The 57671-nt window shown below is 42.9% G+C and carries 52 protein-coding genes, 2 pseudogenes and 1 other annotated feature (1 of these 55 running past the window's edge); of the genes and pseudogenes, 36 read left to right on the top strand and 18 right to left on the bottom strand.

Translation table 11 applies throughout. The features are described 5' to 3' along the window. On the bottom strand, positions 1-268 hold the 5' portion of the coding sequence (locus ACE1AQ_RS21490) for a DUF29 domain-containing protein (protein WP_110544463.1). 194 nt of this gene lie to the left of the window's left edge; the window shows 268 of its 462 coding nt (coding positions 1-268); the start codon lies at positions 266-268; its stop codon lies beyond the left edge, outside the window. Between the two features lie 37 nt (positions 269-305). Next, positions 306-2618, bottom strand: coding sequence for a ribonucleoside-diphosphate reductase subunit alpha (locus ACE1AQ_RS21485; protein ID WP_008206357.1), 2313 nt, complete (start codon positions 2616-2618; stop codon positions 306-308). 456 nt (positions 2619-3074) lie between these two features. Here ACE1AQ_RS21485 and ACE1AQ_RS21480 point away from each other — a divergent pair, with 456 nt between their 5' ends. Continuing rightward, positions 3075-6068, top strand: coding sequence for a plasmid replication protein, CyRepA1 family (locus ACE1AQ_RS21480; RefSeq protein ID WP_110544465.1), 2994 nt, complete (start codon positions 3075-3077; stop codon positions 6066-6068). Position 6069: 1 nt separating this feature from the next. Here the strand turns inward: ACE1AQ_RS21480 and ACE1AQ_RS21475 are convergent, their stop codons facing one another. Both ACE1AQ_RS21475 and ACE1AQ_RS21470 read right to left on the bottom strand, forming a co-directional pair. Then, positions 6070-6585, bottom strand: a complete 516-nt coding sequence (locus ACE1AQ_RS21475) for a GNAT family N-acetyltransferase (RefSeq protein ID WP_008206368.1) — start codon at positions 6583-6585, stop codon at positions 6070-6072. A gap of 122 nt (positions 6586-6707) precedes the next feature. Further along, positions 6708-12845: a translocation/assembly module TamB domain-containing protein gene (locus ACE1AQ_RS21470; RefSeq protein ID WP_110544468.1), complete on the bottom strand. Its 6138-nt coding sequence runs from the start codon at positions 12843-12845 to the stop codon at positions 6708-6710. A 457-nt stretch (positions 12846-13302) separates the two neighbouring features. Here ACE1AQ_RS21470 and ACE1AQ_RS21465 point away from each other — a divergent pair, with 457 nt between their 5' ends. Together ACE1AQ_RS21465 and zwf are read left to right on the top strand one after the other, a co-directional pair. Continuing rightward, a complete protein-coding gene (locus tag ACE1AQ_RS21465) occupies positions 13303-14493 on the top strand; it encodes a DUF3747 domain-containing protein (RefSeq protein ID WP_110544470.1) in 1191 nt (396 codons plus the stop codon). Positions 14494-14870: 377 nt separating this feature from the next. Then, on the top strand, positions 14871-16400 hold the full coding sequence (gene zwf / locus ACE1AQ_RS21460) for a glucose-6-phosphate dehydrogenase (RefSeq protein ID WP_008206375.1): 1530 nt from the start codon (positions 14871-14873) through the stop codon (positions 16398-16400). A 143-nt stretch (positions 16401-16543) separates the two neighbouring features. Here zwf and ACE1AQ_RS21455 read toward each other — a convergent pair whose 3' ends face one another. Then, positions 16544-16678 (bottom strand): hypothetical protein, encoded by a 135-nt coding sequence (locus tag ACE1AQ_RS21455; protein ID WP_374809186.1) that lies wholly within the window; start codon positions 16676-16678, stop codon positions 16544-16546. Between ACE1AQ_RS21455 and opcA the strand changes: the two genes are divergently transcribed. Next, positions 16667-18022 (top strand): glucose-6-phosphate dehydrogenase assembly protein OpcA, encoded by a 1356-nt coding sequence (opcA, locus tag ACE1AQ_RS21450; RefSeq protein WP_008206382.1) that lies wholly within the window; start codon positions 16667-16669, stop codon positions 18020-18022. The two genes, ACE1AQ_RS21455 and opcA, sit on opposite strands and share 12 nt — an antisense overlap. A 259-nt stretch (positions 18023-18281) precedes the next feature. Continuing rightward, complete coding sequence (locus tag ACE1AQ_RS21445; protein WP_008206384.1) at positions 18282-18866, top strand: Uma2 family endonuclease; 585 nt, start codon at positions 18282-18284, stop codon at positions 18864-18866. A gap of 186 nt (positions 18867-19052) precedes the next feature. Here the strand turns inward: ACE1AQ_RS21445 and ACE1AQ_RS21440 are convergent, their stop codons facing one another. After that, complete coding sequence (locus ACE1AQ_RS21440; protein WP_008206385.1) at positions 19053-20261, bottom strand: phosphoglycerate kinase; 1209 nt, start codon at positions 20259-20261, stop codon at positions 19053-19055. A 163-nt stretch (positions 20262-20424) separates the two neighbouring features. On the opposite strand from ACE1AQ_RS21440, the gene ACE1AQ_RS21435 reads away from it, so the two are divergent. From ACE1AQ_RS21435 to ACE1AQ_RS21425, 3 genes are all read left to right on the top strand, one after another. Further along, on the top strand, positions 20425-20835 hold the full coding sequence (locus tag ACE1AQ_RS21435; RefSeq protein ID WP_008206387.1) for a universal stress protein: 411 nt from the start codon (positions 20425-20427) through the stop codon (positions 20833-20835). A gap of 328 nt (positions 20836-21163) precedes the next feature. Then, positions 21164-21646 (top strand): photosystem I reaction center protein subunit XI, encoded by a 483-nt coding sequence (locus tag ACE1AQ_RS21430; RefSeq protein WP_002737469.1) that lies wholly within the window; start codon positions 21164-21166, stop codon positions 21644-21646. Between the two features lie 56 nt (positions 21647-21702). Continuing rightward, a complete protein-coding gene (locus ACE1AQ_RS21425) occupies positions 21703-21819 on the top strand; it encodes a photosystem I reaction center subunit VIII (RefSeq protein ID WP_004162778.1) in 117 nt (38 codons plus the stop codon). 638 nt (positions 21820-22457) lie between these two features. On the opposite strand, the gene ACE1AQ_RS21420 is transcribed toward ACE1AQ_RS21425, so the two are convergent. Next, positions 22458-24659 (bottom strand): ATP-binding protein, encoded by a 2202-nt coding sequence (locus ACE1AQ_RS21420; protein ID WP_110544472.1) that lies wholly within the window; start codon positions 24657-24659, stop codon positions 22458-22460. Here ACE1AQ_RS21420 and ACE1AQ_RS21415 point away from each other — a divergent pair. The 9 genes from ACE1AQ_RS21415 (at position 24617) to ACE1AQ_RS21375 (ending at position 34441) form a co-directional block, all read left to right on the top strand. Then, complete coding sequence (locus ACE1AQ_RS21415) at positions 24617-24922, top strand: hypothetical protein (protein WP_374809182.1); 306 nt, start codon at positions 24617-24619, stop codon at positions 24920-24922. The two genes, ACE1AQ_RS21420 and ACE1AQ_RS21415, sit on opposite strands and share 43 nt — an antisense overlap. A 269-nt stretch (positions 24923-25191) precedes the next feature. After that, positions 25192-28833 (top strand): cobaltochelatase subunit CobN, encoded by a 3642-nt coding sequence (gene cobN / locus ACE1AQ_RS21410; protein WP_110544475.1) that lies wholly within the window; start codon positions 25192-25194, stop codon positions 28831-28833. A gap of 74 nt (positions 28834-28907) precedes the next feature. Next, positions 28908-30197, top strand: a complete 1290-nt coding sequence (locus ACE1AQ_RS21405; RefSeq protein ID WP_110544477.1) for an AAA family ATPase — start codon at positions 28908-28910, stop codon at positions 30195-30197. A gap of 4 nt (positions 30198-30201) precedes the next feature. After that, positions 30202-30873, top strand: a complete 672-nt coding sequence (locus ACE1AQ_RS21400) for a DUF4276 family protein (protein ID WP_106910012.1) — start codon at positions 30202-30204, stop codon at positions 30871-30873. 288 nt (positions 30874-31161) lie between these two features. Then, positions 31162-31343: a sequence feature (ribosomal protein L10 leader region), on the top strand. Positions 31344-31379: 36 nt separating this feature from the next. Continuing rightward, on the top strand, positions 31380-31928 hold the full coding sequence (rplJ, locus tag ACE1AQ_RS21395; protein ID WP_008206397.1) for a 50S ribosomal protein L10: 549 nt from the start codon (positions 31380-31382) through the stop codon (positions 31926-31928). Between the two features lie 43 nt (positions 31929-31971). After that, entirely contained in the window at positions 31972-32364 is a 393-nt protein-coding gene (gene rplL / locus ACE1AQ_RS21390; RefSeq protein WP_008206399.1) for a 50S ribosomal protein L7/L12, read from the top strand. Positions 32365-32468: 104 nt separating this feature from the next. Next, positions 32469-32564 carry a photosystem II reaction center protein T gene (locus ACE1AQ_RS21385; RefSeq protein ID WP_071823417.1) on the top strand — a complete coding sequence of 32 codons (96 nt, stop codon included), beginning with the start codon at positions 32469-32471 and terminating at the stop codon, positions 32562-32564. 136 nt (positions 32565-32700) lie between these two features. Then, the gene (nrdR, locus tag ACE1AQ_RS21380; protein ID WP_008206401.1) at positions 32701-33216 is read left to right on the top strand and encodes a transcriptional regulator NrdR; all 516 of its coding nucleotides are present in this window, start codon (positions 32701-32703) and stop codon (positions 33214-33216) included. A gap of 232 nt (positions 33217-33448) precedes the next feature. Beyond that, positions 33449-34441 carry a 30S ribosomal protein S1 gene (locus ACE1AQ_RS21375; protein ID WP_002781113.1) on the top strand — a complete coding sequence of 331 codons (993 nt, stop codon included), beginning with the start codon at positions 33449-33451 and terminating at the stop codon, positions 34439-34441. A 136-nt stretch (positions 34442-34577) separates the two neighbouring features. Here the strand turns inward: ACE1AQ_RS21375 and ACE1AQ_RS21370 are convergent, their stop codons facing one another. Together ACE1AQ_RS21370 and ACE1AQ_RS21365 are read right to left on the bottom strand one after the other, a co-directional pair. Continuing rightward, on the bottom strand, positions 34578-35666 hold the full coding sequence (locus ACE1AQ_RS21370) for an adenylate/guanylate cyclase domain-containing protein (RefSeq protein ID WP_110544479.1): 1089 nt from the start codon (positions 35664-35666) through the stop codon (positions 34578-34580). A gap of 239 nt (positions 35667-35905) precedes the next feature. Then, positions 35906-36607 carry a DUF3120 domain-containing protein gene (locus tag ACE1AQ_RS21365; RefSeq protein ID WP_008206407.1) on the bottom strand — a complete coding sequence of 234 codons (702 nt, stop codon included), beginning with the start codon at positions 36605-36607 and terminating at the stop codon, positions 35906-35908. 163 nt (positions 36608-36770) lie between these two features. Between ACE1AQ_RS21365 and ACE1AQ_RS21360 the strand changes: the two genes are divergently transcribed. After that, positions 36771-37439, top strand: a complete 669-nt coding sequence (locus ACE1AQ_RS21360) for a hypothetical protein (RefSeq protein WP_008206410.1) — start codon at positions 36771-36773, stop codon at positions 37437-37439. A gap of 136 nt (positions 37440-37575) precedes the next feature. Here ACE1AQ_RS21360 and ACE1AQ_RS21355 read toward each other — a convergent pair whose 3' ends face one another. The 5 genes from ACE1AQ_RS21355 to ACE1AQ_RS21335 form a co-directional block, all read right to left on the bottom strand. Then, positions 37576-38337: a sulfite exporter TauE/SafE family protein gene (locus ACE1AQ_RS21355; RefSeq protein ID WP_110544482.1), complete on the bottom strand. Its 762-nt coding sequence runs from the start codon at positions 38335-38337 to the stop codon at positions 37576-37578. Further along, on the bottom strand, positions 38338-38889 hold the full coding sequence (locus ACE1AQ_RS21350; RefSeq protein WP_008206414.1) for a DUF2854 domain-containing protein: 552 nt from the start codon (positions 38887-38889) through the stop codon (positions 38338-38340). Positions 38890-39293: 404 nt separating this feature from the next. Beyond that, positions 39294-40976: an alpha/beta hydrolase gene (locus ACE1AQ_RS21345; RefSeq protein ID WP_008206417.1), complete on the bottom strand. Its 1683-nt coding sequence runs from the start codon at positions 40974-40976 to the stop codon at positions 39294-39296. A 348-nt stretch (positions 40977-41324) separates the two neighbouring features. Then, complete coding sequence (locus ACE1AQ_RS21340; RefSeq protein ID WP_008206420.1) at positions 41325-42635, bottom strand: mechanosensitive ion channel family protein; 1311 nt, start codon at positions 42633-42635, stop codon at positions 41325-41327. Position 42636: 1 nt separating this feature from the next. Further along, entirely contained in the window at positions 42637-43929 is a 1293-nt protein-coding gene (locus ACE1AQ_RS21335) for an extracellular solute-binding protein (protein ID WP_110544485.1), read from the bottom strand. Between the two features lie 203 nt (positions 43930-44132). Here ACE1AQ_RS21335 and ACE1AQ_RS21330 point away from each other — a divergent pair, with 203 nt between their 5' ends. The 10 genes from ACE1AQ_RS21330 (at position 44133) to ACE1AQ_RS21285 (ending at position 48602) form a co-directional block, all read left to right on the top strand. Then, positions 44133-44342, top strand: a complete 210-nt coding sequence (locus ACE1AQ_RS21330) for a type II toxin-antitoxin system HicB family antitoxin (protein WP_008206423.1) — start codon at positions 44133-44135, stop codon at positions 44340-44342. A 161-nt stretch (positions 44343-44503) separates the two neighbouring features. Continuing rightward, a complete protein-coding gene (locus tag ACE1AQ_RS21325) occupies positions 44504-44866 on the top strand; it encodes a hypothetical protein (RefSeq protein ID WP_008206425.1) in 363 nt (120 codons plus the stop codon). 126 nt (positions 44867-44992) lie between these two features. Beyond that, entirely contained in the window at positions 44993-45160 is a 168-nt protein-coding gene (locus tag ACE1AQ_RS21320; protein WP_008206427.1) for a hypothetical protein, read from the top strand. After that, a complete protein-coding gene (locus ACE1AQ_RS21315) occupies positions 45144-46538 on the top strand; it encodes a tetratricopeptide repeat protein (RefSeq protein ID WP_008206429.1) in 1395 nt (464 codons plus the stop codon). The genes ACE1AQ_RS21320 and ACE1AQ_RS21315 overlap by 17 nt, the downstream gene beginning before the upstream one ends. A 290-nt stretch (positions 46539-46828) precedes the next feature. Next, on the top strand, positions 46829-47167 hold the full coding sequence (locus ACE1AQ_RS21310; protein WP_008206433.1) for a DUF6883 domain-containing protein: 339 nt from the start codon (positions 46829-46831) through the stop codon (positions 47165-47167). 18 nt (positions 47168-47185) lie between these two features. Beyond that, positions 47186-47482: a DUF4926 domain-containing protein gene (locus tag ACE1AQ_RS21305; RefSeq protein WP_002763537.1), complete on the top strand. Its 297-nt coding sequence runs from the start codon at positions 47186-47188 to the stop codon at positions 47480-47482. A 133-nt stretch (positions 47483-47615) separates the two neighbouring features. Next, entirely contained in the window at positions 47616-47867 is a 252-nt protein-coding gene (locus ACE1AQ_RS21300; RefSeq protein ID WP_002763538.1) for a type II toxin-antitoxin system Phd/YefM family antitoxin, read from the top strand. Further along, positions 47864-48028 (top strand): hypothetical protein, encoded by a 165-nt coding sequence (locus ACE1AQ_RS21295; RefSeq protein ID WP_008206442.1) that lies wholly within the window; start codon positions 47864-47866, stop codon positions 48026-48028. The genes ACE1AQ_RS21300 and ACE1AQ_RS21295 overlap by 4 nt, the downstream gene beginning before the upstream one ends. A 75-nt stretch (positions 48029-48103) precedes the next feature. After that, positions 48104-48241 carry a type II toxin-antitoxin system YoeB family toxin gene (locus ACE1AQ_RS21290; protein ID WP_253851985.1) on the top strand — a complete coding sequence of 46 codons (138 nt, stop codon included), beginning with the start codon at positions 48104-48106 and terminating at the stop codon, positions 48239-48241. Between the two features lie 151 nt (positions 48242-48392). Next, on the top strand, positions 48393-48602 hold the full coding sequence (locus tag ACE1AQ_RS21285) for a type II toxin-antitoxin system HicB family antitoxin (RefSeq protein ID WP_008206452.1): 210 nt from the start codon (positions 48393-48395) through the stop codon (positions 48600-48602). Positions 48603-49048: 446 nt separating this feature from the next. On the opposite strand, the gene psbV is transcribed toward ACE1AQ_RS21285, so the two are convergent. Both psbV and ACE1AQ_RS21275 read right to left on the bottom strand, forming a co-directional pair. Continuing rightward, a complete protein-coding gene (gene psbV, locus ACE1AQ_RS21280; protein ID WP_008206456.1) occupies positions 49049-49534 on the bottom strand; it encodes a photosystem II cytochrome c-550 in 486 nt (161 codons plus the stop codon). A 128-nt stretch (positions 49535-49662) separates the two neighbouring features. After that, positions 49663-49869 (bottom strand): hypothetical protein, encoded by a 207-nt coding sequence (locus tag ACE1AQ_RS21275; protein WP_004268575.1) that lies wholly within the window; start codon positions 49867-49869, stop codon positions 49663-49665. A gap of 516 nt (positions 49870-50385) precedes the next feature. On the opposite strand from ACE1AQ_RS21275, the gene remA reads away from it, so the two are divergent. From remA to ACE1AQ_RS21240, 7 genes and pseudogenes are all read left to right on the top strand, one after another. After that, positions 50386-50655, top strand: coding sequence for an extracellular matrix/biofilm regulator RemA (gene remA / locus ACE1AQ_RS21270; RefSeq protein ID WP_002737924.1), 270 nt, complete (start codon positions 50386-50388; stop codon positions 50653-50655). 12 nt (positions 50656-50667) lie between these two features. Continuing rightward, positions 50668-51222: a guanylate kinase gene (gene gmk / locus ACE1AQ_RS21265; RefSeq protein WP_008206461.1), complete on the top strand. Its 555-nt coding sequence runs from the start codon at positions 50668-50670 to the stop codon at positions 51220-51222. Positions 51223-51514: 292 nt separating this feature from the next. Next, positions 51515-52824 (top strand): annotated as a pseudogene (locus ACE1AQ_RS21260) (RNA-guided endonuclease InsQ/TnpB family protein). A gap of 18 nt (positions 52825-52842) precedes the next feature. Further along, positions 52843-53484, top strand: coding sequence for an ATP-dependent Clp endopeptidase proteolytic subunit ClpP (gene clpP, locus ACE1AQ_RS21255; RefSeq protein ID WP_223211172.1), 642 nt, complete (start codon positions 52843-52845; stop codon positions 53482-53484). Between the two features lie 210 nt (positions 53485-53694). Further along, entirely contained in the window at positions 53695-54156 is a 462-nt protein-coding gene (locus ACE1AQ_RS21250) for a hypothetical protein (protein WP_039900599.1), read from the top strand. A gap of 87 nt (positions 54157-54243) precedes the next feature. Continuing rightward, positions 54244-55368 (top strand): tRNA guanosine(34) transglycosylase Tgt, encoded by a 1125-nt coding sequence (gene tgt, locus ACE1AQ_RS21245; RefSeq protein ID WP_110545983.1) that lies wholly within the window; start codon positions 54244-54246, stop codon positions 55366-55368. Between the two features lie 50 nt (positions 55369-55418). Continuing rightward, positions 55419-55556, top strand: coding sequence for a photosystem II reaction center protein K (locus tag ACE1AQ_RS21240; protein ID WP_008206475.1), 138 nt, complete (start codon positions 55419-55421; stop codon positions 55554-55556). Between the two features lie 118 nt (positions 55557-55674). Here ACE1AQ_RS21240 and hetL read toward each other — a convergent pair whose 3' ends face one another. Further along, on the bottom strand, positions 55675-56337 hold the full coding sequence (hetL, locus tag ACE1AQ_RS21235; RefSeq protein WP_110545982.1) for a heterocyst differentiation pentapeptide repeat protein HetL: 663 nt from the start codon (positions 56335-56337) through the stop codon (positions 55675-55677). A gap of 74 nt (positions 56338-56411) precedes the next feature. On the opposite strand from hetL, the pseudogene ACE1AQ_RS21230 reads away from it, so the two are divergent. Beyond that, positions 56412-56651 (top strand): annotated as a pseudogene (locus ACE1AQ_RS21230) (RNA-guided endonuclease TnpB family protein); the annotation flags it as partial. A 15-nt stretch (positions 56652-56666) separates the two neighbouring features. Here ACE1AQ_RS21230 and ACE1AQ_RS21225 read toward each other — a convergent pair. Further along, a complete protein-coding gene (locus ACE1AQ_RS21225) occupies positions 56667-57140 on the bottom strand; it encodes a PEP-CTERM sorting domain-containing protein (RefSeq protein ID WP_371413516.1) in 474 nt (157 codons plus the stop codon). Between the last annotated feature and the right edge of the window lie 531 nt (positions 57141-57671).

Raw genomic sequence — 57671 nt, 5'->3', positions numbered from 1 at the left:
CCCATAAATCAATTCTAAAAATAGTAATTTCTCCTTGCCAGTGATTAGCATTATATTGACGTTCTGATTGCCAATAAGCGAGTTGCAGCAAATGTTGGATTATTCTAGTCAATAAACTTGTTAAGGTATGTTTTTCCTTAATACCCATACTTTTAATCTCCTCGATGAGATTATCTAAATCCAACTCAGAAAACTGGCGATTTTCTAGCAAAGATATGGTTTTATCTAACCAGAGATAGTAATCCTGTTCGTATAAAGTCTTATCCATAGCTGTGATTAGGTGATGAATAAGACTTATCTTAACCTTAATTAGCGCAACTAGAACAACTATCGTCAGACTCTCGAAAATTGTCCTTTTGTACGGTGCGGACATAATAAATCGCTTTACACCCCAATTCCCACGCCATGATTAGAGTATCAAAGATATCTTTAGCAGTGAGACAACGGTTAGGTTCTGCGGGGAAATAAACCCCTTCATTGAGGTTGAATAATAACTCCATAGAAATCCCCGTATCGATCCATTCTTGCATAGTGGCGATCGCTTTTACCACTTGCTGCTGTTCGAGGTTTTTATTCTCCGGATAAAACCAGAAAGCTTCTTCAATAAAAGGCGGCGCGATGGGAACGGTTCCCTTTGCCCATTTATCGTAGAAAAAGCGACTATAAACCGGCAAAACACTAGCGGTACATCCCTGTACCAAACTAGAGGAGGTATTAGGAGCAATGGCGGTAATATGGGAGTTACGGATGCCAAATCGTTGAATATCTGCGGCTAATTGTTGCCATCTTTGTGGTTGCACTGCGTTATTTAAAAACCATGCCACTGGTTTGGCACCGATTAATTTACCTTGACTCCATTCGCTACCCAAGAAAGCTTGATAAGCGCCGCGTTCTTTGGCTAATTCCATCGAGGAATAGGTACACCAATAGCCAATTTCTTCAAATAAATTACTAATTTCTGACAGGTTATTGTAGGATAACTTCCGTTTCGCTAACCAGTCAGCCAATCCCATCGCTCCTACCCCAATAGTGCGATATTTATCGTTGTGGTTTTTAGCATTATCAAAGGGAGGATTAGTGATATCGATAGTATTGTCGAGAATCCTGACAGCGATTTGACAATTAGACTCGATTTCTTCCCCGTCGATATTGGCTAAATTAAGGCTAACTAAATTACAGCAATGGGCAGTTTTATCGGGGGTGACATTCGAGAAACTCTCCGTGCATAAATTTACACCGGGGATATAGCCATCGTGTTTATTAGGATTAGCGCGATTGATGGTATCTTTGAAGGCAATGTAGGGCATTCCTGTTTCCACTTGGGAACGCATGATACTTTTAAATAAGTCCCGGGCATTGATTTTTTTATAGAGGACAATCTCTCTATCTAAATTAGCCTCTACTAAACGATAAGCCTCTTCAAATGCTTCCCCCCATAGTTCCGCTAATTCTATACCTAATTTATTGCGAACTTCGTAGGGATCTACTAATGTCCACTCGGCTTTATTTATCACCCGACGCATGAATTCATCGGTGATAACTAATTGGGGAAAAACATCATAAGCTTTGCGTCTTTGATCACCGTTTTCTGTCTGCATTTCCAGAAATTCTGGCACATCTAAATGCCAGATGTCAACACCGATGGTAACTGCCCCGGCGCGTCTTCCCCCCTGATTGACTGCAATAGCTGTATCGTTGAGTAATTTAATCCAGGGAATAATCCCACCGGAAGCATTAGCTTTCCCCATTACCCAGCTACCAGTGGCGCGAATTCTACTCACATTCACCCCGACACCGCCACCATTTTTTGAGATGCGGGCAGCATTAGTAATCTCGCCGAAAATGCTTTCTAAACTGTCGTCAATGGAGAGGATAAAACAACTGGTTAGGGAACCTTTGGGCGTGCGTAAATTGGCTAAAATTGGGGTGGCAAGAGAGATTTTTCTTTGGGCAATCGCCTGATAAAATTTCTTTGCCCAGGGGAGTCTATTAGCCGGCTCTTCCACAATGGCAAGCAGTAGGGAACAGGTTAATAATGCCTCTTGGGGTAACTCATTTTTGAGTAAATAACGGCTAGTGATTAACAAGGCCCCAGCGTAGTCATAATCGATATCCCAATCGGGATTAATCCAAGAACCGGCTTCTTTTAATTCTGCCTCGGAATAGATGAGAATCCTTTCGTCGTACAGGCGATTTTTAACTTGAGTTTTGACGGTTTTCTCGTAATTTCCGTACTGATAACCCCGCACTACCAAGGTATCTTTCCAAAGACTCCAAATATGCAATCTTCCCGCCACATAGCGCCAATCCGGTTCCTCGGGACTACACATTTCTAGAGCGCAATTGATTAAATTATCCTGTATTTCCCTAGTGGTAATCCCATCCCGCAGGCGTGTGGTTAAACCCGCTTCTAAGGCAATAGAATTGACTTTTTTGCCCTCACAAGCCCACTCTACCACGTCGCGAATTTTGCCGATATTTAAGCTTGTGGTGGAACCATCGCGCCGAATCACTCTAATTGCATGGCTGCCCATATTCGCTAAAGGGGTAGAACGAAAGGGTATTACTTCGTTATTTTTGTGAATGGAAACGGCAGTAGTCAAGGGCTTCGATTGCATAATTAGGAAGTTGCGGCGTTAAAAAATTTGACAAATTAATCTATTTGTACTAGAGTATTCTATCAGATTTTCTAGGAAAACACAACATCTAGCGTCTTAAATAATCCTATCACTCTATATATGGTATAGCGAGGATTGTTTTGTTCCCCAAAACAGTGTTTTAGGTGACATTTTCTGGCAAAAATTCTGGATTTTTCCTAGAAAAAATAGTTCTTTTGTATGCTTGACAAAAAGCTTTTTCTTTGATGGAAAAACAGACTGACTGCTGAGGAGGTTGTGGTGAGATTTTATTTGTTCTTAACTTTTCGATAATTTAAGACAAGAGTGGATTAAAAGTCAAATTTCCTCGGAGAACCTCTGAGAGAGTAAAATTTCTCTTTTCGCTATTTAGTGTCTTACCGCTAGAATAATAGGACAAAAACGCTATATATAGCGTCTAGCCAGCAGAGGACAAGGATGAAATATTTAGAAGAATGGCGTGATAGCGGGGTGGATGCGGAGTTAATCGCTCTCAATGTCACCGGTTTAGCGGGGCTATCTCCCAGTGAATACCTACTCTACTCCCAAGAATTACCGCGACGCAATGATGGCAGGGTTAGGGATAGTATTCTCAAGCGTTATGAACATACCAGTCAAGGCGGTTGGTGGTGTTCAGGAATTGACCTATTAACGGGTAATTATGACCTTTGGGGCTGTTTTAAGCCCGATTTTCCCCGTTTAAGCTTCGATAAGGCTAAACCGATTAAGTACGAACATCCCCCCCAAACCCCTACGGGAGTCTTTGCTTTGCGGGTTCCCCAGAAAATTTGGCAAAGGATAGCCCAGTCTATCAGTGTTAATATTTTAACTGAAGAAGTGGATAATAAGCAAGAGGATCTCGGTTTTTGGTCTTGGGTAATCAAACATCCAGAGATACCTATTTGTATTACGGAAGGGGCGAAAAAAGCGGGAGCATTACTAACAGCAGGTTATGTGACAATTGCCTTACCTGGAATTCACAATGGTTATCGAACTCCTAAGAACGAATTAGGCAGGAGAATCGGCAAATCTCATCTAATTCCGCAGCTAGAAAAATTAGCTAATTCGGGACGAAAGATTTATCTAGTTTTTGATCAAGAAACTAAACCAAAAACCCAACAAGCGGTTAATTTAGCTTTACAGAGAATGGGTTATCTATTCAGTCAGGCTAACTGTGAGGTAAAGGTAGTTACTTGGGATGCTGCTGACGGTAAAGGGGTGGATGATTTACTAATCAATCGAGGAGAAGACTACTTTCAACAAGTCTATCAAAAAGCCACCTCTTGGGAAATTTGGAAGGCAGCGAGTTTAAATAGGTTAACCCTCTCACCTCATCTAGAGTTAAATAGCCGTTACTTGCCAGATATGTCTATCCCGACATCAGCGCAGTTAATGGCGATTAAATCAGCTAAAGGTACGGGAAAAACTGAGTTTTTAGCCAAGATAGTTAAACAGGCTATTGCCAATCAACAAAAAGTTTTGGTTATCGGTCATCGAGTCAAACTGGTGGAGGAGTTGTGTCAACGCTTTGGTTTAAACTATATCAGTCAAGTTAGGGACAATCCTTCGGCACAAATTTACGGTTATGGTTTATGTATTGACTCTCTCCATCCCCAATCACAAGCTAAATTTAAAGCGGAAGATTGGCAAGGAGCTATTATTATTATCGATGAGATCGAACAGGTTCTATGGCATGGGTTAAATGGGGATACTTGTAAAACTAATCGTGTGGCAATTTTAAAATCCCTAAAGTCCCTGCTGCAAACTGTGGTCAGCAGTGGGGGAAAAATCCTAGTTGCCGATGCTGATTTAAGTGATATTTCCCTAGAATACTTAACTTCTCTAGCGGCGATTGAAATAGAAACTTTCTTGATTAATAACGAGTGGAAACCCAGTTATCAGCAAGCTTGGCGAGTTTATAACTACTCTGATAATACTCCCCAACAGCTAGTTAAGGATTTAGTTAAACATATTAAAGATGGAGGAAAACCCTTTGTTTGTCTATCAGCACAAAAATTAACCAGCAAATGGGGAACAATTACCCTAGAATCCTATCTAAAAAAGCAATTTCCTCAAAAGAAAATTCTGCGGATAGATTCAGAGTCATTGCAGGATTCTAGTCACGATGCTTATCAGGCGATTGGCAATTTAAATCAGTTGTTAATTAACTATGATATAGTTCTAGCTAGTCCTGCGATCGAAACGGGAATTAGTATTGATATTCAGCAACACTTTACCTCGGTTTGGTGTCTAGCACAGGGAATTCAAACTCCCACTTCTATCGCTCAATTTTTAGGGAGAATTAGAGAGAATATTCCTCGTTATATTTGGTCAGCAGTGTACGGATTTAATCAGGTGGGCAATGGTTCCACTTCTATCCCCAAACTTCTCACCTCTGGACACCGATTAACCGAGGTGAATATTCGCTTACTACACCAATCAGATTTAGAATCTCTGGAGGATTTAGATACAAGTTTTCAAGCGGAATCTCTCCTCTGCTGGGCTAAAATGGCCGTGCGAGTCAATGCTTATATGCTTAACTATCGTCAGTCAATTCTAGGAATTTTACAAGCAGAAGGTCATAGAATTAAAGAACGGAATCAGGAAGAAGAAATAGAAACAACTAATCAGTTAACGGCAGCAATTGAGGAAATTAGGGAACATAATTATCGTTCTGAATGCGAGGCCATTGCCAGCGCAGCCGAGATCACGGAATCAGAATATCGTTGGCTAAAAAAACAGTTAATTAAGTCAGTGAAAGAAAGGCGAATTCTCAGGAAATATGACCTATACAAACGCTATGGAATTCCCGTCACTCCGCAATTAGTGATTAAAGATGATCGGGGATGGTATCAAGAACTACGCTTACATTACTTTTTGACAATTGGGCGACAATTTTTGTGTGATCGAGATGCTTTAATTGCGCGTAAACTGATAGAATCAGGTCACGGAAGTTTATTTATTCCCGATTTTAATGGTAGTCAATTAGGAGTGATTATCGGGACGTTAGAAGTGTTAGGAATTGCCGTATTATTAGCTAATCCTGAAAGAGAATTAAATAATCATGATGCCGATTTACAAAAAATGGCCGCCATCGCCATTAAAAACCGCAACGAGATTAAAACTATCACCAAGATTAATCTCTCTGATACTTCCCGTCCTCTGACGATTATTCGTAATTGTTTAAACTTGTTAGGTTATGAATTAACCAGCAAGGGCAGCCAGAGAATTGCTAAAAAATCTCTAAAAGTTTATCAGATTGTTGCCCCCCAGGATGGTAGAGAACAAGTGTTTCAGCAATGGTTGTTTAGAGATGAAAAATGTGCGGGAAGTTCTGAGATTTGGTATGAAGACTATCTCTTTTCTCTCCCCCAGAAACCATCTCTAGGCGAACCGGAAAATGCTTATATTCAATTAAGTCTAGAATTATAGTCTAGCTATGGGGAGAATTGCCTATTTCAGCGATTTTTTTGCCTAAAATGACCACATCAGCCAGAAAATCTTCTAGATCGGCGATTTGAGGTAAATAACCCCATCGTTGAAAGCCGAATTTTTCAAAGAGACGAATACTGGCTTGATTGTGGGCAAAAATAATACAGATAAGATTAGATATACCCAGTTTGGGACAGCGCTCCAAGGCATATTCTACTAATAATTTACCGATTCCACGACCTTGATAATCGGAGGCAATGTATAAACTAACCTCTGCGGTTTTTTGGTAAGCGACACGACCATAAAACATCTGTAAACTGAGCCAGCCCACCACCCGACCTTCGAGTGCTATTACCCAGATGGGATACTGTTCAGGATCGTGCTTTTTAAACCATTCTCGCCGACTTTCGAGGGAAATAGGCTTTAAATCTGCGGTTGCCTTGCGAGTGGGAACAGCAGCATTATAGATCTCGATAATTGTTAGTAAATCTGTCTCTTTAGCCTCGCGAATAATCATGGAAGGTCAAGTAAAAAGGAAAAAAATAATATTGCTTATTTTCTATCTATCTATCTATCTATCGTGTTGATTCTCAGGATCAAGTATAATCCAATTTTGCCGCTTTATCCAGGCATATTACTTTAAAATTGAGTTTGATAGCGGACGGTAAACTCATTCAAATTGTAATCGTAGGAAAAGCGGATAAAAGACTGGGAATTGACTCGATAGACGGTTTCCAAATTGGGAAGAATATTAAAATCCGTTGCCCCGATCGCATTACTAACCGCATTCTCCACATCATACACGACTCCTTGGGCCAAGAGGGGAATCGCTAACTGAACCACTCCAAATTGAATTAATTGTTCTGTATTTTTCCCCTGTAAACCATTAAAAACTGACAGCAATTGTTCCCCCAAAAGTCGCACGATTTCCCCTTGGCTGCGGGGGGGAGTGCTGGTTAATTTAACTAGAGGAGTATTAAGCAATCCCTCATCTTCACCCCCAGCAAAAGCTACGGCTTGCAGACAATTAGCAGCTTTTTGTAATTCTGTATCTGTATAGTTTTCCTCTAGGGGAAAAGGGGGACTATCGGGACGAATTTGGCACACTTCATTGATATTACGTCCTAAATTTGGTAGCAAGCGGTTTAATTCCCCTTCAACGCTGAGGGTGACATCGATCCTTTGAATGCGATTGAGGCTATCATCGGGAATTTCATTGCTAGGAAAATCCCCCCCCGGACGGGAGATAGCAAAATCGCGAGATTGAGAAAATTCGCTGAGAATTGTTCGCAGTTGAATATCAACAAAGGGATTAAAAAGTCCCAACCCGCGACTAGAATCGAAAACAATAACATTTTGATTGCGTCGGTTAAGAAGAAAACGAGTATCGATGTAACTAACCCGTCCTCGCTCGAGATTAATCACTCCATTGGTTTGTAATTTCTCCAGTGAAGTGAGCGGACCGTTCAAGGTTAAAGCACCACTAAAATCAAATTGATACAAAGGTTCTTGTTCGATGGATAATCCCGCTAAGGACACTTGGAAATTATTTAAAACTGGAGTAATATTTGTCGTCTGAGGAATGTTGAGAGGCTGCAGCCAGCGACTCACTGGTTTATCGGTTTCTTGGTTAATTTCTGCGGTGCGAGGAAGAAAAACTTTCCCCCTAGAAAGACGCACATTCCCCCCGATAATTGGCTGCTGAATTGTTCCCGTTACCATGGCATTCCCAGCAATTAATCCCCGATAAAGACCATTAATTGCTATATCTCCCTCTTGAATATTAACTGTTAAGGGATTAGGATTATTTGTGATGGCTTGAAAGAAAGGTAAAACTCCCACCACAGAAATTTGTCTGTCAGCGATCGAGCCTTGTAATTCCTGTACTGTTAAGCTTTCAGGGGTTAAACCAATGCGGCCATTTACGGTTAAAATCTCTGGAAAAGCAACACTGCGGATAGCGGCATTATCGAGAGTAACTATACCATTTGCTTCTAAATCTTTGATTTTTAAACCCTCTTTTATATCTAATCTTCCCGTCGCTGAAAGAACTACCTCTCCCTCACCGTTAACCCATTCGATGGCGTTTTGACTGATAGCTTCAATTAATTTGATTGCATCGGTTCCCAATTTTGCTTGGATTTTTAATTGATCATTACCCGGTAAGGGAGGATAGGGAATGCTGGCATAGATTTGGATTGATTCGGAGGAGGTTGTCCGCAAATCAAAACGATACTGATTATAGGTAAATAAACCAATTATATCCTGATTAATATTTTGGGCATTAATTGCACCGTCAATAAAGGCAAAATTACCCTGAATACGAGGATTTAATAAGGTTCCTGCAATTTGTCCTTGAGTTTTTAGACTACCGGATACATCCAAGGGAAACTGGATAAAATTTCTCAAGAGATCGAGAGAAAGATTTTCCACGGAAAAACTTCCCTCTACTTTTTTTAGGGAAAAATCACCCGCTAAAAATACGGAAGAATCTCGTGATTTTAATCTAATCGGTTCTATCCTGAGCAACTGACGATTTAAGTTAAGATTAATTGTTACTTCATCAATCGGAATTAATTGGGTATCAGTGGTGACAATTCCGAGAGGGTTAACAATATTTACTGTCGGTCTTTGGGGTCGCCATTCCCATCTATTGCCCTGAAATTGTAAGCTAAGATCGGGATTTTTTAAAGTCCCAGTTAAGGCTATATTCGCTTGATAACGGCCGCGAAAATCTAGTTCGGAAGGTATCCCGACCACCCCTCTTTCCCGTGCTAATTGCTGGATTATTTCTTCAATTTTTGCCCGCAAATTTACCTGTTGTGCTAGGGAAGCTTCGGGATTACCTACTCCTAGGGGACTAAGTTGAATAGCCTGGTTATCCTCGGAGGAGAAAAGGGTGATTAAACTGGTTAAATCATAGATACTAGCAACTGATAATAAATCTTGAATATAACCTTGATCTACCCTGAGTTTAGCTTCTATTGCTTGAGTTTGCAAATTAAATAAACCTTGCAGATTATATTGACTTGCACCCGCTTGTAAACTCCCCGCTTGCAGTTGAACTATGGAATCCCGATAAATTAACTCTGCCGTTAATTTTTCCCCGATTAAGTTACCTAAACTAGGTTGATTAATCTCTAGTTGTCCCTTTCCCTGTAAGTTAAATAAATTGATGTCTAGATTAGCATTCACCTGTCCGGCAATCATCCCCGGAACATTGTAGGCTGCCGCGGGAGATATTTTCAAGATTTCTAGGGGAAAATCGGCAATCTGAACATTTAAATTTTCTCCGTTTCGTTTAGCTGTTGCTAGAAAGGGAGTTTTATTCCCAAAAGCTTGGCGAATATTTATCCCTAAGGGAAGATAGGGCAGCAGACAATTATTTTGTTGACACGGATCGAAAGTTAGGTCAATAATGTCCTGATTTCCCCGCAGATTTAAACTAATATTTTGACCGATTCCTGCTTGCATACTGCCTTGTAAGACAGGTTCAAAGAGTCGCTCATTAATGCTAAAGTTAGCTAAATTTATATCTCCTTTGATTTTTATATTCCCCACTTTTTGCCAAGCAGTTAGGAGATTTTTTGCCGTGATTTGTCCTTGAAATTGTCCAATCCCAGCTAGAGTCGATTCTCTTGGTTTCAAACGAGGATCGATCGGTAAAAGCGATATAATCTCAGCTAAGGGTACAGTAGCAAGGTCAGTTGCTGCCCGCAGATTTAAGTTAACCTCAGCGATATCAGGTTGACTGGTAAGATTAGCTAAAAGAATATTTCCGCGCACATCAAAGCTATTTTCTCCCCACTGTGCCGAAAGATTATTAACCTGAATCGGTGTTACTCCCTGCCAAATTTCTTGAATGTTTCCCGCTAAATTGGCCTTAAAATCTAAGTGAGGAATCGAGATTGATTTTATTCCTGGTAATTGTCCTAGTACGGCAGCGGGATTAAGATTAGCGGCAATAATATCACTTTGCCATAAATTATTATTCAGTTGTGCCTTAGCTTTAATTTCTCCTTTAGCCACATTAATACGAGAGTTAAAAACTGCTTTAATACTGCTTAAGTTGAGTCGTTTTTCTAGCAGGGAGTCGAAAATAGTTTGGGCATTTCCAGTTGCTTGAAAACTGGTTTGATCAATATTCAAAGCTAGGGGAATATTAGTCTGAAAACGCTCTAAGCTACCGAAAATATTAAAAATCCCTTTGTTTAATTGAATAGCCGTATTAATCGGATTATTATCTACTAATAAGCGAGCATTGCCTCTAATGTTGACGGTGGACAAATTAGGGATTTTTCCCGCTAGTAAATTATTGATTGCACCAGTGAAATTGACTTGGGTTTTTCCTAGACTAACAGGAATATTTATATTGGGTAAAAATGGATTTAAGTTAATGCCAGCCGTATTAACTATACCACTTAAAATACCTTGTTCTAGTTGTGCTGTCGTTCTTAGAGATTGACTATTGACAAATAACTGTATATCCCCTTGTCCGCGCCAAGTTTGTAAATCCGTTAAAGTACCGCTAATCAGAGAATTTATTCTACCAGCAAAGTTAATTTTTGCCCTGCCTAAACTGACGGGAACTGTTAAATTTTCCACTAGAGGATTGAGACTAATTCCCCCAGTGTTGACTGTTCCTGTCAGGAAACCTCGATTCAGTTTAGCTGTGGCAGTTAAGGGATTATTATCTACTAATAACTGCATATTACCGTCACCTTGCCAACTGGTGAAAATATTATTTTTATTATTTAGTAATTCCCCTAAATAACCTTGTAAATTAATCTGTGATCGCAGTAATTTAACCTGAGTTGGTAAGTTAGGCAATAGGGAATTAATCGGCAATCCCGCTAAGAAAGCTTTAGCCTGAAGATTTCCTTGCAATACTTGACTATTGACGAAAATCGTGCCTTGTTTACCGCTAATTCCTAAGTTAGCAATTCCGTTTAAAGTATTAACATTAAGTTGGTCAATTTTGCCACTAAATTGAATATTAGCTCTCTCTAAATTTAAGGGTTCTAAGGTTTCTAGGTAGGGGCAAATACTATCTACATATTGACAAACGATAGGCAGAAAAGGAGTCAATAAAAAGTTATTGCCCGTGATTTTTGCCTGGACTAATTTGCTGGTAAAATCACCATTACCATTAACCTGTAGTCTGCCGCCATTTGTTTTAATGATCGTATCGGTTACATTTATTTTGTTGCCCCCTAAAAATACTTTGCCCTCCCCAGCAACACTGATTAATCCTGACCGATTAACCCTGGGTATTTGCCAATTCATTAATAATTGCGGCAGTCCCAAACTACCTCTAGCTTTAATATTAGCTTGCAGATCGCCTATGTTAATTTGAGCGGGAATTGTTGCCAATTGAGATAATATTTTTCTCGTGGGAAAATTGGCTTGTAAATTCAAATTAATCGGCATTTTTGTCCCGTCAAGAGGTTGATTTTTTTGCAGGGATTGCAGAATATTTAACTGCAATTTTCCTTCCCCTTTAATTTCTCCACCTGCGACGGGTTTAATTTTAATTTTATCTAAACTAAGACGATTGAGATTTGTTTGAAAATTACTGGTTATTGATTGAATAGGAATTTGCTCAAAAATAATCGGTTTGCTGTTGCTAACGGTTCCTTTAATTAGAGGTTGATCTAGTTTTCCCGTCACTTGAAAAGTAGAGCGTGCTTCTCCCCGTAAATCTAGAGGTGATTGCAGATAAATAATTCTTAAAAGTTGTTGTAAATCTACCGATTCTAGAGCGACCTTGAGATGATAACCGGTTTGCCAATTTACTTCTCCCTTCACCTCAGTTTTAATCTTGCCAATACTTGCAATCGCCTGTTCAACTAATACTTTATCTCCCTGTAAATTTAACTTAGTTGTTAGCTTAATTGGATACTGGAAGGGTTGGAATTTTCCCGCTACATCTGTCACCTGAAAATTGCCATTACCTTCCGTTTGATTTAGCTTTGCCCAACTGGGAATATTGAGAGCAATATTAGCATTTACTTGTCCCCGATTTAATTGGAAATTGCGGTCGGGAATTAAAGTTAATAGTTCACTTAAGTTTAAACGGTCTATTTGAAGATTAGTTTGACTTTCGCCCGTTTTTAACGCCGTTTTTCCTTGAATTTTTACTTGACTTTTGAGGATTTCTGCGCTCAAATCGTAGCTGAGAGGTTGCTCTTGATTATCGATAAATCTTCCCTGACCATCGGCCTTAATTTCTATCGGTTTTTTCAGGGCATAGGGTTGAATAGTAATATCTCCCTTCTCCACCTGAAAACCCAGATTTAACCTGATGGGGGCCTCCCGGTCTAAGTTACTAGATATTTGAGCTAAATTATCGAGCCATTGACCATTTTCATCCTGATCGAGATAAATACTGGGATTAATTAACTTCAGATCAACTGGTAGCGGCAGACCTAAAAGTAAGGGCAGCGGATTTAATGCCAATTCGATCGCATCAATAGATAAACTATCGGCAGAATTGGCCGTAGCTGGAATTGCCGATTTACCGATACGAATGCGATTAAAATAAAAGCCCTCTATCTTACCTACCCTGACGGGTCTATGCAGCATTTCACTGAAGATATTATCTAAAATTGGGGTGAGACGTTCATAAACTAAATAACGAGTCGTAAAATAGCCAAGGGAAGTAATTCCCAGGAGAGTAATTCCCCCGACAATTAAAGTAGAAGGCCGGCGTAAAAATCGACCAATACTCAGAAAAAAATGAGGACGAGGAGAAGGATCGCCAGGGGAGTTACTCATAATTGTTGACCTCACACACACCAAAGAAAGGGCAATGGCTCACCAGAGCTAATGAACTATGATAATTCACCGCGGCACTGATAGCCTCAAATCGATTAATTGCCATTTTTTAGGCAATTATTGGGCTTAAATCCTGTGAGGAAGTCAAGGGCTGCGGCCAATTAAAAGCCTCTCCCCCCATCTTAACCTAAGACTCGAATGGCTGGCTAAAATTTTCGACAATCCGCCAAAATCTCGCCAGTTTCAACAGCCAACCGAATGAATATTGATCCCCCCACCAGTTCAAGCAGAATATTGTCAGGATAAATAGGTTCGGAAATTGAAGATTGAGAGAAAACTTGTGCAGACAGACAAGAATCCGGCGCAGTCTGGAACAACAACCAGAAGTATTCAGTCTTAGAATATTGGGACTAGCACGTCTATTTTTACTGCAAAAATCGTCTTATAGATAAAGATCATGAAAGCCAGATTATCGATCGCCCTAACCGCCCTAATGACCTTGGGCATAACTGCCACACCAGCGGCCAACTTTGACGAACAGGAGATCGAGCAGAGCCAGATAGTAGCGATCGCTCGTCCCTACGGAGGTAATAAATTTGACCTGCTAGTATTGGAACAAATCCAGGGAAAACAGAAGTGTTGGAGCGAAAACGGCTCAAATCCCGTCATGATCGACCCGCTGCTCCTCAACTTTGACTTTACCGGCATTTGTCGCCGCGCCACCGATAGTAATGGTTATTCTATCCGTCTCGATGGCCGGGATTTTGGGCTAGATTACATCCTGCGTATTGTGGAACGCAATGGCGAATTATACTTAGTGGGAACTCCCCGGGATGCTCGCAGACCGGAATTAGTGGTGGGAAGAACCCGAGGAATGCAAACGGGATTTATGAAAATTATCCTCGAACCGGGTTGGAGATTTAGCCGTCGTACTTTCCAAGGCAAAAGTTTAGGCCACTTCTACTTTAGCGGCAAAGAAGCGGAAGTTCTCGCAGCCGCCGGGAGACCGCCCATCAGCGAAACCACTCCCCCCCCCAGTTCTGGGGCCAGTTTTCGGGATATTAGCGGCGATATCTATAAAACTGAGATCGAAAAAGCGATCGCTCTTGGGGTAGTGGCCGGTTTTAAAGAAGATAACACCTTCCGCCCCGAAAACCCCGTCACCAGGGAACAATTCATCTCGATGATTATTGAAGGGATGGGAACTGTCACCAAAATTAACCTAGAAGATATTCCCCCCGGCAGCGGCAGTTTTAACGACGTAGAAGCGACGCGCTGGAGTGCCAAAAAAATCCAATGGGCCCGGGCTAATGGTATTGTTGCCGGCAAAGCTAACGGCGAATTCCGTCCTGGCGACCCCATCACCCGGGCCGAATTGATGGCGATTCTCAAACAGGCCGCCACCTACCTGAAAACTCAGCAGAAACAAGCCCCCGATTTAGCCCAAACTAAAACCCCCGTCAATTTTTCCGATACTTCCGGTCATTGGGCCGCCAGTTTAATTACCCAGATGTCGGGATTTTGCGGTGTGGCCTCTCCCTTGAACGAACAGGGTAGTGCTTTTGTACCAAACGATCCTGCCCGTCGTAACTACGCAGCAGCCGCCATCGTCCGTACCCTCGATTGTGTTAAAACCGCCAAAAAATAAGTAGGGTTTGCGGCAAAAAGTTTTTCCTAGGGGTAGGGTGTGGGGTTTCAGCCATTTTTAGGGGGTCAATTACCTAATTTTCAGGGCAAAAGTCCCCCAATTTTCCCCCCGCTGACTCCCAGTCCCGGAACTTTCAGTCTTTAATACAGCCTTTCTCGTAAAGGTGAAGCACAGAGTAATCCTTGCTCATTAAGTATTTTAGACGCAAGAACGAACCTCATCTATCTGAGAAACGCTGTAACCAGATTTAGTATGATTACTGATTACTGATCACTGATTACTGATTACTGATTGTGGTTGTTAATTTTTACTTTAGGTATGCCGTCGAGTATTCCCGCTAGACTAGGAAATAATGCACCTCGGCTAGACAAAATCCTATGGTAAAGCTGCTCGAAAATCCTCTCCGAGTGGGATTGCGACAAGAAAGAACCCCAGAACCCTTAATCTTAGTCATTTTTGGGGCATCGGGAGACTTAACCCAAAGAAAACTGGTTCCTGCCCTCTATCAACTGAAACGGGAAAGACGACTGCCGGCCGAATTAACCATCGTCGGTACAGCGCGCCGAGAGTGGAGTCATGATTATTTTCGCCAACAGATGCGCCAAGGCATCGAAGAATTTTCCGACGGGATTGGTAGTGAGGAATATTGGCAAGACTTCGCCCAAGGGTTGTACTATTTCCCCGGCAACATGGACGACCCAGAAAGTTACGCCAAAATGAAAGTCTTTCTGGAAGAACTAGACGGAATCCGGGGAACTCGCGGCAATCGAGTCTTTTATCTAGCGGTTTCTCCTAATTTCTTTCCCCCCGGTCTTAAAAACCTCGGCGCGGCCGGAATGCTGAAAGACCCGATTAAACACCGCTTAGTGATCGAAAAACCCTTTGGCAAAGACCTCAGTTCTGCCCAAGTTCTCAATCGAGTCGTACAAGAGGTTTGTCAGGAGAACCAAGTTTATCGCATTGACCACTATTTAGGCAAGGAAACCGTCCAAAACTTGCTGGTGTTCCGATTTGCTAACGCTATCTTTGAACCCCTCTGGAATCGTCAATTTATCGATCACGTCCAGATTACCGTGGCCGAAACCGTGGGAGTGGAGGAGCGGGCCGGATATTACGAAAAATCGGGAGCTTTGCGCGATATGGTGCAAAATCACCTGATGCAGTTATTCTGCTTGACGGCCATGGAAGCACCCAACGCTATTAACGCTGATAGTGTCCGCGGCGAAAAAGTCAAAGTCCTGCAAGCGACTCACCTGGCCGATATTAATAACCTAGAAAAATCCGCCATCCGCGGCCAGTATAAAGCCGGTTGGATGAAAGGAAAACCCATTCCGGGCTATCGGGAAGAACCGGGGGTTAATCCGGAATCGACCACTCCCACCTACGTGGCCATGAAATTAATCGTCGATAACTGGCGTTGGCAGGGGGTTCCCTTCTATCTGCGTACCGGTAAACGTCTGCCCAAAAAAGTTTCCGAGATTGCCATCCAATTCCGCCATGTACCGTTATTAATCTTCCAATCGGCAGCCCAACAAACTAATGCAAATGTACTGAGTATGCGGATTCAGCCTAACGAAGGTATTGCCCTCCGTTTTGAGGCGAAAATGCCGGGGTCGGAATTACGCACGCGCACGGTAGAAATGGACTTTAGTTATGGTTCCTCCTTCGGTGTCACCAGTGCCGATGCCTATAATCGCCTACTTTTAGACGCTATGCTAGGAGATCAAACCCTATTTACCCGTTCTGATGAGGTAGAAGAAGCATGGCGCATCGTTACTCCCGCTCTCGCCGCTTGGGACGCTCCCGCCGATCCCGCCTCCGTACCCCAATACGAAGCGGGTACCTGGGAACCCACAGAAGCGGAATTTCTCCTTAACCGCGATGGCCGTCGTTGGCGACGACTCTAATACAGTGAACAGTAATCAGTAATCAGTAAACAGTAAACTAAAAACTCACATCTGATAACAAGGGACGAATCTAAGACCTAATTGGTTAAGCTAAAAGCTTTGATGAGCTTAGTTTCTAACCTTCTTTTTAGGTAGGAGAATTGTCAGATTCTGTCTTTTGCCTCTTGCCTGTTGCCTCTTGCCTTCAGAAGCTGATAACTGATAACTGATAACTGATAACTGATAACTGATAACTGATAACTGATAACTGATAACTGATAACTGACATGACCACCCAAAGCCCCCCCATTGTCTCCCTGCAAGCACCGAAAGATGTTTCCATCGATGTGATCGAGCAGGAACTGCGCGATATCTGGCAATCCTATAATAATAATGAGGATGGTATGGCCGCCACCCGGGCCACCACCTTTAGCTTTATTGTCTATGAACCCGACGCGGTACAGGAATTGTTAACCCTTCTCGGCTATTACACCGGCCCGATTGATGGTATTGCCGGTCCGCGGACCCACGCCGCCATCAAAGTCGCCCAGAAGGACCTAGAACTAGAAGTAACTGGGCTTTCTAGCGATGAATTTGTCGCCAGGTTAAGGGCGGCCTGGGAAGCGGAAAAAAACGCCGAGGATGGGGCTAATCATCGTCAATACGCCGCCGATTTAGATGCGATTGGAGTGGCAGATGCGATCGCTGCCTCCAATCCCTGTCGCATTATTACCCTCTGTCCCACCGCCGAGGCCGATGAAGGGGTAAAAGCCTCCGTTTCTGCCTATTGTCCCGTTAACAAACGTAGTCAGAACACTTTAGTTTGCTGTGAATACGTCACTTTAAGCGGTACAGCGGAAGCCTTGGAACGAATTGGCGGCATTATTTCCGAGTTAACTATTCCCAGTTTGCCCAAATTTCTCTGGTGGAAAGCCAGTCCCGATGGCGAATATGGACTATTTAAACGTCTGGCCAGTCAATGTGATACGATTATCGTCGATTCCAGCACTTTTCGGGAACCGGAAACGGAACTGCTGCAAGTGGGAGATTTATTAGCAACAGATGTACCATTAGCTGACCTGAACTGGAGTCGTCTCGCTCCTTGGCAAGAACTAACCGCCGAGGCTTTCGATCCCCCGGAGCGCCGGGATGCTATTCTGGAAGTCGATCGCATCACTATTGATTACGAAAAGGGCAATCCTTGCCAAGCTTTTATGTTCCTCGGTTGGATGGCCAGCCGGTTACAATGGCGACCGGTGGGATATAGTCACCGGTCGGGAGATTACGCTATTCATCGGATTAGCTTCCTCGGTCAAGACCAGCGTTTAATTGAGGCGGAATTAGCCGGTGTTCCCGTGGCCGATTGGGGTGAAGTACAAGGGGATCTGATTAGTATTAAACTCAGTTCTACTAATCTTCAGGCCGATTGTTGTACGGTAATTTGTTCGGGAACTACCGGCTGTATGCGGATGGAAGCTTCGGGAGGGGCCCAATCTTGCCGCGTTGAACAAGTGTCCCATCTGGAAGACCAAAAAACAGAAACTCTGCTAGGTAAACAGTTACAGCGTTGGGGCCAGGACGTGCTTTATCAAGAAAGCATGAAAGTCACTAGCGCTATCCTCAAATTATCCCAACCGGATTAGGAAATTAGCAACAATAATCCCGCCAACTTTCAAGAGACCTTGTTAACAAGGTCTCTCAATATTTATACGGCAGTCAGCACTTAATTAAAACCGATAATTGTAAGTAGGTAGGCGTTAAAAATTATCAGACACCCCCCTTATCAAGTAGGGCAGGGGGGATCTAACCTAAAATCCATTTTTAATTTAATTATAACCAGCTACTTACCTTTTCAGAAAACAGGTTATCATAAAGACAGAGCTTTGCTTTCAAGGGGGCAATATGGTCGCAACCACTGAGAAACGCTACACAGTCGCAGAATACTTTCAACTAGAGGAAACTGCCACCGACAGACACGAGTATCGAGATGGAGAAATTATTATTATGACTGGGGGAACTCCTAACCATAATCGCATTGCCTTGAATTTCTGTAGAAAATTTCCCTTAACTATCCAGAATCAAGCCTATGATATATTTATCAACGATCTACGCTTGGCCATACCCGCCTATAATATGTACACCTATCCCGATATTATGATCGTTAAGGGGGAACCAATTCTCGAAAGAGGACGCACCGATACGATTACCAATCCACAGGTGATTATCGAGGTTTTATCAAAATCTACTCAAGACTATAATCGGGGTGATAAGTTTAAGTTTTATCGCTCTCTTGATAGTTTTGAAGAATATATTTTAATCGATCAATATGGTTATTATATAGAACAGTTTCATAAAAGAGGCGATCATTGGGCATTTCGGGATTATCACGCTCAAGAAGCGATTTTAACTTTGTTTTCTCTAGATTTTCAAATATCCCTGACAGATTTATATCAGCGAGTGGATTTTACTGCGATTGAAGTATCCTAATGATACTAAATCCGTTGAGTATAGGCTACATATCAGGACAGGCAATAGGTAATAGAGGCTATAGATAATCAGTCTTTAATAACCAGATTTGGTATTATAGTTCATAATTTATAATTCATAATTCATAATTCATAAAAAAAGGCGGGCCAGGACCCACCTTGTTTAAACCTGAGATATTAGAGATAATTAGGCCTCATCGAGAGCGGCAATACCGGGTAAAACCTTCCCTTCGAGTAATTCCAAACTAGCGCCACCACCGGTGGAAATATGGCTCATTTTTTCCGCCACTCCCACTTTTTCCACCGCCGCTACCGAGTCACCACCACCGATAATGGTAGTTGTACCTGTAGCAGTTAAATCGGCTAAAGTGTGAGCGATCGCATCTGTACCCGCCGCAAATTTATCGAACTCGAACACCCCCATGGGGCCATTCCAGAGGACAGATTTACAGCTAGATAAAGCTTTTTGGAAAACTTTCACCGAATCCGGACCGATATCCAATCCCATCCAACCATCGGGAATATTTTCGACCTTGACGATTTGGGACTTGGCATCTTTATCGAATTTATCCGCTAAGACCACATCGGTAGGAAGGAGGAATTCCACCCCTTTTTCTTTAGCTTTTGCCTCTAGGGATTTAGCTAATTCCAGTTTGTCTTCTTCCACCAAAGACCCCCCCACATTCAAACCGCGGGCCTTGTAGAAAGTAAAGATCATACCGCCACCGATGAGCAGTTTATCGCACTTTTCCAATAAAGTTTCAATCACGCCAATTTTACTAGAAACCTTAGAACCGCCGATAATCGCCGCTAGGGGACGTTGGGGAGTTTCAATAGCTGCTTGTAGGTAGTTTAACTCTTTTTCAATCAAATAACCCGCCACCGAGGGGCTGAGATAGTGGGTAACGCCTTCCGTAGAAGCGTGGGCGCGGTGGGCGGTACCAAAAGCATCATTAACGTATAAATCGGCATTAGCGGCTAATTTTTTGGCAAAATCGGGATCATTTGCCTCCTCTTCACCGTGGAAACGCAGATTTTCTAAAAGGGCCACTTGACCGTTAGACATTTGGCTAATCGCTGCCGTAACTCCCTCACCAATACAATCGGGACACATGACTACTTCTTGGCCCAGTAATTCCGAGAGACGTTTAGCCACAGGAGTCAGACGCAAATTTTCTTTAACTTGACCGTCGGGACGACCCATGTGGCTGCATAAAATAACCTTAGCCCCTTTTTTGATTAAATCCTCAATCGTTGGTAGTGCTGCCCGAATGCGGGTATCATCGCTGATTGCCCCGGTGGCTTTGTCCATGGGAACGTTAAAATCGACCCGGACTAAGACCCGTTTGCCCGCTAAATCGGCTTCTGTCAAATTCGCTACTGTTTTTTTTGGCACAGCCCATAACCTCCTAGATTGCTTACCGTACAATAAAGATTAAATCAGGGTATCGCTACTTGCGGCAATTACTTTGACAAAGATTATTTCAGATTTGGGGATCAGTTTTGCAGTTCCAAGACTGATTTGCCCAGAAAAATTTGATTGGAGAGACTTGCTAATTATGTTTGAGACGATTTTATTTCCCATTGACCACAGCCGCGAAAGTCGTGACGCGACCAGTAGTGTGATCGAATTAGTCAAAATCTTTGACAGTCGTTTGGTCCTATTGTCGGTGGTGGAAACGACAGCCACCGGAGAAATTGCCCCCGACGATAAGATGAGTTCGATCGAAGCGGTGGATCGATTGTTACAATCGGCGCAGGCCGTTTTCGCCCAAGCTGGCATCAAGGCGGAAATGATTGAAAGGGAGGGAATGCCTTCTTTTGTCATCTGTGATGTGGCCGATGAAGTTAATGCCGACCTGATCGTTATGGGTTGTCGCGGTTTAGGATTAACCAGCGAAGGCGTGTCCGAAAGCGTCACCACCAAAGTTATTAACCTTGCCCCCTGTCCAGTGTTGATTATCCCTTAATCAGTGAGCAGTTATCAGTGATCAGTGATCAGATGTGAGTTGTCAGTTCACTGTTTACTGGACGGCTACGCCGTGCCTTTGGCAACACTGAAACAAAGCTCCCCATCTCCCCCACTCCCCACTCCCTAATTCATAATTCATAATTCATAATTCCCACTCCCCACTCCTGTCTTCTGAGAGAAATGTAACGAATTGTGAGAGTTTCAGCCGTCAACCCTTGAAAACTCGATCGATGGGGTTGCTTGAAGTAATTCTTAGGCCTAAAGTGTAATCTTAAAGTTTTATGATCAATTTTCCTGTTGATCGGAAAAAGGAGAACTCAAACACAATGGCTGAAACTGGATACAAACAGGTGGTGACACCCTACAATGATGATCCGTTCATTGGTCATCTAGCTACCCCCATTTCCGCTTCTGGTTTTACCAAAGCTTTTATTGGTAACTTACCTGCCTATCGTCCCGGTCTAGCTCCGATTCTGCGCGGTCTAGAAGTGGGTATGGCCCACGGTTATTTCCTCGGTGGTCCCTGGGTTGTCCTGGGTCCCCTGAGAGACTCGGAATACGCTAATCTCGGCGGCTTAATCCCCGCTTTGGCCATGGTTCTCTTGGCTACGGGTTGTTTAGCTAGTTATGGTCTTGTCTCTTTCCAAGGTAAGGCCGCTAGTGGTGATCCTCTGCAATCCTCCGAGGGTTGGAGTCAATTCGCCGCTGGTTTCTTTATTGGTGGTATGGGTGGTGCTTTTGTGGCCTATTTCCTCCTAGAAAATCTTGGTGTCGTTGATGGCATCATGCGCGGGGTTTTTAATCAATAATTAACCCTTGTTTTCCCTGTTATCATTTCCTTATTTTTTTACTAGGAGCGTTTGACATGACTGGTGACTACGCAGCTTCTTATCTGCCTTGGATTTTAATCCCGATCGTCTGTTGGTTAATGCCAGCCGTGGTTATGGGGTTGTTATTTATCTATATCGAGAGTGAATCCTAATTTAGCTCTAGGATTCCTACAATTAAGAGCTTGAAAATTAGCTATTTAATAGTTAGTTTTCAAGCTCTATTTTCTGAGGAAAAAGGAAAAAATTGACCAGATGAAAATGGGTAAAACCCTACACCCCACACCCTGGGGCCAGGGTGCATCCCACATTTGCAGAAATACCGACAATCAGCAATTATACTAAATCCGTTGAGTATAGGCTACTTATGAAGATAGGCAAAAGGCACTCATGCAAAAGGCAAAAGGGGGGATAAATAATCAGTCTTTAATAACCGGATTTAGAATTATCAGTGACTCTTAAATTAGTACAAAAATATGAACAATCGCGTGTAAGCATCTCACAGTTAACCTAATGCGCGGGGGGTTTGGGGGGTAGAACCCCCCAAAAGCTTGGATTGAGTGATAAAACCGAAAGTAACGCCCAATTTTAGGAGAAAGTTTCCCCTGAAAAATCCCAAATTAGTAGATTGACAAAAATGATACCAAATCCCTTTTTAATAGTGTGATTAACTCTCAAGTTATGAATTGTTTCTCCCCACACCCCACACCCCACTATCCTATACTTTTTAAACAGGATTTAGTATGAGATACACCCCTACCCCCACCGAAAAACTTTTTGCCGCAAACCCTACTTATAAAGCGGTTAGATAGCGGATTTTTTCCAACAAGAGGGAGGGTTGAATGGGTTTGAGGAGATAGTCATCAATGCCATGACGACCGAGGAAATTAACGCTGATTTCGGGGGTATCATTCAAGATTAGCACTTTACTGGCTTGAGTTTGACTGGATTTTTTTAAAAGATGACAGAGATGATATATATCGGGCATTTTTCGATCAACAATTATAATACTTGGCTGCACGATCTCAATTTTTTTGATAGCGGAGACACTATCGATTAACCAAATAACTTGATAATGTGCCACCATCAATAACTCACAAATAAGATTGGCAATTTCTTCGTCACTTTCAATCAAAACTATCGTGGGATGGTGGTGATTAAAATGGGGATTATGATCCGAGGGTTGGGGTTGGGATTTAGGTGGCTTTTGTTGAGGTAAACGAACGGTAAAGATGGAACCTTTATCTAAGCAAGATTCTACCTCGATCGTGCCGCGATGCAGTTCCACTAATTGTTTAGTTAAAGCCAATCCTAATCCCATACCACCATAACGACGTTTGCGGGAGCCATCCAATTGGGTAAATTTTTCAAACAGAAGCGGTATTTTTTGAGCAGGAATGCCGATGCCCGTGTCCTCTACTTGAAAAATGACCTGGCTGCCTTCTTTCCACAGTCTCAGGGTGACAGCACCCTGTTCGGGGGTAAATTTCAGGGCATTTTTTAACAAGTACAAAAGTATCTGCTGAACTCGATCATAATCGGCGTAAAAATAATGCTCTTTTTCGGTGATTTTCATCTCTAAAATCAGGTTAATTTCTTTAGTTTCTGCCTCCATTTTAATAATGTCTAAAACGTGATTACAGAGGTATTTTAGCGAAAATTGTTTAATATCTAAAACGGCTTTTCCTGCCGAAACTTGCGAGAAATTAAGCAAGTCATTGATTAATTCTAATAGTTTATTGCCGTTATTATGAATAACTTTTAGATAGTTTTTTTGTTTGTCGGGGGGTAAAAAATTATTGGCTGCTGAGCATTTTTGCAGGGTACTGGACAAACCGATAATACAAGTTAGGGGAGTTAATAACTCATGACTCATATTATTTAAAAATTCACTTTTGCAGAGGTTAGCGGCTTCTGCGGCCATTAAAGTATCTTGTAATTCTTGGGTTCTTTCTATTACCCGGCGCTCAAAAATATCTTTTTGTTCCTGTACTTGAGAATATAATTGCGCTTGGTAGATAGCGATAGCGAGATGTTCTCCAATCTGACCTAAAAATTTCTTTTCTTGCGGCAACCATCGGCGTTTTTCTCCACATTGATGGGCAATTAATAAACCCCACAATTCTTCTTGTACCACAATCGGGGCGATTAATTTTGATCGCACTTGGTGTTGTCGCAAAAATTCGGACAAACAGAAGGAAGAAGAATAGTTAACATCCACATCATCCACGGCCAGAATTAATCCTTGACGATACTTTTCCTTGTATTGGGGAATATAGGAAAAACAATCGTCTTCGGGGGTTAAATTTAACACGGAATTTATCTGGTCGGAAATGCGCGACTCGGAAGTTATTTTTCCCTTTCCCTCACCGATACCGGGGAAAAATTGATAAATTAACAATCGGTCCACTTGCAAAAATTCCCGCGCTTCCCTGACCACGGTTTCCAGAATCACCGGTAACTCCAGACTCTGACGCATTTGGGTGATGACTTGGTTTAATAATCTTTCCTGTTCGATTTGTTGGGATAGGGCAGCTTCTACCGGTTGACAAACGGAGAAGATGCGGGGACAACCCACCTCAGCAGCCGGAGAAGAAATTATCGAGAGAATTTTGACTAAAATTTTATTTTGAAAACTGCTGACATTATTGGACACAGGCAGATTTAAAATTTGATAACCCTGCTCAATTTTCGGGTGGTGGAGAGACTTGGCAGCCAGTCCTTGCAGAAAATTTTTAATCGTGTTCGCTTCAAAACTAATGCGGACTTCGTACTCAAAACCATGCTCTTGGGGACTGGCTAACAATAAAGCTTGTAGGTCGGTGGAAAGCAAGAGTTGATAGATTTCCCCCGTCTTTAGGGGCAGCTCTCTTTCACTGAGACTAATCCTCGGCACTGTCACCTGTAGCGTCAACTGTCCCCACCAAGAACGAATTTGTTCGAGGTGAGTAGATGATAACACTTGACAGCAAACATAAGCGGGAGAAGCATTCATTTATCAGTTATCAGTTATCAGTTATCAGTTATCAGTTATCAGTCATCAGTTATCAGTTATCAGTTATCAGTTATCAGTTATCAGTTATCAGTTATCAGTTACCAGTTATCAGTTATCAGTTATCAGTTATCAGTTATCAGTTACCAGTTATCAGTTATCAGTTATCAGTTATCAGTTATCAGAAGGCAGGAGGCAGGAGGCAGGAGGCAGGAGGCAGGAGGCAGGAGATAGGGTGGTGGGGTGTTGGGGTTTTAGGGTTTTAGGGTTTTAGGGTTTTAGGGTTTTAGGGTTTTAGTTGAAATTCCCCCACTTCCCCACTTCGCTACACCCCAGTCATCAGTAAGGTGTTGGGGTTTTAGGGTGTTGGGGTTTTAGTGAAGATTTTTCTTAATCCCTATCCCCTAACACCTATTCCCTGTTCTTTAAATTGCCGCAGACAGATATAATCATCTCTATCTACCCAACAATGATCCCTCGATCGAGACCCCGATTCCCGAAACCTAATCATTATTTAACCTGACTCTCAAAACTTATGCACCGAATTGCTCCCCAAGCGGGTGGTTGGACAGCAGATACCGAAGGGGTGATTGTTATTGACCAAAATCCGGCCCCGATTGTTCTCCTCACCATGGCTGATACCGATATTCAAACTCTAGCGGCAGCTATCGACCATCTACCGGATAATTTTCCCGCAATTCGCGCCCTCAATTTATCCCAGTTACAACAGCAATACAGTATTGATAACTATGGGGACAAGGTACTATCCCAAGCAAGGGTGATTATTCTTCGCTTATTGGGGGGACGGGGGAGTTGGTCCTACGGGTTGGAAGTAGTTAAGGAAATTGTCGAGGAAACTGGTGCGACTTTATTTGTCCTCCCGGGAGAGGATAAACCGGATTTAGAGTTGATGAGTCATTCCACTGCTTCCCTGACTACTGTTAACCAGTTATGGTGCTATTTCACGGAAGCAGGGATAGATAACTGGATTAATGCTGCTAAATTTATCGCGCATACCTGTCTCCATCTCGACTATCTTCCCTCTCCTCCTGGGGTTGTCCCTAGGTTGGGAATCTATTCCCAGACAACCCTATCCCAACCCCAAGCACGGACTTGGATACTTTTCTATCGTTCCCATTATCTCGCGGGTAATACCAAAGCTATCGATGCTTTAATCAGTGCTTTCACCCAAAGAAACATTGAAACTGTCCCCATCTTTCTCTCCTCTCTCCGGGAAATCGAAGTGCAAGAGGAACTATTAACCCTCTTTTCCCACCATCCCCCAGACCTAATTCTCGACACCACTAGCTTCTCTATCCAGCGACCGGAAGACAAACAAAATCATCACTTCTGGCAGTCCCTCAATAAACCCATCTTCCAAGTAATCCTCAGCAGCAGCAGTTTAGAAGCTTATCAACAGGGTTATCAAGGTCTTTCCCCCCGGGATGTGGCCATGAATATCGCTTTACCGGAAATGGATGGCAAAATTATCACCCGCGCTATTTCCTTTAAATCTGTCCTCACCCGACATCCGAAACTAGAAACGGAAATAGTTATCTATCAACCCCTCCCCCACCGGGTTGATTTTGTCGCTGATTTAACCGCAAACTATTGTCAACTCTCCTCCCTTCCCAACTCCCAGAAAAAAATTGCTCTCATTTTCCCCAACTATCCCAATAAGGATGGTCGTATCGCTAACGGAGTCGGTTTAGATACTCCCGCTAGTGGTTTAGAAATTCTTCGCGCATTACAAACCCAAGGTTATACCCTCACCGACCTCCCCGACCATAGCGACGAATTAATGCGATTGCTTATTTCCGGTATCACTAATGACTTGGAGACAAGGGAATTAAAACCTATCTATCAATCTCTCTCCCTAGAAGCATATCTAGATTATTTCTCCTCCCTTCCCCCCGATAATCAAAGCGCTCTGCTTGACCGTTGGGGACATCCAGACAAGGATTTTCCTATCCCCGGCATCCAGTTAGGTAATGTCTTTATCGGTATTCAACCTTCTCGCGGTTATGACCTTGACCCGACTCTTAATTATCATTCCCCCGACCTGGAACCTACCCACAGCTATCTCGCTTTTTACCATTGGTTACGACAGGAATTCCAAGTCACTGCCGTGATTAATCTCGGTAAACACGGCAATTTAGAATGGCTACCCGGGAAGAGTCTCGCTCTTTCTCCCCATTGTTATCCCGAAATTGCTTTCTCGTCGCTGCCGAATTTTTATCCTTTTATTGTCAATGACCCCGGAGAAGGGTCCAGCGCTAAAAGACGTTCCCAAGCTGTTATCATCGACCATCTCACCCCCCCAATGACGCGAGCGGAATTGTATGGGGATTGGGAAAAGTTAGAGTCCCTCATCGATGAATATTATCAGGCAGAATCTCTTGATCCTTCTCGTTTAGCTCTGATTCGCGAGCGGATTAACGATCTGGTGGCGAAAACTAATCTCGATCGAGAGCTAGGCACGATCTCGCGTAGCGAGCGCGTTGCGACCAGCGCCTCCTTTAGTCAATTTCTCACCCTCGTGGATGGTTATCTCTGTGAACTCAAGGAAGCACAAATCCGCGACGGTTTACATATCTTCGGTCAATGTCCCCAGGGTCAGCAGTTAATTGATTTAATTCAATCGATTGCCCGTTCTCCCAGTCCCGACCGCCCCGGTTTAACCCGTTCGATCGCCCTTGATCTCCATCTCGACTGCGACCCCCTGACGGAATATAACGATACTACTACTTATCTGGAAGGTCTCGCTCAGGATTTAATTAGCCGGAAAATTGAACCTGTAGGCGAAAATACGGCAAAAGAATTGGTTTGGCTAGAAAATCAGTTAATTCCTGCTTTAAAACAAACCCCCGATGAACTTATCTATCTCTTAAAAGGTCTCGCTGGCGAATACGTCTCCAGTGGTGCTTCTGGCGCTCCTACCCGCGGCCGTCCCGATGTTCTCCCCACCGGCAGAAATTTCTATTCTGTCGATACCCGCGCAATCCCCACAGAAACCGCGTGGGAAGTGGGAAGAAAGGCCGCAGAGGCACTAATTGAACGTTATACCCAAGAAAATGGCGAATATCCCCGCACTTTGGCGATTTCTATCTGGGGAACTTCGACGATGAGAAATAGTGGCGAAGATGTGGCCGAAGCCATGGCTTTACTGGGAATTCGTCCCCTTTGGGATGGTTTTTTCCGTCGGGTGGTCGGGTTTGAAATCCTTACCCCGTCTAGCTTAGGCCGTCCTCGTATTGATGTGACTGTTCGGGTATCGGGCTTTTTTAGGGACAGTTTCCCCAGCATACTACATCTTCTTAATTCTTGCATAAATGCGGTAGCTTGTCAAGAGGAAGAGGAAAAAATTAATCCTTTAGCGGCGAAAGTGAAGACAGAGAGGGAGTTTTGGCTAAGTCAGGGCTTAGGAGAAAAAGAGGCGAAACTGAGAGCTACTGCCAGAATCTTTGGCTGCAAACCTGGTGCTTACGGGGCCGGTTTACAGGGGTTAATCGAGTCACAAAACTGGCAAAATGATCAAGACTTAGCTAATGCTTATATTAACTGGAGTTGTTATGCCTATGATAGCCAAGGAACTGCCCATTCTTTACCGGAAGTATTGAGAAATAGACTGCAAGAATTAGAGATAGTGCTGCACAATCAGGACAATCGGGAACACGATATTTTCGACTCCGATGACTACTATCAGTTTCAAGGCGGCTTAACTGCCAGTGTCCGGGCTTTAACCGGCAAAAATCCCGTCACCTATTTTGGTGATCATTCCCGTCCGGAAAATCCCCGCATCAGAAGCCTAGAGGAAGAAATTCGCCGCGTTTACCGCTCGCGAGTGGTTAATCCCAAATGGATAGCGGGAGTGATGCGACACGGCTATAAAGGCGCTTTCGAGATGGCTGCGACCGTAGATTATATTTTTGCCTACTCTGCCACTACTCATCTGGTGGAGGATTTTATCTATCAGGGAGTAGCCGAAGCTTATTTATTTGACGACAAGGTACAACAATTTATTCAGGAGAAAAACCCCTGGGCATTGCGAGATATGGCCGAAAGATTATTAGAAGCTCAACAACGGGGATTATGGACCCAGGTGGACCAGAAAACTTTAGATCGATTGAGGGCAATTGTCCATGAGGCCGAAGGAGCGATCGAATCGGGTCAGTAATTGATAACTGGTCTAGAATCAATCTATCAAGAAATTGCTCAAATTACTTTAGTAATGAGAAACGGGACTAAATAATGGCCGGAATTGAGGGATTGAGGATTAAAAATTATCGAGCGCTCAAGGATATAACCCTGGGCAAGTTATGGAATACTCAAAATCGAGATTCTCTGACACCGATGACGGCCGTTATCGGCAAAAATGGTGTGGGAAAAAGCACACTTTTTGATGCCTTCGGTTTTTTATCTGATTGTCTTAAAGGAGGAGTAGAAGAAGCTTGTGATGCGCGAGGTCGGGGCGGGTTTGAGCGTCTTCGTTCCCAGGGTCAGGAAGGAAGCATTGAATTTCAGATTTATTACAAAGAAGATTACAATTCCCGACCAATTACCTATGAATTAGCTATTGATCTAGATACGGATAATAGACCTTATGTAAAAAAAGAAAGACTCAGACAGAGAAGAAAAGGTCAAAAGACCGGATGGCCTTTTTCATTTTTACTCCTCGATGAGGGGAAAGGAATCGTCTGGAAAGGAGAAGAAGAAGGAAAACAAGTAGAAGAAGGTCAAGACCATTTTGATTTACTTAAGTTAATAGAAAAAATTCAACAAGAAGCTGATGAGGAAAGCAAGGAAACCGAGTTAGTGGAACTGAATGATAAGCGCAAACTAGGAATTGCTACTTTAGGTTCTCTCAAACAGCATTCGAGAATTTCCCTATTTCGGAGATTTATTGAGGGATGGTATCTCAGCTATTTTACTCCCGATGCGGCCAGAAGTTTGCCCCTAGCCGGACCACAGAAACATTTGAATATCCATGGAGATAATCTCGGTAATGTGGTGCAGTTTATGGAAAGAGAGCATTCCAAGAAATTTCAGAATATACTTAATAGTATTTCTCGTAAGATACCGGGTATAGAAAAAATTAGCACCGAAAAAAGTCCCGATAATCGACTATTATTAAAATTTAATGATCGGGGATTCCAAGACCCATTTTATGTACAGCAAATGTCCGATGGTACTTTAAAAGTATTCGCCTATCTCTTACTGTTAGAAGACCCTTCTCCACCGCCATTTATCTGTATTGAAGAGCCAGAAAACGGCTTATACCATAAACTATTAGAAACCTTGGCTCAAGAATTTAGAAAACACGCCACAGGACAGAGAGGAAGTTCTCAAATTTTTATCACCACTCATCAACCTTATTTTGTTGATGCTCTCCAGCCAGAAGAAGTTTGGATTCTGGAAAAGGGTGATGATGGTTTTTCTCGGATTAAACGGGCCAGTGACAATCCCTTAATCAAGAATCTCGTCTCAGAAGGATTGACCCTTGGTAGTCTTTGGTATAGTGATTACTTAGATGAGAGATAAGGTCATGCACTTTGAAATTTTGGTCGAGGATTTGTCGGGAAAAAAAGCACTTGATATTCTAATTCCTAAGATTATTGACATGAATGCAGGTCATACATTTAGGGTTCATTCCTATAAAGGCAGTGGTCATATTCCCAGAGACTTACAGTCTGTTTCCGATCCTAGCAAACGGATTCTTCTTGAGCGACTACCTAAACTGATTCAAGGATATGATAAAACTTTTTCTAGTTACCCTGATAATTATGCTGCTGTGCTGATTGTGGTTGGCGATCTGGATAATCGATGTTTTCGAGAATTTCGACAAGAATTAAGCAATTGTCTGGAAAAATCTGCTATCCAATCCCAAATTTACTTCTGTATTGCTATTGAAGAGGGAGAAGCTTGGTATTTAGGTGATATTAATGCCATAAAAATTGCTTATCCCCAGGCCAAAAGTGCTGTCTTGGATTCCTATATTAATGATAGTATCTGTGGTACTTGGGAAAAACTGGCAGATGCTGTATATAAAGGTGGAGCGAAACAATTATCTAAGTTAGGTGGAGCTTCTGTGGGTCAAGAGAAAACAGTCTGGGCAGAAAATATTTCTCCTCAGATGAGTGTGGATATTAATCGATCGCCCAGCTTTGGCTATTTTCGAGATAAACTACGTCATCTCAGTCAGGAAGAATCAAGATAAAGAGGGCGAATGCAATTCGCCCCTACAATAAATAATATTATGGCGACAATGGTAGGGGCGCACCGCGTGCGCCCAAAATGTCATTTAGATATTTCTCCAAAAATAACGGAGCAAAAAATCTAGAGACATTGGGGCGTACTGTAAACAAGCCTAGGGATCGGGTTTGTTTCAGCTTAGTCTCTGGGACGACTTAGGGCCAGAGAAAACCTCAACCTCAACCGGTTTTTATCTGCGATCGCCTGTTCGTTCCTTATCAAGGCTTGACATAAAAAGCGCAATAATGTTATAATAAGGAACTGGCTTAAGCCAAAGACAGCAGGGGCGAAACAGCTTAAATACCCTGCCGAGGTCAAAGCGAGAAAACAGCGGCCAAAAAGACTAAAGAGAGAGATATTTTCTGTCTTGGTCGTGCCTGAACTGAATTCTCTCCACTCAACCCCGGCGCTACAAGGGGTTATTTTTGCGCCTCTGGAACCAGTCCCCCGCGTACAGGAGGTGAACAAGGGATGGGGAGAAGCAGAGAAAGCAAGGGAGTAATTCTAGAAGAATTAAAAACCTCCCTTAGCGAAGCTCAATTAACGATGGTCATCGACTATCAAGGTTTAACCGTCGCTGAAATCAGCAATCTACGCCGCAAATTGCGCCCCACAGGAACGATTTGTAAAGTCACCAAAAACACTTTGATGGGATTGGCAATTGCTGAAGATAGTGGCTGGGAACCGATGAAAAGCCTTTTATCGGGAACATCCGCCTTTCTGCTGGTAAAAGAAGATATTGGTGGAGCTTTCAAGGCCTATCAAGAGTTCAAAAAAGAAAGCAAAAAAACCGAATTGCGCGGCGGTGTCCTCAAAGAAGGGACAAAAGGTCAACTGTTGACAGAAGAGCAGCTCAAGGCGATCGCTGACTTACCGTCAAAAGAACAGTTAATCGCTCAGGTCGCCGGGGCAATCAACGCCATTGCCACCAAACTGGCCCGCAGCATCAACGAAGTTCCCGCATCTTTGGCCCGTGCCGTCGATGCCGTGGCCCGTCAAGAAGAAAAAGAAGCGGCTTAAGACCGCGCCAATCGCTCACTTAAAACAATTAGGAGTCTAACCCATGTCTGCTGTAGCTGAAATCTTAGAAAAACTGAAAACCCTGACCCTCTTAGAAGCTGCGGAATTAGTCAAAGGCATCGAAGAAACCTTCGGAGTTAGCGCCGCTGCTCCGGCCGGTGGCATAATTATGGCTGCCCCCGGGGCTGCTCCCGCGGCCGCCGCTGAAGCTGTGGAAGAACAAACCGAATTTAACGTTGTTCTCGAAGAAGTTCCCGCCGACAAGAAAATTGCTATCCTCAAGGTAGTGCGCGAATTGACCGGTTTAGGACTCAAAGAAGCGAAAGACCTAGTAGAAGCCGCTCCCAAAGCGGTTAAAGAAGGCACCAACAAAGATGATGCCGCCGCCATCAAGAAAAAACTGGAAGATGCCGGCGCAAAAGTTAGCGTTAAATAGATCGCCACTGATTCTGGGGATGTAATCTAGATCCCCAGACGAGCCGAAAAGCTCGTTTCCTGATACTATAGGATTGTCATAGCAATCTTGTAGGATGTCTAACCATGGAGAGCGTCGCTTACATTTTGGTTTTAACTATGGCTTTGGCGGTAATTTTCTTCGCCATCGCCTTTCGGGAACCGCCTCGGATTCAAAAGTAAATTTCTTAACTCCGTTGAGAGTAGTTCACGTTAATAATTTTTTTCCCGAGCCGCCCGCTTGTCAAAAGCAGGTTAGCGGCTCTGGTTTTCCTATTTAAAGGCTTAAATTAAAGGTTCCCCTCACCGAGCGCCTCCTATGCAATGCCCTAATTGTCAGCATACCGATAGTCGCGTTTTAGAGTCTCGTTCCTCGGAAAACGGTCAGAGCATTCGTCGTCGTCGTGAATGCTTACAATGTAAACATCGCTTCACTACCTACGAGCGCATCGAATTCGTGGCGATCACAGTGATTAAAAAAGATGGTAAACGGGAATCTTTTGATCGCTGCAAACTGCTGCGCGGTATCGTCCGGGCCTGTGAAAAAACTGGCATTCCCCCCTCAAGATTAGAGGCGATCGTCAATGATATCGAATCCCGTCTGCAGCAAGACTCAAAACGGGAAGTAACCAGTCAGGAGATCGGTCAATTAGCCCTAGAATACCTCCGGCAAGAATCGGAAGTTGCCTATGTGCGCTTTGCTTCGGTTTACGGCAATTTTCAGGGAATTAGAGACTTTATCGCCGCTTTAGCGCTGCTGCAATCCTCCGAAATCGAACGCGCTCATCCTTCTTGGTCTCCAGTGGAAGAAGCCAGCGTGATCACCTCGTCTTAAATAGTTCCCGATTCAGTTATAATTAGGATCCCTTGTGCTGTTTAAAGCCCAAGCTCTGGTTAGATTCTTAAAAGTCATTCTTGAGGCAGATTGCCAGCAAGAAAGCTGGATGCGGCAGTTCATCCCCTAGGCCCTGCCTAGAAACTAAATGGGGAGGCATCTCCTTTATTTAGAAACTGTACATCACATAGGAGGAAAAACCTACGGAAATTCCGAGGCCCAAACAACGTACATGACCACCCAAAAAACCGCAAACAAAAACATAGGCTTTACCCATGAAGATTTTGCCGCCCTTCTAGACAAATACGATTATCATTTCAGTCCGGGAGATGTTGTCGCCGGGACTGTTTTCAGCATGGAACCCCGGGGAGCGCTCATCGATATCGGTGCTAAAACCGCCGCTTTTATCCCCGTGCAGGAAATGTCGATCAACCGCGTCGATAATCCTGAAGAAGTTTTACAACCCAACGAAACCAGGGAATTTTTCATTCTTACCGACGAGAATGAAGATGGACAGCTAACCCTATCGATCCGTCGCATTGAATATATGCGCGCTTGGGAACGGGTGCGTCAATTGCAAAAAGAAGATGCTACCGTGCGCTCGAATGTTTTCGCCACTAACCGTGGTGGGGCATTAGTCAGGATTGAAGGTCTCCGCGGCTTTATCCCCGGTTCTCACATTAGCACCAGAGAGGCGAAAGAGGATTTAGTCGGTCAGGAATTGCCCTTAAAGTTTTTAGAAGTGGATGAGGATCGCAACCGTCTGGTTTTAAGTCATCGTCGCGCTTTAGTGGAACGGAAGATGAACGGTTTAGCCGTGGGACAGGTGGTAATCGGTTCCGTGCGCGGAATTAAGCCCTACGGTGCTTTCATCGATATCGGTGGAGTCAGTGGTTTACTGCATATTTCCGAAATCTCTCACGATCACATTGACACCCCCCACACGGTTTTCAATGTCAATGATGAGTTAAAAGTGATGATTATCGATCTCGATGCCGAAAGAGGTCGCATTTCCCTCTCGACTAAACAATTAGAACCAGAACCGGGAGATATGCTCAAAAATCGCCCGTTAGTGTTTGAAAAAGCCGAAGAAATGGCGATTAAATACCGAGAAAAACGTCTAGCGGAAGCGGAAGGACGGACTGTTTCGGAAGTAGTGGCAGAAATTGAAGTTCCCCCCGCCTTGGAGGAGGAAGATTTAGTTCTCGCTGCCACCGAGGAATAGGTCAGTTATCAGTTATCAGTCGTCAGTTATCAGTTATCAGATTTGAGTTTTAAGTGTACAGTATTAAATAGAAGTTTCCTACTGTCTTTTCACTGATCACTGATCGCTGAAACGTCTGCCAACCACCCGTTCACTTTCAATCTTCAAAACCGACACGGCTGGCAACTCCTGTAATTCCAGTCATCTCCTCACTACTGTTGGCGTCGAGGAAACGATCCAAGTTATCAAAAGTGGTTCCGTAGGTAATAGTGTTATCGTCGTATCCTTTCAGATTGACGGTATGTTGATCGAAAGCTTGGTGGAGATAGGGTAAGCCGGTGAGATAGCTGTAGGTAGTTGCTCCGATAGCTAAATCCCTAGCTATTTCTTTAGTAGCTGACTCTAAACGGAAAGCGGCGTTAACTGTATCGCCAATCGCCGTATAATCTGGATGTTCACCGCTGCCAGTATTGCCCACCATGGCATAACCGGTATTCACTGCCGCACCGATGCGTAATTGGAAGGGTAAGGGATATTCTTGACTTAAAGTGCGGGTCATGTTGCATAGTTGCGTAATTGCTTGGAAAATTTGCAGGATATCCTCTTGATTGACTTCCTGTTGGCCGTGAAACCAGATGGCCATGATCGCATCACCAATATATTTATCTACCCAACTGCCGGAACTGCGGATAATATTCCCGGCATGGCGGAACCAACTTCCAATCAGAGAAGAAAGCACTTTTTCGTCTAATTGCCTCGTTAAAGCCGTAAAATTCCGCATATCCACCACCATCACCGATGTTAAGCGCCGTTCATGAACGGGGGAGGTGAGGGTATCCCATTCTAAATTGCGCGGTTGCTTGCCCCTGTTACTGGGAGTAGGACAATAGAACTGCACTTCGGTTTTGCCAAAGCTGATCCGATCTTGGTCATGGATAGTCACGGGAATAGATACCCTTCGGCCATTGACAAAGGTTCCATTGCGACTACCGAGATCGATCAGATAAAAATCTCCTGTTTCCGTGGACTGCAAAATAGCATGACTACGAGAGATACAGTTATCTTTTATCACGATAGCGTTGTCTTTGCTCCGTCCGATTGTCCAGTAAGCTCTACTCACGAGAGGGAAAAAACGTTGTCCCTTCTCGGTATGGAGTAGTAGATAGGGGTTTTGTCCTAGTATATCCACGGGTACATAAGCGGCAATAATATAGGTGGGGGTAACTACATATTCTACAGCGAACATTCCGCAGATATTTGTACTTTTATCTATTGTTACATTTGCCCAGGATGTTTTTCCGAAAAACCTTGATTATTGAGAACATTTTCAAGAATTGATTTTTTCTGAGAGAAGCAATTACAATTCTTAACCGTAATAAAAATTGCTCATTCCAGCTACAACCGTTACCTGGAATGGGTTGGGGGCAATCTATCAGCAAAATTTATCCAGTGAGTGAATGTTAAGAAGTTTAGCTAAGAAAACTCTTAGGCCAGAGAAGCGGTAATCCAAAATAAACCATCGACTAAAATTGTACTTAATACGGCCCCGCTAAATGCCCACCAATGGCAGACCCGTTTTTGCAAAGGATAGATACCGATCGCCAGGAGCAGGTTGAGCAGCACGATCGCCCAACTGATACCCCAGGGGGTCTGAATTTGGGCCAAGGCGTTATGAAATATCGGCGCTACTAGGTTGGGGTCTAGTTCCACGGTCATTAGTTGTCGCCAGTAGGGAATTAGTCCCGTTAGATAGAAATATACATCGGTGATGGCGGTTCCTAACAAAGAACCCAGATAGAAAAGATTACCGACTTTGCCGCGACCTTTGTATAATCCCCAGAGAGCAAAGGGCAGCCCGATCGCTTCCATGGGAAGATGGATCAAAGGTTGCCAACGCCACCAACCCCAGTACAGAGAACCTGCTAACCAACTCCAACTAAAGCCCAAAAGTAAATCTCCCCAAAGACTGATTTTTGCTTGTTTGAGCAGCCAAATCCCTAACCCCACCCAGAAAACGGTTAAACCTAGACTAATTTCGGGATAGTAGCGCACTAGGGGTGCTTGCAGGAACACGGGGACTGATACCAGAAATGCTGCTGTCCAAAAGACGGATTGACATTTTTCCCAGTTAGGGACTAGGGGTTTCAGGCGATCGGGATTGGCGGGGACTAGGGTAGAGTTGAGCAAAGGATTTCAGAATTGTTACAAAACTTTACTTATATCAAGATACATCATTCTCTCTCTACTATATCCCCCCTAGGGGGATTTTGGTAAATTAAAAAATTGTTTTTGGCAATGCGCTATCCTGTTAGAATCGAAACGACAGCAGCGATCGAGGAGTGAAAAAAATATGGCGGCGGGCGATCAAGAAAATCCCAGAATGCCCCTAGATAAAGTGATTTTTGTCATTGCTTGCGTCTATCTAGGTTGGGTGGTGGCATGGCTAATCAGTCAAAAAAACGCCCCTATCTCTCAAAATGGCACGATTTACCGGGAAGATCAAAAATTTATCGCCTATCTGCAATCATCCCTTGCTATTATTGATCGCCAAGGTCAAACTTCCTCCCCCGATCCTGATCCTGATCCCCAAAATAACCCTTCTCCGGTAGCCACAGTTCCACCACCACCCCCCGCTAATTTACCGGTGAATAATAGTCCTAGGATAATAGAAAGAATTTACGTTCCCGTTCATCCCCAAACCCCTGAAACGGCTGCCAAAATTGCCCCACTTACCCCCGCAAATCCCGACATTTCCGCGCCACCATTGCCAGCTGCCCCGCAAGTGCATCGGCAGACAGCCGCGGTTATTCCTACCAATAATCAGGTGAAAAATACCCTAGTGGGGGTGATGGATTTAGGCGATCAATCTTCAGCTTTATTTGATAATCAGGGGATAACGAAGCGTATTTCTCCCGGGGAATTTATCAACGGTTGGACTTTAGTGGAAGTTGGTAGTCAACAGGTTATTTTGTCTCGCAACGGCCAAACGAAAGTCTTAGAAGTGGGACAATCTTTTTAGGATGAACTAGCCGCTGGGTGGGATTATCCGGTCTTCTGAACTCAAGCTGAAGATAGAGACAATTAGAACAGATTTTAGAACTAGGAAAAAATCTATCAATCTCCATCAATAAAACACCTTATTAACAAACATTTTATTAACGAAGCCAATAAAATGTAGCGATAATAATACTCAGAATTACCACGGTCTGACGCAGATAACTAGGAGAGATAATTCTAGCTAGTTTTCCCCCCAATAAACCCCCGATTAAAGAGCCAATTGCTACCACTATCGCCGCCGACCAATACACCTGATTAGAAAAGAGGAAAAACCCAGCCGCCGCCACGTTAACCACCAAAGAAAGCACCTGTTTTAAAGCATTTAATCTCGTGAGATTGTCCTTGAGAAATAAGCCCAAAATTGCCAACTCGATCACACCTAAGCCCGCTCCAAAATAACCACCATAAATTGAAGCGAGAGCGATGGGTAAAACCGCTAAAATTTCTGGTATATGACCATTCTTGTCCCCCTGTCGCCGCTGCAACCAAGAGCGTAAAGTATCTTGAAAAGCCAATAAAGCCGCCGCTAAAAGAATCAGAAAAGGAATCAGGCGATCAAATACTTGATCACTGCTATTTAACAGCAAAATACCACCGATAATGCCGCCAATAACTGCCGATGGTAGTAATAACCGAATCCGTTTTTGTTGCCCGTGCAGGTCTTTTTTTTGGGCGAGGGTTGCCCCCAGATAACCAGGGCATAAAGCGACGGTATTAGTCACATTTGCCATTACCGGTGGGATTCCCACCGCCATCAGCGTCGGAAAAGTAATCAGACTACCGCCACCGGCAAGAGCATTAATTAAGCCGGCAGCCACCGCAGCGATTGCCAAGAAGCCATACTGAATAGGCGTGAGCATTTAGGCGTTAGGGACAGTAATTAGGGCTAAATCAATTTTTTCCTCGTCAACTTGCTTAATTTCGGCTCTAATTCCTGGGCCAAAGTATCTTTCGATTTTCTCCTGTTTTGCCAGCCACTTTTCTAGGGGTAAAAGGGGCGATTCAAATTCTAGGGTGAGACAATAGGCGGAATCAACAGCAGTTTCACGAATTGCCACTAAAGTGGGTCTTTCCTCGTCCGTGGGGCTTAATCCCAGCTTTTCTAGAGCTTCATCCAGATGCACTTCCTGTCCGTAGCGATAGCGGGTGACATCGTTGCGAAGTTTGGTTTGGGTGACGGTAGCCTGTTGTTGGCGCAATTGCAAGATTTCGGGGCTAGTGGGTTGACTAAAGGGGATAGGTTTGATTTCTGAAGCTTTTAGGGCTAAACCTCCCAATAATAACGGTAATCCGTAGAAAAACCCCGCTAAATTGACCGTGGCGTTACCTTGGGCATAACCGATAATCCCGATAACCGTTAAAATACTGCCTAAAATTAAGCCAAAGTATGATAGTCTAATTTTTCTGAGCATGAAATAATTTTTTTCTTGAGTACGCTAATCCTTTAGAGATTATACAACTCAAAAGAATCTTTTTGGCAGAGGGGCAGTGGGGAGATTTTTCAGTTATCAGTAAACAGTCATCAGTCATCAGTGAAAAGAAAGCGGCGAACTTGCCACTTAATCAGTAAGTAATCTGAATTAATTGTTAGATAGTGGCACAGGCTTCTGGTTCTTTGTATTTTAGCTACTTAGTTGATGATAAGTAGGTGGGTGGAATTAAATATAAAATAAACGTAGGTTGGGTTGAAGCATGAAACCCAACGCCCGCATGGGTTACGCTACCGCTAACCCATCCTACAAATAATTGTGCCTACCTACTTAGGTGGTGCGTCAGGAATTTTTGCCGTCTAACGCACCCTAAGTTTTACTATTGCCTATTGCCGATGTACTCGCAATTTCTCAATTAATTGAGATAATTTCTGGTCAGAAGCGGCAGTGATAAAGTCTAATTTAAACTTTTGTCCCTGACTGAGATATTCTGCATAACTAGACAGAAGAAAAGGACGAAACTTCTCATTATCGGCAATATAAACTTCAAAAAAAGCCACCAATAAAGCCCCCGCATAATCCTCGATTAAATTTTGATCGGGTAAAGTGATATTGACCACAGACTCCAGGGTTTTTTGCATTCCTGCATCCAATTCTGTAAAATTTACATGAGCTTGTCCCTCGACCATGGCCAGATATTTATCCGGGGTTTTTAACCAAGTAAAAGGAATGGCCTGTTCAAAAATCGGATTAGCTGCTGGGTCATAACTTCCGGAACCCAAGAGGACAGGAATCGAGATTTTACTTAAACCTTTTTCTCCAAAAATACTGCGGTTAACGGGATTAGCTGCAAAGACAGCCGTGACTCGTTCATCGCGAAAATTATAGACCTGTCTAGGCAATTCCAGGGCGCGACATTCCAGTAAAATAGCGATATTAATCCCGGAGTAAGGACGATTACAATCTTGGGCGAGATTATCAAAATCAATTTGTGCGCCGGCAACAGCTAGAGATGTATAACCTCCAAAGGAATGACCCGCTACTCCCACATTAGTGAGGTCAAGTTTACCTTGAAATTGACTAGCATTTCGTCTGGCTAATTCATCGATGACAAAGCTAATATCTTTGGGTCGATTAATAAACTCATTGCCATCAAAAATATTGCGATAATACCCCCCTAACATTCCTTGTAGGTATTGGGTATCACTGCCGGGGTGTTGCGGTGCCGCTACTAAAAATCCGTAGGAAGCTAGATGTTCAATTGCTTGGGCATAATCTTCCGGTCGTGAGGCTAATCCGTGGGAAAAAATAATTACAGGTGTTTTGCCTTCTCGGAAAGTTTGCGGGATATAAACATCCACATATAAACTGCGATTGCGACTGCTATCGGTTAGGTTCCAAACTTCTTTTTTTACCTGAAAGCTACCGCGCTGACGCAGATCGGGTAAACTGGTATAATTAATCGGTGGTTTAACGACAGCGGCTTCCTCAGCCGTCCAGAGGCGCATATCTTTAATAAATAGTTCCGCCACATAAACCGCATAATCGATGGTTTTAGCTAATCCGAGGATTTCTTCCCCCTGTAACTGAATATTATTGGGGAATTTTTTCAGCACATTTAAAAGGGTTAATCCTCCCGGCTCGAAAGCGGCACTAACAATCGCACCCCGCAGGGCATATTTACCATTAATTCCCCCTTCAATGGTGATGCCTTTACCCAAACGAGAGAGCATATCAGCACCCATCACACTATTAAAAAAACGGGATAGTAAAACAGGATTGATGTCAATCTTTGTTAATAAAGCCTCACGAAATTTGTCTCTTGCTTCGGGAGTTGCTCTGGCCAGAAATCTTTTTAAATTAGCATCGATTTTTCCTTCTTTAGCAAAGGTTTCTAGGGATGCTACCGATACGGAAAAGACGAGGGGAGTATAGACAAATTCAATTTCTTCGGCGGCTTTTAGGGGTAAAGCGGTCATACCCGCAGCGAAAAGACCTAGGAGGAAAGCGCGCAGCCGACGGCTGGGATTATTTCTAGGAAAACGATTTTGTAACTGGGAGATAATCATGGGATGTTGAGTTAGGTTAGATGACAACAATTAAAAGAAAAAAGTGGTAAAGTGAGTGATTTCTATAGCCAACAAACATTTATAAATTGCTAGGTAAATTAGAATAAAAAATCATGAGTAAAACCTCGATATTTTCCTGTTAAAAGCATAGAATAATCTGGAAGATTTTGGTTCTAGATTATTGGGGATTTGTCAATATACTATCTAGGACTGATTGTAAATTAAAATTGTTTTTATGTCAAGATGTAAACCATTAAAAAATAATCATAAGTACAGTAATTTAATAAGTGAAAGTGATATATTTTGAGATGAAAATAATCAGATAGGTTTTTTGACTGGGATAAATTGCTAATTATTGCGAATGTGAATATCTTGCTGCGGGAAGGGAATCTCGATACCCTGTTGAGTAAACCTATCAAGAATAACACAATTAACATCACTAATTACTCGCTTTTTCCTGTTAACATCATCCAACCAGAACTTTAATTCAAAGTTTAAACTAGAATGATCAAAATTAAGAAAAAAAGCTACTGGTTGCGGGTTTTTAAGTATGTGAGGATGTTGATCGGCAATGTCTAGCAATAAACTCATCACCTGTGGTGCGTTGGAATTATAACCAACTCCGATAACAATTGAACAATAAATCAAGTTATCACTACCCGTATAGGTGGTGACATCCTCAGTAAAAAACTTTTGATTGGGAATAATTTTTTCGGAATTGTCTGTAAGGATTTGCACTGTTGTGGCTCGAATACCTAACTTTTTTACCTGAGAAGTCTGTCCTTCAATATTAATTATATCACCGGGTTTGAGAACTTTTTCAAATAATAGTAAAATACCGCTAATAAAATTACTGACCACTTGCTGCATACCGAAACCAATACCCACCGATAAACCGCCAGTAATTGCCGCTATTGCTGTTGCATTAACTCCCACATAACCCAAGATGAGAATAAAACCTAAGACAATGAAAAAATAACGTCCTAACAGTAAAGTTGCTTCAATTTCACCGCGACTAGCTTGCTGATTTAAATTAGTAATACTCAGAATTATACTCTCTATAAGAATAACAATAATTACCAGAAAATAGGGAGCTATTATCAAAATAAATATGCTTCTCAATGTGATCGGACTATTAAATAAATTAAAGGGAGATACTTGAGCAATTTCCTTAATATTATTGTAGAAACTAATAATCGTTTTCAGGAGGAATAATACCAATAAAGGTGCTAAAAGCCGCCAATGATAATATTTAATTGTCTTGACGGAGAACCTGGCGTATAATCCAGCTAATAAACCACGATAAACTAAATAAAACCACATTAATTTTATGGATAAACTAATCATTCCTCTTGTCCAGTTTTGACCGAAAAAAATCAGATAATTTAGGTTAAGTAAAATCAGGCTAATAACTGGAAAATTAAGAAACTGTATCAGGATAGCAAAATATTGACGGAGGGTTAACTTTTCCTTACTATGGATCAAACTGGTAACGTGAGGAAATCTTTTTTCTAAGTAAGACCATAACCATTTTGATAATAACCAAGCAACAATTAAGGAAAGAAAAATAGTCGTTAATTGATTTTGAACATTTCTGCGTCCTAAAAATAATAATTGATTAGCAATTATTTCCGAAAGAGAGGGGATATTATTGTTCATATTAATTTGTTTTCCCGACTTCTTGATCAAGCTCTGATTGAATATAAAGTGTCAGTTTTTCGGCCGCTGCTGAGGAAGATATTTCACCAGCAATCGCTCTTTCATACCAAAATTCTCCTTCTTCTAAAATTTGATTCGATTTTTCCCAATCATCCAGAGGAACTGCCACAACATTTTGAGATTGTTGTAATAATACCGATTCGATCGGTAGTAATTTTCCTTCGATCTGCACCCGTCGATTAGTGGGAATAAAACTTTCGGTTTGGATGATTGCTTGTAATTGTTGTTCGGGATTAGTGAGAAATTTTCCTAGAGCCAATCCCAAACGATTTTCATTATCACTATTATTGCGATTAAATACCATCACCCGTGTATAGAGAATTGGTGCTGCTTTACCTTGAGTTTCTTGGGGAAGTAAAGCGACTCTGAGATCATCTTGGAGGCTATTTTTTAAATCGGCAATTTCAATAGAATTACACACATAATAGGTTAAGCGGCCTCCAGCAAAGGCATCATGGAGTAATTCCCGTTGACGATTGAGGATAAAATTAGGCTGTGACGAGGCAAATTTTAGCCATTCTAGCCATTTTGCCCAACCATCCAAGCGAGGTTGCAGCCTACCCTGATCATCCCACAAATAGCCGCCAAAAATTGCCATTCCCCAAAAAGTATCTTCAAAAGAGGAAACTATCCCCACAGAATAGCCTTTGCGCGCACGTTCCACTAATCCCTCCAAACTGGTGGGAGGTTGCTTCAGCAGCGGATCGGGACTAAATTGTAATTTTTTTTGATTATAACAGAGTACATTGGTACGAGAACCCAAGGGAATGCCATAGATTTTTCCTTGATAGCTAACTTGTTTCACGGTCGGGGGATAATAAATAGATAAATCTAGATTTTTCTGGTCAATTTCCTCCAGTATCCCTTCGGATACTAATCTGGGTATATTTCTCGAAAAAATTAGAATAACACTAGCACCTAATCCGCTTTGAGATTGTTTAAAAAAACGTTCGGGTATCTCATCGATAGGAATAGCTTGTTCGAGAATTGTCACTTGCGGATTTAATTTTTCAAACTCTTGCAAACCCAGACCTAGTATTTCAGTTAAATTTCCCTCTTCTGGATACCAAACCGAGAGAGTTCCTTGCAGTTGCTCCGATGATTGATTAGGGAGATCACTAAAACAGGCATAAAGAAAAATTGGCATCAGGATAAAAAGCAGTAGGAGCGATATAATTCTCCTTATTTTTTTACTTCTCCAAGCAGTTTTAACTCTGAACCCTAGAAATTGCATCGCTTGTGATCCTTCAAAAATCTTACCATATATTCATAGTACATGAAAAGGTGACTAATAATCTTGATCAGAAAAATAATTAACATGATTTTTTGTCAAGAGCCACCAGTCTAGCAACAACCCCAGTTACTATCGGCTGCCATAATAGAATTAGTCCAAAACGCCCTGCAATAACTATAAAATCTAGACGAGGAAAACACCCCATGACCCATCACTACAGCATCACCATTCAATGGTCAGATGAAGACCCAAAATTTATCGCCCATCTCCCTGAGTTTAGACCCTATACTCCTACCGATGGTGAAACCTACAATGCAGCCCTACAAAATGCCCTTGAAGTTCTAGATCTCCTTATCGAAGACTACACTGCACGGGGCAAATCTCTCCCACATCCCCAGGCTATTTCCCCATAGCTCAAATATCCTCTATTACATTTCAGTCAGAACCGACAACCCCGAAATAAATGATGAAAACGTCAGCCAATAAGTAATTTTTGCTTTATTATGAGAGTAATCCCCTAAACCGTTAGAGGCGTAAGGCTTACGTCTAAAACTTACTAGCAAGGAGTTGTATCATGGAATCTTTTTTGATGTCATTGGCTACAGGAGTCACGATTATTTTAGGGGGAGCGTTGGCCCGTGTGGGGGAGCTTGTCTTAGATGGTTCCCTTGAAAAACTGAAAAATTTAATCGTAGCGAAGTCTCCTGATACTTTAAAAAAGTTGGAATCGGCCAATCAAAATCCTGCTTTGTTACCTGAAACGATTGAGGTAATGGCGACTTTACTAGAAGATCCAGAAATACAAAAAGTTGCAGAACAAGTGGTTAAAGAAAATCAATCTAATCCTTACGTTATTAATCAGTTTACTGACTTAGAAAAAATTCTTAACTTTGCTAATCGGGATATTAATATTGATAAACAAATTAATAATTTTTGACTACAGCCGCCTGTAGGGGAGCAGGTTAAACAAAACCCTGCTAACTTAGATACAACGAGTGAGAGTTCCAAGTCTATTTCGACTTCTCTTTCTAATCTTGATTACGGCATTGAAAGTCTATGTAAATTGAAAGCAATTTTCTACAAACTTAAGGGAGATGCACGTCAACAGGAGGGGAAAGTTAATATAACAGTTAAACAATTATCAGAATGGATTCAGGAAATTCAATCCGCAGAATCACAATTTGATCAAGTTTTAAATTTATTGGAGGATGATGATGATTCAGATTCATAAAAATCAAACTAATTCGGCTCAGGCTAGTAATTCTGAAACAGAGTTAAATTCTGAGAATTTTGATCAGATTGCGCCCAAAAAACATAATCCTAAAATCTATCAAAAGCTTTTTAAAAAAGCTCAAGATATTGGTGATAAACAATCTGAGGTTTTTGCTCTTGGCCGGTTAGCAATGATTTATCAATCTTGGGGTCAATATAGAGAAGCAGTACAATATCTTCAGCAACAATTAGTAATTATTAGAGAAACTAATGATCGGTATTCGCTGGCGAATACTTTAGGTAATTTGGGAGCGGCTTATCAGTCTTTAGGGCAGTATCAAGAAGCAATTACACATCTTCAAGAACAATTAGCAATTGCTCAGGATATCGGCGATATTCTTGCCCTAGCAAATGCTTGCGGAAATCTGGGGATTACTTATCAATCTTTAGGACAATATCAGCAAGCAATTGAATATTTTAAAAAACAATTAGAAATTGCCCAACAAATTGGCGATAAAAAATCAGAAGCAAATGCTCTGAGCAATTTAGGTATTTCTTATAAATATCAAGGCGATTTTGCTCAAGCAGAATCTCTATTTTTCCAAGGATTAAAAATCCATGAAGAGTTATTTGGTGGCAATAATCCTAGTGTTGCTTCTAATCTCAACAATCTGGCGAGTCTTTATCAAGATCAGGGGAAATATGCAGAAGCAGAACCTCTTTATCAAAGAGTGCTGGAGATTCGGGAAAAGCAATTAGGAAAAGAGCATCCTGATGTGGCGACCAGTCTCAACAATCTGGCGGCTCTTTATCACGTTCAGGGGAAATATACAGAAGCAGAACCGCTCTATGAGCGATCGCTGGGGATGATGGAACAGCTATTAGGAGCCGAGCATCCTCATCTAGCAACCAGTCTCAACAATCTGGCGGAACTTTATCTCGCTCAAGGGAAATACACAGAAGCAGAACCTCTCTTTTTACAATCGCTGGGGATGATGGAAAAGCTATTAGGAGCAGAGCATCCTCATGTGGCAACCGTTCTCAATGGTCTGGCGGAACTTTATGCCTCTCAAGGGAAATATGCAGAAGCAGAACCTCTTTATCAAAGAGCGCTGGCGATTCGGGAAAAGCAATTAGGAGCAGAGCATCCTCATGTGGCCAACAGTCTCAACAGTCTGGCGATTCTTTATCAGTCTCAAGGGAAATACGCAGAAGCCGAACCTCTCTATCAAAGAGCGATTGCTATTTTGATAGCTACACTAGGCGAAAATCACCCTAACACTGAAAAAGCAAAAAATAATTATAATCTGATGCTATCCCAACTTCCTGATGAGGAATTAAGCCAACGCTTTTCCCCCGAAACGGTCGAAATTCTGCGTGACCTAAGACAAAATTAGCCACTTTTTTGAAGTATAAAAAACATGAACAGCAAACAGCAACTACTTAAAGAAAATGAAACTCAAACCATGAATAGTGCTTGGAAAAATTGGGTTAAAGAAGTGCAATAACTATCGCCTTCCTCTCAGTCAGAACCGACAACTTATCAAAAACACCTACTAGAAAAATATCGCAAGCAAGGCTGAGAATTATGATTTTATGCGACACAAGTATATCCCCCTCGCCATGGCACGCTATAATCGTCATCTCAGGAAAATATTGCTTCGAGGGTTTTTTGGTTTAGACATAAATGATTTCAGCGACTCAATTTGAATTTCCCTTATCTAAGGCTAACTATCTGCTCAACCACACCACTAAAGCAGGCGTTGGTGGAGATAAACGTAAGTTTTGGCGTGAAGTTATCGGATTTGATAATCCTGAAGCGATTCGAGAAGCTATACTAGAGACAGTATCTCTCGAAATATTACAAAAACAAGATACAACAGAGTATGGTGAGCGCTATCGTGCTTATGTTAAAATCAGGGGATATTCCGGTAAATTACATCAAATTCGTACTGTTTGGATTATCCTGGCAGGAGAAGATGTGGTGAGATTTGTCACAGCAGTACCTTCTAGTTTCAATCAATAAAAGTTTAGAGTAATAAAAATGAGTAAGTTTAAATTATTTGATGATATTCAACTAACGGAAGATATTCCCTTAACCGATGGTGGAATTGCGCCTATCGGTACAGTTGGAGCAATTGTAGAAGTTCTGAAAAATGGGGAGGCTTATCTAGTAGAATTATTTGGGAATTGGGTTAAATATGATGAACAAGGAAATTTTGTCTCAGCCACTCAAGCAGAAAAAGAAGCATTTATGGAGACAATTGGCGTAGAAATTGTTTATCCTAATCAATTAGTGTTAGCTGTTCCCGCTAAAGAGATTATGCAAGTTACGGCTTAGATCATTACTAAAGTTGTCATATCGCCTTCTTCTCGATCAGAACTGAAAAGCCCAAAATAAATAATGAAAACGTCAGCCAACAAGCAATTTTTGCTTTATTATAAGACTAATCCCCACAAACCGTAAGCGATTTATGTATCAAGTTACCGTTGATTACGCCAAAGCCAACCTAGAAGAACTCTGCGATCGCACTGAAAAAGAACCCGATGGAGTAGTGATCGTTCGTGAAAATCGCAGTTATATTCTCATTACTCAAGAAGAATGGGAATCCTTAGCTGAAACCTCCGAACTCATGCAAGATCCCAAACTATTACAACATATTGCATCAGCACGACGAGAATATGCCGCAGGAGAAACCCTCACAATGGAACAAGTATTTGGATGACAACCTACACAATTGTCTTTTCTAAACAAGCGCGAAAAGATACCGACGAACTCACCCAAAAACAGAAAGTCAAACTTCAAGAAATTTTAACTAACATAATTGCAATTAATCCCTATATTGGCAAATCCTTAAGTAGGTGGGTGGAATTAAATATAAAATGAACGTAGGTTGGGTTGAAGCATGAAACCCAACGCCCGCATGGGTTACGCTACCGCTAACCCATCCTACAAATAATTGTGCCTACCTACTTAAAAGGCGATTTAGAAGGCTTGTATTCCTATCGCCTAAATCGAAAAGATCGTCTGCTTTATGAAATTTATGAAGACGATAAAACTATTCTGATTATTCGTACCAAAACACACTATGGAGATTAGGTAATAGCGGTCATAACCACTGAATTCATCCCCGTTTATAATATAGCTTGATCCTGTTAGGCAAAAATAGTAGTGATGCCGATCACTACCAAGAAAAAGACGGAAGAAATGCACTTCAGGAACTAGCCAAATTCAATCAAGGAGACAACCCATGAATTATCACTATAGTATTTTTATTCAATGGTCAGAAGAAGACAACAAATTTATCGCCCACCTCCCTGAATTTGGCCCCTATGCTCATACTCATGGTGAAACCTACCATGCAGCTCTACAAAATGCCCTTGAAGTTCTAGATCTCCTTATCGAAGACTACACTGCACGAGGCAAATCTCTCCCACCTCTCCGGGCTATTTCCGCATAGCCCAAATATTCTCAGTTCAGTAATATCTCCTAGTATTTAACCGTTCATAGAACATTTTATACTATGATCTCGGAAAAGCCAAAATAAACTTCAAAAGAACCCGATGGAGTAGTGATCGTTCGTGAAAATCGCAGTTATATTCTCATCACTCAAGAAGAATGGGAATCCTTAGCTGAAACCAGCGAACTCATGCAAGAACCCAAACTATTACAACACATTAGACCTCTTGCATAAATCCGAAAACAAACGATAGAAAAAATAATGGGAGGGACTTTCAGTTAATTATTTATTAGTAGTTGATAATCTTCAAAAATGTTGCTGTACAAGGATCGACTTAAGACTTTTGCCAGAGGTCTATTCAACGGATTTAGTATTACAACTATTTGCTGTCCAATCAAAAATCCCCCTAGAAATCTAGAGGGATCGAGGGATATATGGAGGGCAATTTAGAAGTAAATTGTCCCACCCCAACGCTCGTCTAGACGGGGAGCAACCAACAGATAAGCGGCGACGTTATACACATCATCTTCCGTCAGATTGCGTAATTCTGGGAAGATTTCCGGACGGCTAACATTGGGATGGAACTCGCTTAGATCATCTTCGCCATCGTAGCTGGTGGGATGTTCTAGATAATCAATCAATGCTAACAGATTATCTCTGGGGGGTTCCGCTTTTGCCAGATCGGCCAGACCCAAACTGACATTATTATTGGTTTTGGTTTTACCTTGCAGGTGGCACTTAGTACAATTGGCGATAAAAAGTTTCTGTCCTTCCGTCGCTTGTTCCGAAGTCAAAGTCACCGATTCCCCGGCATCATTGAGGGTGATGGTGAGGGTTTCTTCATCGAGTTCTAAGGCACTAGCGCCGTTAAGATTGAATTGTAATACAAAAAAGACTACAGCGATCGCTGCCACAATCAAACGTTTGATCATTGTTCTCCTACTCGCAATTGTTCCAAGAGGGGGGATTTTAAGGTGACTAAAAAATTTTCTCCGATGGGAGGGTGTCGATCGATTCTAAGTGATCACGGACACCGAGAAGATCCCAGTTGGGAATAAAGTCAAGGGGACGTTTCCGTTTTCGAGGCGGTTACTCCCGATCGTTTGGATAAAATCAGTGAGATAATTGCTTTAGCATCTTCTAGGGCGAGATTAGTCTGCCGATCTTTATAGGAGATGCCTAATTGGTCGCAAAGTGACAACACAGATTCATCGGCCAGATCGTACTCTGCCGCAATATCAGCGATCGATAGATCAGCAAAACCCATAGTCTGACGCACCCACCAAGGATAGAGAATACTTATTAGTTACCATAATTATCATGCCATTGCCGGGGACATTCTTAACAGTGATCAGTTATCAGTGATCAGTTATCAGTGATCAGATGTGAGTTTTCAGTTCACTGATTACTGTTTACTGTTTACTGTTTACTGGACGGCTACGCCGTGCCTTTGGCAACACTGAAAAAAGCTCCCATCACCCCACACCCCACACCCCACACCCCACACCCCACTTCCCCATCACCCTACACCCCACACCCTACATCCCACTTCCCCATCACCCCAAACCCCCAAAATTCCCTAATTTGACCGACTTTCGCCTTTTTATTCCCTAAGATAGAGACTCGTGTAAACAAATTTAATTAAAATCGCAAAAAACCTGAAAAAATACTAAAATGTGATTAAGAATGTTATTTTTAGCCTTGTAAGGCTAAATCTTTCTCGATAACATTGTAATCATACCTCCACACTCTTTTGTACAAAGGACTACACCTTTGTTAACTTATGGATATACAACTGATCAACATCGGCTTCGGTAATATTGTTTCCGCTAATCGGGTTATCGCCATCGTTAGCCCAGAATCGGCTCCGATCAAACGCATCATCAGTGATGCTCGGGATAAAGGCTGTTTAATCGATGCTACCTACGGAAGACGGACTCGTGCGGTGATCATCACCGATTCTAGTCATGTGGTGCTGTCGGCCATTCAACCAGAAACCGTGGCTCACCGTTTCGTGGTCAACAAGGAAGCCCCTGTTAATAGTAGCAACTAGGTTATTAACCCCATGCAACCCGGTCAATTAATTGTCATTACCGGCCCTAGCGGTGTGGGCAAGGGTACGCTAGTCCGGCATTTACTAACTCGTTTCCCTAACCTCTACCTGTCCGTATCCGCCACTACGCGCCCACCTCGACCGGGTGAAATTGAGGGCCAAGATTACTATTTTCTCGACCGTCCCAGTTTCGAGGAGAAAATGGCGGCTGGAGAATTTCTAGAATCGGCCGAATACGCGGGCAACTACTATGGGACACCCCAATCAGCGATCGCCGCTCAATTAGCGGCGGGCCAGACCGTCATTCTAGAAATCGAATTGGAGGGAGCCAGACAGGTCTGTGAAAGCTTCCCCGAAGCGAGGAGAATCTTTATCCTACCCCCTAGTTTCGAGGAATTAGAACGTCGTTTGCGCGGCCGGGGCAAAGATGCCGAAACAGCGATCGCCCGTCGTCTGGAGCGCGCCCAAGAAGAATTAGCCGCCAGCGAGGAATTCCCCGATCAAATCGTCAACGATGACCTAGAAACCGCCCTAGATGCCATCGAGAAGATTATTTTTAGCCGTTAGCTGTTGGGGTTTAGGTGTTAGGTTTTGGGGTTTTAGGGTTTTAGTTGAAATTCCCCACTTCCCCACTTCCCCTAATCCTTATCCCCCATTCCCTAAGTTACCTAAAATATCGGATGAATACCCCCGCTACATTTTTCGATAAGATACTCACCTTTGCGGGGGATGAAATCCGACCAGAATATCAATGACCCTGAGCGAAGTCGAAGGGTCAGCAACGGAGCATCGGTTTAATTCCACCATCTGTGGACAAACTGTGTTATAATCTACTTAACCAATGGTCGAGAATTGTTAGATGCTAGTCGTAGAAGCAAAGCTAAAAAACGGGACACTAGAGCAATATCACCGGCTTGATGAAGCTATCAAAACTTCTCAGTTTGTGCGTAACTCTTGTGTTCGTTATTGGATGGATCATAAGGGTACAACCCGCAATGATCTCCAAAAACTTTGCTCGGTACTAGCTAACAATAAAGAGACACCTTGGGTTAATAAATTAAACTCACAAGCACGTCAATCGGCTGCTGATAGAGCCTGGCAATCAATTAATCGGTTTTACCAGAATTGTCATGCTAAGATACTTGGGAAAAAGGGTTTTCCTCGGTTCAAAAAGCATAGCCGTTCCGTTGAGTATAAACTAACGGGCTACCAACTATCTGATAATCGACGTAAAATCAGATTTACCGATGGCTTTAAAGCAGGAGAATTTGATTTATGGTGTAGTCAAAAAACCTTAGTTTATTATTCAGAACAACAGATTAGACGGGTAAGAGTTGTTAGACGTGCTAACGGTTATTATTGCCAGTTTCTGATTGACGTAGAACGGCAAGAATACCATAAACCGACGGGACAAATAACAGGAATTGACTTAGGGTTAAAGGAATTTTATACCGATGCTCAAGGTAATACTGTAGAGAATCCACGTTATTTAAGAAAGTCAGAAAAACGACTTCAAAAAGCACAACGACGATTATCTAAGAAATTCCGTAAAGGAAAGAAACAGTCTAAAAACTATCATAAGCAACGGGTAAAGGTAGCCAAGCTTCATCTTAAAGTATCAAGACAACGTAAAGACAAAGCAATTAAAGACGCTTTGGCGTTAGTCCAGTCTAATGATCTGGTAGTCTATGAAGCTTTAAAGGTAAGAAACTTAGTCAAAAACCGTAAGCTTGCCAAGTCGATTTCCGATGCTTCTTGGTATCAATTCACTGAATGGTTGAATTATTTTGCTAAGATTTATCGGATTGTTTGTGTTGCTGTACCACCGCATTTCACTTCTCAAGATTGTTCAGTTTGTGGGACGAGAGTTCAAAAAACCTTAAGCACTAGAACTCATCAATGTCCTAATTGTCAAACAGTCTTAGATAGGGATCATAATGCAGCAATAAATATTCTTAAAAAAGGGTTGAAATATTTGGGAAATCATCTCAACGGTACTGTTGGGCAAACAGAAACCGACCCAAACCCCCCCGATGTCGGGGGGGCAAGGGGGGGGGAGAGTCCGGCCTCTGGATTTTCAGTGGAGACATTGAGAATCTAAGCTGTCTCGTTGAACAAGGAATTTCCGATAGTGATCTGGAAAGAATCCCCCGTCACAGCGTAGCTTGACGGTGGGAGTATGTCAAAATCAAAAAACTAACCGCAGCAGCAAGACAAGAAAGCGCAATGATTCCTACCGTTATTGAAACCACAGGCCGGGGCGAACGCGCCTTCGATATCTACTCCCGACTACTCCGGGAAAGAATCGTTTTTTTGGGACAAGAAGTAACCAGCGACCTAGCTAACCTAATCGTCGCCCAATTACTCTTTCTAGAAGCAGAAGACCCCGAAAAAGATATTTACCTGTATATCAACTCCCCCGGGGGTTCCGTTTCGGCCGGATTAGGGATTTTTGACACCATGAATCAAATCCGTCCCGATGTCAGCACCATTTGTATTGGTTTAGCTGCCAGTATGGGGGCTTTTCTCCTCAGCGCCGGCAAACCGGGCAAAAGAATGAGCCTACCCAACTCGCGGATCATGATTCACCAACCCCTCGGCGGCGCCCAAGGTCAGGCCACCGATATCGAAATTCAGGCCAAAGAAATTCTCTATCTCAAACAATTACTCAATCAACACCTAGCTAGTCATACGGGTAAACCTCTCGACCTCATCGCCGAGGATACGGAAAGGGATTTCTTTATGTCCGCCGAAGAGGCCTTGGACTATGGTTTAATCGATCAAGTCATCGATCGCAGTCCTTCCGCTTCTAACCCTCCCAGTAAATAATCATGATCGGGTAGGCCCTGTCTACCCAGATTTTTGTAAATATTTAGTAAACAGAAATTAATCATCGATCATCGTTATTAATCCTAAGTAACAGTGAAAAGTTCTAGCGGATTGGGTTAAGATCGAGACGTAACCCGAAAAAAATTGCAACAGGAATCGGTAGAAACACCCGGTGGGTTATTAACGGAAATTTTTTTACTGGCAATCCCTATGAACTATCATCCGCCCTCACAGCCCCTGCCCGCCCCCTGTATTATTGACTCTGGCGTGGTCATCGCTAAAGAAGATATGCGTCGTCTCCTCGATGATATCGGACGAGTTCGCTACATCCATAGTCTCGAAGGGGTGATTCAGAGTGAAGGGGAGGGATGGATAGTGGAAGTTTTCGCCGATTATCAGCAAAGCACCCTAGTTGCTAACTACAGTCTTTATCTGAATACCTATAGCTTCGATTATCTGCGTTTAACCCGCTCTCCTGACGGTGAAACCTATTTTGATCTGATCCAAGACAATCGGCAATTACGGCTGATTCCCCTGAGTAATCCACTGCAAGACCCCGATATGAAAGCCCGTCTCAATGCCGATACCCTCGAAGCTATGGTTACTCAGGTACTTTCTGCTAAGTGGGATGTGCAGTTTGAAGACGAAGACGACAACGATTGCCCCTTTTAGGCAGCGAGCAGAAATACTGATAACTGGTTACTGATAACTGGTTACTGATAACTGATAACTGATAACTGATAACTGATAACTGAAACAGTGGGATTTTCCTTTGAATTAATCGCCAGGTGTCCCCAAACCGGTGCGCGGGTTGGGGTTTGGCATACTCCCCACGGACCGGTAGAAACACCCCGTTTTATGCCCGTGGGAACTTTGGCCACGGTGAAAGGTTTGACCCCCGCTCAAATCGCCAGCACGGGGGCGCAAATGATTCTCGCTAATACCTATCACCTGCATCTGCAGCCCGGAGAAAGTATTATCGAGAAAGCCGGAGGTTTACACGATTTCATGGCGTGGAATCAGCCAATATTAACAGATTCGGGTGGATTTCAGGTATTTAGCCTTAGTCAACTGCGGCAAATTAAAGAGTCGGGAGTCACCTTTCGATCGCCCCGGGACGGTAGAATAATCGAAATTACGCCAGAAAAATCGATTCAGATTCAAAATGCCCTCGGTGCTGATGTGATTATGGCCTTCGATGAATGTCCCCCCACAGGAGTCAGTCATGAGACCATGAAAGCATCCATCGAACGCACCTATCGCTGGTTAGAGCGCTGTCTGGGGGCCCATCAACGACCCCAAGAACAGGCTTTATTCGCCATAGTACAAGGGGGGATTTATGAGGATTTACGGACAACGGCGGCGCAATCTTTAGTAAAACTCGATTTACCCGGTTATGCCATCGGTGGCGTGAGTGTGGGGGAAGAAACGACCCTAATTCATCGCATTGTCCAGATAACTGCCCCTTTACTCCCCGAAAATAAACCCCGTTACCTGATGGGAGTGGGAACCTATCGAGAAATGGCCAAGGCGATCGCTAGTGGCATAGATCTGTTTGATTGCGTCATTCCCACCCGTTTTGGTCGCCATGGCACGGCTTTAGTGCGAGGAGAGCGTTGGAACCTCAAAAATGCCCGTTTTAAGGAGGATTTCGCCCCTTTAGACGAGACTTGTCCCTGTTACACCTGTCAACACTTTAGCCGTGCCTATCTAAATCATTTAATTAAATCGGGGGAGATGTTGGGTTATATTCTCTTATCTCTGCACAATATCGCCGAATTAATCAGATTTACCCGTGAAATTCGTCAATCTATCCTCGGGGGGACTTTTGCCCAAGATTTTGCCCCTTGGCTTGAGGATGCCGCAGATGTTACCCCAACGTGATAAAATTTCAGGAAACGTTGAAAAATTTTCTTGTCAAGGTAGATAGAGAGATGGAAACTGCACTTTTGTTGGCCAAATTGCCGGAAGCATACCAAATTTTCGACCCCTTAGTCGATGTCTTGCCCCTGATTCCCCTATTTTTCCTCTTGCTGGCCTTTGTTTGGCAAGCATCCGTCGGTTTTAAATAAATCGACTCTCAATTATCAGTTATCAGTGAGCAGTGATCAGTGATCAGATTTGAGTTTTAAGTGAAATGACATCTTTTCAGGGTTTACTGTTTACTGATTACTAAAAAAGCTTCCCAGATTAAAACAAAGTCCCGGTTAAATCAGCATCAGTCAAGTCCACATCTTCTAAAATTGCCCCGCGCAAATCGGCATAACTGAGATCCGCACCCCGGAAACTGGCCCCGGTGAGATCGGTAATAAATCCGTCTCTTTCGGGACTAGCACGAAAATTAACCCGGCAAAGTCGGCAATCGGCGAAATTAGCTCGATATAACAGGGAGCCGCTCAGATTAGCATAGTTGAGATCGGCTCCGCAAAAGTTCGTTTTGCCTAAGTCCGTGCGTTGGTCGGAAGTGGAGCGAAAATCCGTATCGATTAATAGGGCCTGCTGGAGATTAGCACTGTTGAGATTAACACCGTTTAAGACGGCTTTGGTTAAATAAGCGGCTTCTAAATTGGCTTCGATGAGATTAGCCCCGCTTAAGTCCGCATCGCGTAAACAAGCTCGATAAAAGTCCACTTGACTTAAATCTGCTCCCCAGAGAATCGCCTCACTTAAATCTGCTTCTCTTAGCAGCGATCGCGCAAGGCGTATTTTTCCTAACCGCGCCTGTCGCAGATCTGCACGGCAAAAATTGACTCCTGGGAGGATAATATTAGTTAAGTCGCCTTCCCGCAAGTTAATCCCCTGAAAATCTCTTTCTCCCTCCCGATACCGTTGACAAAGTTCTTCTAGGAGCATGGAAATTTTTTCACTATCATAATTGACGCAAAATGTCAACAGAAAATTATAGCCAAAAAAAAACCGACTTTAAAAACCAACGATATTCTTGTGGCGGGAACGTTGGGGGGAAAAAGGCGTTAAATATCTGCGAGTGGTAATGTCTTTTCTGTGGGACTTTCCATCGTCGAGACATCAACGCCGTGGTAAACATTAAGGTCGCCGGTGGGCAATCGGAGACTTTAAACGGACTTGGGGGAAAGCATCAGACCACCGCTAAGGTAGCGGCATCCCCCGAAGTGTCAACCGGTCGGAAGCAACCCACAAACAGCTAATTGAAGCTGCTTCGTTTAACCCCGGCGGCGAGTCTTGCTGATTAAGCCTCCCAGTCCTAGCAGTCCCAGACCCAACAGGGCAGAGGGTTCGGGGACGCTTGGTTGTTGTTGGGGGTTTTGTGTGAAGGTGTTAGTGAACGAGGAGAACTGTGCAGTAGGACTCGTGTATGTGACGGTGTCGAGGATGAACAACTCCGTTATTCCAGTGGGGACATTATAGGGTCCACCAGTGGTGCCGTCGATTGACGTCAGTGTAGTGAGAAGCTGCGACCCCACTCCTGACCAGCCGCCAGTAGAGATAGCCTTCGTCACTGTAATCCCAGTAGTTGCCGCAGGCACGTCCGAACCCAAGGATATCTGATTGAACGTCGCACCGCTACCAGGCGCAATTGAGACTTTGTACGCCAGAACATAGGGAGCGTTAGCAGATGACAAGCCGCCAAACCGACTGTAGGCAAATCGGTGCACGTCTCCCGTTGGATTCGCCATAAAATCGATGCCCAAGACCCCCTGGTCACGAAACGCAAAGCCATCTGTGGTTAGGGTCGAATTACCTACATATATCTTATCCCCGTCTTGACAGCCATTAGGGAGGGCAAGGAATGCACTAAGAAACAGGCCGGCACCACAGGCCGTCTGGGCTTGGGCGGGGGCAGTGGTGACTACTAGGGAACCGGCAATCATTCCCAGCGCTCCGGCGGTGCAGGAGGCTAGGCTTAAAGCGGATTTGAAATTCATTGGTTTTGTTCTTTCTTAATGATAGGTATCGGTCTTCAAAAGCATCCTATTTGTGGCCTTCAACGGATGACACACACCCCTTACTCGAAAGAGATTGGCTACAGTATTCTGCTGTTTATATTTTGAATCCCGCAAAAATTATAGGGAGCATCTCACCTTTGCAATGAGCATAAATACTTAGTGGAAAAATAGGCTTTTCGAGGGTAATTCTTGTTTTAATTCTCCATGTACGCAGTCTTTAAAAGCCTCTATTTCGTTCCAAGACACGATTAAGAGTGGCTT

The sequence above is a fragment of the Microcystis sp. BLCC-F209 genome (genome assembly GCF_041928595.1).
Lineage (GTDB): Bacteria > Cyanobacteriota > Cyanobacteriia > Cyanobacteriales > Microcystaceae > Microcystis.
The sequence above is the reverse complement of the archived record's forward strand: the minus strand, read 5'-3'. Positions and strand labels throughout refer to the sequence as shown.

Coding starts and splice junctions, on each gene's coding strand:
- ACE1AQ_RS21485 (WP_008206357.1), bottom strand. CDS start 2,618: ATGCAATCGAAGCCCTTGACTACTGCCGTTTCCATTCACAAAAATAAC.
- ACE1AQ_RS21480 (WP_110544465.1), top strand. CDS start 3,075: ATGAAATATTTAGAAGAATGGCGTGATAGCGGGGTGGATGCGGAGTTA.
- ACE1AQ_RS21475 (WP_008206368.1), bottom strand. CDS start 6,585: ATGATTATTCGCGAGGCTAAAGAGACAGATTTACTAACAATTATCGAG.
- ACE1AQ_RS21470 (WP_110544468.1), bottom strand. CDS start 12,845: ATGAGTAACTCCCCTGGCGATCCTTCTCCTCGTCCTCATTTTTTTCTG.
- ACE1AQ_RS21465 (WP_110544470.1), top strand. CDS start 13,303: ATGAAAGCCAGATTATCGATCGCCCTAACCGCCCTAATGACCTTGGGC.
- zwf (WP_008206375.1), top strand. CDS start 14,871: ATGGTAAAGCTGCTCGAAAATCCTCTCCGAGTGGGATTGCGACAAGAA.
- opcA (WP_008206382.1), top strand. CDS start 16,667: ATGACCACCCAAAGCCCCCCCATTGTCTCCCTGCAAGCACCGAAAGAT.
- ACE1AQ_RS21445 (WP_008206384.1), top strand. CDS start 18,282: ATGGTCGCAACCACTGAGAAACGCTACACAGTCGCAGAATACTTTCAA.
- ACE1AQ_RS21435 (WP_008206387.1), top strand. CDS start 20,425: ATGTTTGAGACGATTTTATTTCCCATTGACCACAGCCGCGAAAGTCGT.
- ACE1AQ_RS21430 (WP_002737469.1), top strand. CDS start 21,164: ATGGCTGAAACTGGATACAAACAGGTGGTGACACCCTACAATGATGAT.
- ACE1AQ_RS21425 (WP_004162778.1), top strand. CDS start 21,703: ATGACTGGTGACTACGCAGCTTCTTATCTGCCTTGGATTTTAATCCCG.
- ACE1AQ_RS21415 (WP_374809182.1), top strand. CDS start 24,617: ATGATAACACTTGACAGCAAACATAAGCGGGAGAAGCATTCATTTATC.
- ACE1AQ_RS21420 (WP_110544472.1), bottom strand. CDS start 24,659: ATGAATGCTTCTCCCGCTTATGTTTGCTGTCAAGTGTTATCATCTACT.
- cobN (WP_110544475.1), top strand. CDS start 25,192: ATGCACCGAATTGCTCCCCAAGCGGGTGGTTGGACAGCAGATACCGAA.
- ACE1AQ_RS21405 (WP_110544477.1), top strand. CDS start 28,908: ATGGCCGGAATTGAGGGATTGAGGATTAAAAATTATCGAGCGCTCAAG.
- ACE1AQ_RS21400 (WP_106910012.1), top strand. CDS start 30,202: ATGCACTTTGAAATTTTGGTCGAGGATTTGTCGGGAAAAAAAGCACTT.
- rplJ (WP_008206397.1), top strand. CDS start 31,380: ATGGGGAGAAGCAGAGAAAGCAAGGGAGTAATTCTAGAAGAATTAAAA.
- rplL (WP_008206399.1), top strand. CDS start 31,972: ATGTCTGCTGTAGCTGAAATCTTAGAAAAACTGAAAACCCTGACCCTC.
- ACE1AQ_RS21385 (WP_071823417.1), top strand. CDS start 32,469: ATGGAGAGCGTCGCTTACATTTTGGTTTTAACTATGGCTTTGGCGGTA.
- nrdR (WP_008206401.1), top strand. CDS start 32,701: ATGCAATGCCCTAATTGTCAGCATACCGATAGTCGCGTTTTAGAGTCT.
- ACE1AQ_RS21375 (WP_002781113.1), top strand. CDS start 33,449: ATGACCACCCAAAAAACCGCAAACAAAAACATAGGCTTTACCCATGAA.
- ACE1AQ_RS21370 (WP_110544479.1), bottom strand. CDS start 35,666: ATGTTCGCTGTAGAATATGTAGTTACCCCCACCTATATTATTGCCGCT.
- ACE1AQ_RS21360 (WP_008206410.1), top strand. CDS start 36,771: ATGGCGGCGGGCGATCAAGAAAATCCCAGAATGCCCCTAGATAAAGTG.
- ACE1AQ_RS21355 (WP_110544482.1), bottom strand. CDS start 38,337: ATGCTCACGCCTATTCAGTATGGCTTCTTGGCAATCGCTGCGGTGGCT.
- ACE1AQ_RS21350 (WP_008206414.1), bottom strand. CDS start 38,889: ATGCTCAGAAAAATTAGACTATCATACTTTGGCTTAATTTTAGGCAGT.
- ACE1AQ_RS21345 (WP_008206417.1), bottom strand. CDS start 40,976: ATGATTATCTCCCAGTTACAAAATCGTTTTCCTAGAAATAATCCCAGC.
- ACE1AQ_RS21340 (WP_008206420.1), bottom strand. CDS start 42,635: ATGAACAATAATATCCCCTCTCTTTCGGAAATAATTGCTAATCAATTA.
- ACE1AQ_RS21335 (WP_110544485.1), bottom strand. CDS start 43,929: ATGCAATTTCTAGGGTTCAGAGTTAAAACTGCTTGGAGAAGTAAAAAA.
- ACE1AQ_RS21330 (WP_008206423.1), top strand. CDS start 44,133: ATGACCCATCACTACAGCATCACCATTCAATGGTCAGATGAAGACCCA.
- ACE1AQ_RS21325 (WP_008206425.1), top strand. CDS start 44,504: ATGGAATCTTTTTTGATGTCATTGGCTACAGGAGTCACGATTATTTTA.
- ACE1AQ_RS21315 (WP_008206429.1), top strand. CDS start 45,144: ATGATTCAGATTCATAAAAATCAAACTAATTCGGCTCAGGCTAGTAAT.
- ACE1AQ_RS21310 (WP_008206433.1), top strand. CDS start 46,829: ATGATTTCAGCGACTCAATTTGAATTTCCCTTATCTAAGGCTAACTAT.
- ACE1AQ_RS21305 (WP_002763537.1), top strand. CDS start 47,186: ATGAGTAAGTTTAAATTATTTGATGATATTCAACTAACGGAAGATATT.
- ACE1AQ_RS21300 (WP_002763538.1), top strand. CDS start 47,616: ATGTATCAAGTTACCGTTGATTACGCCAAAGCCAACCTAGAAGAACTC.
- ACE1AQ_RS21295 (WP_008206442.1), top strand. CDS start 47,864: ATGACAACCTACACAATTGTCTTTTCTAAACAAGCGCGAAAAGATACC.
- ACE1AQ_RS21285 (WP_008206452.1), top strand. CDS start 48,393: ATGAATTATCACTATAGTATTTTTATTCAATGGTCAGAAGAAGACAAC.
- psbV (WP_008206456.1), bottom strand. CDS start 49,534: ATGATCAAACGTTTGATTGTGGCAGCGATCGCTGTAGTCTTTTTTGTA.
- ACE1AQ_RS21275 (WP_004268575.1), bottom strand. CDS start 49,869: ATGGGTTTTGCTGATCTATCGATCGCTGATATTGCGGCAGAGTACGAT.
- remA (WP_002737924.1), top strand. CDS start 50,386: ATGGATATACAACTGATCAACATCGGCTTCGGTAATATTGTTTCCGCT.
- gmk (WP_008206461.1), top strand. CDS start 50,668: ATGCAACCCGGTCAATTAATTGTCATTACCGGCCCTAGCGGTGTGGGC.
- ACE1AQ_RS21250 (WP_039900599.1), top strand. CDS start 53,695: ATGAACTATCATCCGCCCTCACAGCCCCTGCCCGCCCCCTGTATTATT.
- ACE1AQ_RS21240 (WP_008206475.1), top strand. CDS start 55,419: ATGGAAACTGCACTTTTGTTGGCCAAATTGCCGGAAGCATACCAAATT.
- hetL (WP_110545982.1), bottom strand. CDS start 56,337: ATGCTCCTAGAAGAACTTTGTCAACGGTATCGGGAGGGAGAAAGAGAT.
- ACE1AQ_RS21225 (WP_371413516.1), bottom strand. CDS start 57,140: ATGGCGAATCCAACGGGAGACGTGCACCGATTTGCCTACAGTCGGTTT.